At 40.2% G+C, this 56641-nt stretch carries 62 protein-coding genes, 1 tRNA gene, 1 rRNA gene and 3 pseudogenes (1 of these 67 cut by a window edge); 28 read left to right on the top strand and 39 right to left on the bottom strand.

All coding sequences use genetic code 11. The features are described from left to right. A 16S ribosomal RNA gene (locus V7K45_RS11540) occupies positions 1 to 94 on the bottom strand; the annotation flags it as partial. Positions 95 to 759: 665 nt separating this feature from the next. Between V7K45_RS11540 and rsmA the strand changes: the two genes are divergently transcribed. The 6 genes and pseudogenes from rsmA (at position 760) to V7K45_RS11570 (ending at position 4360) form a co-directional block, all read left to right on the top strand. Further along, positions 760 to 1584 (top strand): 16S rRNA (adenine(1518)-N(6)/adenine(1519)-N(6))-dimethyltransferase RsmA, encoded by an 825-nt coding sequence (gene rsmA / locus V7K45_RS11545; protein WP_335003441.1) that lies wholly within the window; start codon positions 760 to 762, stop codon positions 1582 to 1584. 74 nt (positions 1585 to 1658) lie between these two features. Then, positions 1659 to 2612 carry a 4-(cytidine 5'-diphospho)-2-C-methyl-D-erythritol kinase gene (gene ispE, locus V7K45_RS11550; RefSeq protein ID WP_335003442.1) on the top strand — a complete coding sequence of 318 codons (954 nt, stop codon included), beginning with the start codon at positions 1659 to 1661 and terminating at the stop codon, positions 2610 to 2612. Positions 2613 to 2788: 176 nt separating this feature from the next. Then, positions 2789 to 3118 carry a DUF3082 domain-containing protein gene (locus tag V7K45_RS11555; RefSeq protein WP_094353499.1) on the top strand — a complete coding sequence of 110 codons (330 nt, stop codon included), beginning with the start codon at positions 2789 to 2791 and terminating at the stop codon, positions 3116 to 3118. A gap of 55 nt (positions 3119 to 3173) precedes the next feature. Next, positions 3174 to 3270, top strand: a pseudogene (locus V7K45_RS32960) (indole-3-glycerol phosphate synthase TrpC); the annotation flags it as partial. A 241-nt stretch (positions 3271 to 3511) separates the two neighbouring features. Next, positions 3512 to 4117: a sporulation/spore germination protein gene (locus V7K45_RS11565; RefSeq protein ID WP_335003446.1), complete on the top strand. Its 606-nt coding sequence runs from the start codon at positions 3512 to 3514 to the stop codon at positions 4115 to 4117. 171 nt (positions 4118 to 4288) lie between these two features. Next, positions 4289 to 4360 (top strand) — tRNA-Gly (locus tag V7K45_RS11570). 264 nt (positions 4361 to 4624) lie between these two features. Here the strand turns inward: V7K45_RS11570 and V7K45_RS11575 are convergent. Then, positions 4625 to 6373: a hypothetical protein gene (locus tag V7K45_RS11575; RefSeq protein ID WP_335003448.1), complete on the bottom strand. Its 1749-nt coding sequence runs from the start codon at positions 6371 to 6373 to the stop codon at positions 4625 to 4627. Between the two features lie 53 nt (positions 6374 to 6426). On the opposite strand from V7K45_RS11575, the gene V7K45_RS11580 reads away from it, so the two are divergent. The 4 genes from V7K45_RS11580 to V7K45_RS11595 all read left to right on the top strand — a co-directional run bounded on the left by V7K45_RS11580 (position 6427) and on the right by V7K45_RS11595 (position 10626). Then, positions 6427 to 6579, top strand: coding sequence for a hypothetical protein (locus V7K45_RS11580; RefSeq protein WP_322697736.1), 153 nt, complete (start codon positions 6427 to 6429; stop codon positions 6577 to 6579). A 606-nt stretch (positions 6580 to 7185) separates the two neighbouring features. Next, entirely contained in the window at positions 7186 to 8412 is a 1227-nt protein-coding gene (locus tag V7K45_RS11585) for a succinate--CoA ligase subunit beta (protein WP_335003451.1), read from the top strand. 296 nt (positions 8413 to 8708) lie between these two features. Further along, the gene (locus V7K45_RS11590; protein WP_335003453.1) at positions 8709 to 9590 is read left to right on the top strand and encodes a succinate--CoA ligase subunit alpha; all 882 of its coding nucleotides are present in this window, start codon (positions 8709 to 8711) and stop codon (positions 9588 to 9590) included. 142 nt (positions 9591 to 9732) lie between these two features. Then, entirely contained in the window at positions 9733 to 10626 is an 894-nt protein-coding gene (locus V7K45_RS11595; RefSeq protein WP_335003455.1) for a hypothetical protein, read from the top strand. A 378-nt stretch (positions 10627 to 11004) separates the two neighbouring features. Here the strand turns inward: V7K45_RS11595 and V7K45_RS11600 are convergent, their stop codons facing one another. The 4 genes from V7K45_RS11600 to cysK all read right to left on the bottom strand — a co-directional run bounded on the left by V7K45_RS11600 (position 11005) and on the right by cysK (position 15144). After that, entirely contained in the window at positions 11005 to 12093 is a 1089-nt protein-coding gene (locus tag V7K45_RS11600) for a sensor histidine kinase (protein WP_335003457.1), read from the bottom strand. Between the two features lie 5 nt (positions 12094 to 12098). Continuing rightward, positions 12099 to 12809: a response regulator transcription factor gene (locus tag V7K45_RS11605; RefSeq protein ID WP_322683945.1), complete on the bottom strand. Its 711-nt coding sequence runs from the start codon at positions 12807 to 12809 to the stop codon at positions 12099 to 12101. A 99-nt stretch (positions 12810 to 12908) separates the two neighbouring features. After that, entirely contained in the window at positions 12909 to 13604 is a 696-nt protein-coding gene (locus tag V7K45_RS11610; protein ID WP_335003461.1) for a LabA-like NYN domain-containing protein, read from the bottom strand. Positions 13605 to 14184: 580 nt separating this feature from the next. Continuing rightward, complete coding sequence (gene cysK / locus V7K45_RS11615; RefSeq protein WP_335003464.1) at positions 14185 to 15144, bottom strand: cysteine synthase A; 960 nt, start codon at positions 15142 to 15144, stop codon at positions 14185 to 14187. A 1008-nt stretch (positions 15145 to 16152) separates the two neighbouring features. Between cysK and V7K45_RS11620 the strand changes: the two genes are divergently transcribed. From V7K45_RS11620 to V7K45_RS11650, 7 genes are all read left to right on the top strand, one after another. Then, the gene (locus V7K45_RS11620) at positions 16153 to 16575 is read left to right on the top strand and encodes a hypothetical protein (protein WP_335003466.1); all 423 of its coding nucleotides are present in this window, start codon (positions 16153 to 16155) and stop codon (positions 16573 to 16575) included. Between the two features lie 35 nt (positions 16576 to 16610). Next, positions 16611 to 16898 (top strand): hypothetical protein, encoded by a 288-nt coding sequence (locus tag V7K45_RS11625; RefSeq protein ID WP_335003468.1) that lies wholly within the window; start codon positions 16611 to 16613, stop codon positions 16896 to 16898. 2 nt (positions 16899 to 16900) lie between these two features. After that, entirely contained in the window at positions 16901 to 17212 is a 312-nt protein-coding gene (locus tag V7K45_RS11630) for a hypothetical protein (protein WP_335003470.1), read from the top strand. 379 nt (positions 17213 to 17591) lie between these two features. Continuing rightward, the gene (locus tag V7K45_RS11635; RefSeq protein WP_069068421.1) at positions 17592 to 17954 is read left to right on the top strand and encodes a hypothetical protein; all 363 of its coding nucleotides are present in this window, start codon (positions 17592 to 17594) and stop codon (positions 17952 to 17954) included. Between the two features lie 149 nt (positions 17955 to 18103). Beyond that, positions 18104 to 19111, top strand: coding sequence for an LLM class flavin-dependent oxidoreductase (locus tag V7K45_RS11640; RefSeq protein WP_335003472.1), 1008 nt, complete (start codon positions 18104 to 18106; stop codon positions 19109 to 19111). Further along, entirely contained in the window at positions 19101 to 19475 is a 375-nt protein-coding gene (locus tag V7K45_RS11645) for a hypothetical protein (RefSeq protein ID WP_335003474.1), read from the top strand. Before V7K45_RS11640 ends, V7K45_RS11645 begins: the two co-directional genes overlap by 11 nt. A 257-nt stretch (positions 19476 to 19732) precedes the next feature. After that, positions 19733 to 20629, top strand: a complete 897-nt coding sequence (locus V7K45_RS11650) for an Rpn family recombination-promoting nuclease/putative transposase (RefSeq protein WP_335003476.1) — start codon at positions 19733 to 19735, stop codon at positions 20627 to 20629. Positions 20630 to 20773: 144 nt separating this feature from the next. Here V7K45_RS11650 and hypB read toward each other — a convergent pair whose 3' ends face one another. The 11 genes from hypB to V7K45_RS11705 all read right to left on the bottom strand — a co-directional run bounded on the left by hypB (position 20774) and on the right by V7K45_RS11705 (position 31428). Next, the gene (hypB, locus tag V7K45_RS11655) at positions 20774 to 21598 is read right to left on the bottom strand and encodes a hydrogenase nickel incorporation protein HypB (protein ID WP_335003478.1); all 825 of its coding nucleotides are present in this window, start codon (positions 21596 to 21598) and stop codon (positions 20774 to 20776) included. Further along, positions 21589 to 21930, bottom strand: a complete 342-nt coding sequence (hypA, locus tag V7K45_RS11660; RefSeq protein WP_335003480.1) for a hydrogenase maturation nickel metallochaperone HypA — start codon at positions 21928 to 21930, stop codon at positions 21589 to 21591. Before hypA ends, hypB begins: the two co-directional genes overlap by 10 nt. Positions 21931 to 21949: 19 nt before the next feature. Beyond that, complete coding sequence (hypE, locus tag V7K45_RS11665; RefSeq protein WP_335003482.1) at positions 21950 to 23053, bottom strand: hydrogenase expression/formation protein HypE; 1104 nt, start codon at positions 23051 to 23053, stop codon at positions 21950 to 21952. Positions 23054 to 23111: 58 nt separating this feature from the next. Beyond that, entirely contained in the window at positions 23112 to 24290 is a 1179-nt protein-coding gene (hypD, locus tag V7K45_RS11670) for a hydrogenase formation protein HypD (protein ID WP_335003484.1), read from the bottom strand. 132 nt (positions 24291 to 24422) lie between these two features. Next, positions 24423 to 24683, bottom strand: coding sequence for a HypC/HybG/HupF family hydrogenase formation chaperone (locus V7K45_RS11675; RefSeq protein WP_335003486.1), 261 nt, complete (start codon positions 24681 to 24683; stop codon positions 24423 to 24425). A gap of 80 nt (positions 24684 to 24763) precedes the next feature. Beyond that, positions 24764 to 27112, bottom strand: coding sequence for a carbamoyltransferase HypF (hypF, locus tag V7K45_RS11680; protein WP_335003488.1), 2349 nt, complete (start codon positions 27110 to 27112; stop codon positions 24764 to 24766). Beyond that, complete coding sequence (locus tag V7K45_RS11685) at positions 27102 to 28319, bottom strand: hypothetical protein (RefSeq protein ID WP_335003490.1); 1218 nt, start codon at positions 28317 to 28319, stop codon at positions 27102 to 27104. Before V7K45_RS11685 ends, hypF begins: the two co-directional genes overlap by 11 nt. 630 nt (positions 28320 to 28949) lie before the next feature. After that, positions 28950 to 29795: a NifU family protein gene (locus tag V7K45_RS11690; RefSeq protein ID WP_335003492.1), complete on the bottom strand. Its 846-nt coding sequence runs from the start codon at positions 29793 to 29795 to the stop codon at positions 28950 to 28952. Positions 29796 to 29858: 63 nt separating this feature from the next. Then, positions 29859 to 30083 carry a hypothetical protein gene (locus tag V7K45_RS11695; protein ID WP_292774648.1) on the bottom strand — a complete coding sequence of 75 codons (225 nt, stop codon included), beginning with the start codon at positions 30081 to 30083 and terminating at the stop codon, positions 29859 to 29861. An 8-nt stretch (positions 30084 to 30091) separates the two neighbouring features. Next, the gene (locus V7K45_RS11700) at positions 30092 to 30358 is read right to left on the bottom strand and encodes a hypothetical protein (protein ID WP_335003494.1); all 267 of its coding nucleotides are present in this window, start codon (positions 30356 to 30358) and stop codon (positions 30092 to 30094) included. A 95-nt stretch (positions 30359 to 30453) separates the two neighbouring features. Continuing rightward, a complete protein-coding gene (locus V7K45_RS11705) occupies positions 30454 to 31428 on the bottom strand; it encodes a hypothetical protein (protein WP_335003570.1) in 975 nt (324 codons plus the stop codon). A gap of 475 nt (positions 31429 to 31903) precedes the next feature. On the opposite strand from V7K45_RS11705, the gene V7K45_RS11710 reads away from it, so the two are divergent. The 4 genes from V7K45_RS11710 (at position 31904) to V7K45_RS11725 (ending at position 36201) form a co-directional block, all read left to right on the top strand. Beyond that, the gene (locus V7K45_RS11710; RefSeq protein ID WP_335003496.1) at positions 31904 to 32743 is read left to right on the top strand and encodes an Rpn family recombination-promoting nuclease/putative transposase; all 840 of its coding nucleotides are present in this window, start codon (positions 31904 to 31906) and stop codon (positions 32741 to 32743) included. A gap of 93 nt (positions 32744 to 32836) precedes the next feature. Continuing rightward, the gene (locus V7K45_RS11715) at positions 32837 to 33034 is read left to right on the top strand and encodes a hypothetical protein (RefSeq protein ID WP_335003498.1); all 198 of its coding nucleotides are present in this window, start codon (positions 32837 to 32839) and stop codon (positions 33032 to 33034) included. Positions 33035 to 33473: 439 nt separating this feature from the next. Further along, the gene (locus V7K45_RS11720; protein ID WP_335003500.1) at positions 33474 to 34436 is read left to right on the top strand and encodes a hydrogenase small subunit; all 963 of its coding nucleotides are present in this window, start codon (positions 33474 to 33476) and stop codon (positions 34434 to 34436) included. Between the two features lie 169 nt (positions 34437 to 34605). Further along, entirely contained in the window at positions 34606 to 36201 is a 1596-nt protein-coding gene (locus V7K45_RS11725; RefSeq protein ID WP_335003502.1) for a nickel-dependent hydrogenase large subunit, read from the top strand. 82 nt (positions 36202 to 36283) lie between these two features. Here the strand turns inward: V7K45_RS11725 and V7K45_RS11730 are convergent, their stop codons facing one another. Both V7K45_RS11730 and V7K45_RS11735 read right to left on the bottom strand, forming a co-directional pair. Then, entirely contained in the window at positions 36284 to 36892 is a 609-nt protein-coding gene (locus tag V7K45_RS11730) for a Uma2 family endonuclease (RefSeq protein ID WP_442941983.1), read from the bottom strand. Positions 36893 to 37029: 137 nt separating this feature from the next. Next, a complete protein-coding gene (locus V7K45_RS11735) occupies positions 37030 to 37575 on the bottom strand; it encodes a hypothetical protein (RefSeq protein ID WP_335003504.1) in 546 nt (181 codons plus the stop codon). Positions 37576 to 37760: 185 nt separating this feature from the next. On the opposite strand from V7K45_RS11735, the gene V7K45_RS11740 reads away from it, so the two are divergent. After that, the gene (locus V7K45_RS11740; protein ID WP_335003506.1) at positions 37761 to 38183 is read left to right on the top strand and encodes a hypothetical protein; all 423 of its coding nucleotides are present in this window, start codon (positions 37761 to 37763) and stop codon (positions 38181 to 38183) included. Positions 38184 to 38251: 68 nt separating this feature from the next. Here the strand turns inward: V7K45_RS11740 and V7K45_RS11745 are convergent, their stop codons facing one another. Together V7K45_RS11745 and V7K45_RS11750 are read right to left on the bottom strand one after the other, a co-directional pair. Continuing rightward, positions 38252 to 38665 (bottom strand): type II toxin-antitoxin system VapC family toxin, encoded by a 414-nt coding sequence (locus tag V7K45_RS11745; protein WP_335003508.1) that lies wholly within the window; start codon positions 38663 to 38665, stop codon positions 38252 to 38254. Beyond that, positions 38662 to 38937 (bottom strand): DUF2281 domain-containing protein, encoded by a 276-nt coding sequence (locus tag V7K45_RS11750; protein ID WP_118163684.1) that lies wholly within the window; start codon positions 38935 to 38937, stop codon positions 38662 to 38664. Before V7K45_RS11750 ends, V7K45_RS11745 begins: the two co-directional genes overlap by 4 nt. 87 nt (positions 38938 to 39024) lie before the next feature. Between V7K45_RS11750 and V7K45_RS11755 the strand changes: the two genes are divergently transcribed. Next, positions 39025 to 39498 carry a hydrogenase maturation protease gene (locus V7K45_RS11755; protein WP_335003575.1) on the top strand — a complete coding sequence of 158 codons (474 nt, stop codon included), beginning with the start codon at positions 39025 to 39027 and terminating at the stop codon, positions 39496 to 39498. 19 nt (positions 39499 to 39517) lie between these two features. Here the strand turns inward: V7K45_RS11755 and V7K45_RS11760 are convergent, their stop codons facing one another. The 5 genes from V7K45_RS11760 to V7K45_RS11780 all read right to left on the bottom strand — a co-directional run bounded on the left by V7K45_RS11760 (position 39518) and on the right by V7K45_RS11780 (position 44136). Beyond that, positions 39518 to 39892, bottom strand: coding sequence for a hypothetical protein (locus tag V7K45_RS11760; RefSeq protein WP_292819455.1), 375 nt, complete (start codon positions 39890 to 39892; stop codon positions 39518 to 39520). Between the two features lie 18 nt (positions 39893 to 39910). Further along, positions 39911 to 41197: a nitroreductase family protein gene (locus tag V7K45_RS11765; RefSeq protein ID WP_335003511.1), complete on the bottom strand. Its 1287-nt coding sequence runs from the start codon at positions 41195 to 41197 to the stop codon at positions 39911 to 39913. Beyond that, entirely contained in the window at positions 41160 to 41648 is a 489-nt protein-coding gene (locus V7K45_RS11770) for an ankyrin repeat domain-containing protein (RefSeq protein ID WP_335003513.1), read from the bottom strand. The genes V7K45_RS11765 and V7K45_RS11770 overlap by 38 nt, the downstream gene beginning before the upstream one ends. A gap of 443 nt (positions 41649 to 42091) precedes the next feature. Then, on the bottom strand, positions 42092 to 43231 hold the full coding sequence (locus V7K45_RS11775; RefSeq protein ID WP_335003515.1) for a homocitrate synthase: 1140 nt from the start codon (positions 43229 to 43231) through the stop codon (positions 42092 to 42094). Between the two features lie 35 nt (positions 43232 to 43266). Next, entirely contained in the window at positions 43267 to 44136 is an 870-nt protein-coding gene (locus tag V7K45_RS11780) for an AAA family ATPase (protein ID WP_335003518.1), read from the bottom strand. 326 nt (positions 44137 to 44462) lie between these two features. Here V7K45_RS11780 and V7K45_RS11785 point away from each other — a divergent pair, with 326 nt between their 5' ends. Beyond that, positions 44463 to 44672 (top strand): TOBE domain-containing protein, encoded by a 210-nt coding sequence (locus tag V7K45_RS11785; RefSeq protein WP_322667910.1) that lies wholly within the window; start codon positions 44463 to 44465, stop codon positions 44670 to 44672. 234 nt (positions 44673 to 44906) lie between these two features. Here the strand turns inward: V7K45_RS11785 and V7K45_RS11790 are convergent, their stop codons facing one another. The 13 genes and pseudogenes from V7K45_RS11790 to V7K45_RS32965 form a co-directional block, all read right to left on the bottom strand. Next, the gene (locus V7K45_RS11790) at positions 44907 to 45167 is read right to left on the bottom strand and encodes a FeoA family protein (protein WP_335003520.1); all 261 of its coding nucleotides are present in this window, start codon (positions 45165 to 45167) and stop codon (positions 44907 to 44909) included. 104 nt (positions 45168 to 45271) lie between these two features. Beyond that, positions 45272 to 45571: a 2Fe-2S iron-sulfur cluster-binding protein gene (locus V7K45_RS11795; RefSeq protein WP_012407188.1), complete on the bottom strand. Its 300-nt coding sequence runs from the start codon at positions 45569 to 45571 to the stop codon at positions 45272 to 45274. Positions 45572 to 45762: 191 nt separating this feature from the next. Continuing rightward, complete coding sequence (locus V7K45_RS11800) at positions 45763 to 46140, bottom strand: HesB/IscA family protein (RefSeq protein ID WP_335003523.1); 378 nt, start codon at positions 46138 to 46140, stop codon at positions 45763 to 45765. Positions 46141 to 46194: 54 nt separating this feature from the next. Continuing rightward, positions 46195 to 47004 carry a HesA/MoeB/ThiF family protein gene (locus tag V7K45_RS11805; RefSeq protein WP_335003525.1) on the bottom strand — a complete coding sequence of 270 codons (810 nt, stop codon included), beginning with the start codon at positions 47002 to 47004 and terminating at the stop codon, positions 46195 to 46197. Positions 47005 to 47014: 10 nt separating this feature from the next. Next, entirely contained in the window at positions 47015 to 47332 is a 318-nt protein-coding gene (gene nifW, locus V7K45_RS11810; protein ID WP_335003527.1) for a nitrogenase-stabilizing/protective protein NifW, read from the bottom strand. Then, positions 47329 to 47544, bottom strand: a complete 216-nt coding sequence (locus V7K45_RS11815) for a CCE_0567 family metalloprotein (protein WP_190911014.1) — start codon at positions 47542 to 47544, stop codon at positions 47329 to 47331. The genes nifW and V7K45_RS11815 overlap by 4 nt, the downstream gene beginning before the upstream one ends. Positions 47545 to 47719: 175 nt before the next feature. Continuing rightward, positions 47720 to 48196, bottom strand: a complete 477-nt coding sequence (locus V7K45_RS11820; RefSeq protein WP_100900532.1) for a NifX-associated nitrogen fixation protein — start codon at positions 48194 to 48196, stop codon at positions 47720 to 47722. Continuing rightward, positions 48193 to 48606 carry a nitrogen fixation protein NifX gene (gene nifX / locus V7K45_RS11825; RefSeq protein ID WP_335003532.1) on the bottom strand — a complete coding sequence of 138 codons (414 nt, stop codon included), beginning with the start codon at positions 48604 to 48606 and terminating at the stop codon, positions 48193 to 48195. The genes V7K45_RS11820 and nifX overlap by 4 nt, the downstream gene beginning before the upstream one ends. A 306-nt stretch (positions 48607 to 48912) precedes the next feature. After that, positions 48913 to 50250 (bottom strand): nitrogenase iron-molybdenum cofactor biosynthesis protein NifN, encoded by a 1338-nt coding sequence (gene nifN / locus V7K45_RS11830; RefSeq protein ID WP_229562934.1) that lies wholly within the window; start codon positions 50248 to 50250, stop codon positions 48913 to 48915. After that, positions 50250 to 51632 (bottom strand): nitrogenase iron-molybdenum cofactor biosynthesis protein NifE, encoded by a 1383-nt coding sequence (gene nifE / locus V7K45_RS11835; protein ID WP_114083659.1) that lies wholly within the window; start codon positions 51630 to 51632, stop codon positions 50250 to 50252. The genes nifN and nifE overlap by 1 nt, the downstream gene beginning before the upstream one ends. Before the next feature lie 111 nt (positions 51633 to 51743). Then, positions 51744 to 52091: a Mo-dependent nitrogenase C-terminal domain-containing protein gene (locus tag V7K45_RS11840; RefSeq protein ID WP_335003542.1), complete on the bottom strand. Its 348-nt coding sequence runs from the start codon at positions 52089 to 52091 to the stop codon at positions 51744 to 51746. Between the two features lie 156 nt (positions 52092 to 52247). Further along, positions 52248 to 53783, bottom strand: coding sequence for a nitrogenase molybdenum-iron protein subunit beta (gene nifK, locus V7K45_RS11845; protein ID WP_335003544.1), 1536 nt, complete (start codon positions 53781 to 53783; stop codon positions 52248 to 52250). Positions 53784 to 53990: 207 nt separating this feature from the next. Further along, positions 53991 to 54158 (bottom strand): annotated as a pseudogene (locus V7K45_RS32965) (nitrogenase molybdenum-iron protein alpha chain); the annotation flags it as partial. A gap of 178 nt (positions 54159 to 54336) precedes the next feature. Between V7K45_RS32965 and V7K45_RS11850 the strand changes: the two are divergent. The 4 genes and pseudogenes from V7K45_RS11850 to V7K45_RS11865 all read left to right on the top strand — a co-directional run. Then, positions 54337 to 55680: pseudogene (locus V7K45_RS11850) on the top strand (site-specific integrase); the annotation flags it as partial. A 142-nt stretch (positions 55681 to 55822) separates the two neighbouring features. Continuing rightward, complete coding sequence (locus V7K45_RS11855; RefSeq protein ID WP_335003546.1) at positions 55823 to 56137, top strand: hypothetical protein; 315 nt, start codon at positions 55823 to 55825, stop codon at positions 56135 to 56137. Between the two features lie 156 nt (positions 56138 to 56293). Beyond that, the gene (locus V7K45_RS11860) at positions 56294 to 56494 is read left to right on the top strand and encodes a hypothetical protein (RefSeq protein ID WP_335003548.1); all 201 of its coding nucleotides are present in this window, start codon (positions 56294 to 56296) and stop codon (positions 56492 to 56494) included. A 7-nt stretch (positions 56495 to 56501) separates the two neighbouring features. Beyond that, a protein-coding gene (locus tag V7K45_RS11865) for a retroviral-like aspartic protease (protein WP_335003550.1) crosses the window boundary here: on the top strand, positions 56502 to 56641 show its 5' portion. Its footprint extends 277 nt past the window's final position; 140 of the gene's 417 nt are visible here — the first part of the coding sequence; it begins with the start codon at positions 56502 to 56504; its stop codon lies beyond the right edge, outside the window.

Below are 56641 nucleotides of genomic sequence, written 5' to 3' on the forward strand. Positions count from 1 at the left end.
CCGTCCGCCACTGTGTCCGAAGACACCGTTCGACTTGCATGTGTTAAGCATACCGCCAGCGTTCATCCTGAGCCAGGATCAAACTCTCCGTTTTGTTGTGTTTCGAGTTTGTGGCTCCGAAAAAAATATTTTCCGGAATCCTAGTTATTAATTAATTTTGACTATCCTTTTGGGTTTCCCAAAAGCAAAATCTTTTGACGAGGATTGGTTTTTTCTTAAGCTTTCAAAGTATTATGTTTTACAGGTTCAGCGGTGGTTGGCGTCTGTCGCCTTTCCACTTAACTAGAGTAACTAGTCATCCCCTAGTTTGTCAAGGGGTAAATTTATTTTTTTTCTAAATGGGCAAATCCCTTGCCTGACATTACTTACAGGAGAATGGCTTAAATAGCGGAAAGAAGGCAAAAACGAAGTGGCTAAACCTGGCTATGTGAATAATGCACGTTGCTTGTCTCTAAATAGGATCTGATGCAGATGGAGTGATTCATGATTATGGAGAGAGGCAAGAATTAATCTTGCTGGAGGGATTTATCCTGAATCCTTACGCCTGAACTAAATCTACTTATATGTAAGTAATAGCATAAGACTCCCATCCTATAGGTGACGTTTGTATCGGCATTTATGCGATCGCCACCGTTACGATCGCGGAGCGTTTGGAAGAGAAGATAGGCGTTACAGTGAGTCTAGCGCTGTATAGGGACTTCAAAATTTATAATGAGTTTTTGAGAAACAGCTAAAAACTAGACTAGGCAATAAATACAGATGATCCGACCGCGTAAGGTCTTTGCTCAACATTGGCTCAAAAGTGAAAAGGCACTCGACGCAATTATTAAAGCAGCGGAGTGTACAGAAAGCGATCGCGTCCTAGAAATTGGGCCTGGAACCGGGATTCTGACTCGTCGTTTATTACCCTTGGTGCAATCTCTGGTTGCAGTTGAAATAGACCGTGACTTATGCCAACTGTTGTCAAAGCAGATTGGTAAAAATAAAAATTTTTTACTGCTGCAAGGCGATTTTCTTACTCTAGATTTACCATCTTATCTGGCAGCCTTTCCCAATTTTCAACAGCCAAATAAGGTAGTAGCAAATATTCCTTATAATATTACGGGCCCAATCATTGAGAAACTACTGGGTACGATCGCTAACCCTAATCCCGAACCATTTGACTCAATAGTGTTGCTGGTACAAAAAGAAGTAGCAGAAAGGTTATATGCTAAAGCAGGCTCAAAAGCTTTTGGGGCGTTAAGTGTGCGGGTACAGTATTTGGCTGAGTGTGAGTTAATTTGCACAGTCCCAGCGGCCGCATTCCATCCACCGCCAAAAGTCGATTCAGCAGTGGTGCGATTGCGCCCCCGAAAAATAGAAATACCAGCGCTTAATCCCCGACAATTAGAGAATTTCTTAAAGTTGGGGTTTGGTGCCAAGCGCAAAATGTTACGAAATAATTTGCAATCTGTTATAGAACGCGATCGCTTGAGCCACTTACTGGAACAATTAAAAATAAATCCCCAAGCCAGAGCCGAAGACCTCAGCGTTCAGCAATGGGTAATTTTAGCAAATGAATTGGGAGTGGAGATTAGGGAGTAGGGAACAAGGCAGATTTTTCTCATTCCTCCATCTTCATTCCCGATTCCCAATTCCCGATTCCCCACTTCCAGAAAATGCGTTCCTACAGCCTAATTGCCCCTGCTAAAATCAACTTGTATCTGGAAATCATTGGCGCTCGCCCTGATGGCTATCATGAGTTAGCCATGATACTTCAAAGTATCGGACTTGCAGACAAAATTGATGTGCGTCCCATTAGTACTGATACGATTAGGGTTCACTGCAACCACCCACAAGTACCGACAGATAAAAGTAATCTGGCATACCGAGCAGCAGAATTAATGGTGAAGCAATTTCCCGAAGCCTTTGCTAAATATGGGGGTGTTGAGATTACCGTTAACAAGCAGATTCCTGTAGCTGCTGGGTTGGCTGGGGGTTCGACAAATGCAGCAGCTGTGTTGGTGGGGATAGATTTACTGTGGAAGTTGGGGCTAACTCAGTCAGAATTAGAGGAGTTGGGAGGTACACTCGGTTCAGATGTACCATTCTGTGTAGCGGGTGGAACTGCGATCGCAACAGGTAGGGGTGAGCAACTTTCTCCCCTACCGAGTTTAGATAACATATATATAGTATTGGCGAAATACCGCAGTCTGGAAGTTTCCACACCTTGGGCATACAAAACCTATCGACAGCAGTTTGGTCATTCTTATATTAGAGATAGCGACAACTTGGCAGCACGTGCTAATGCAGTTCATTCAGGAAAAATAGTAAAAGCGATCCTGGATAAAAATACAAGAGAAATTGCCCAAAAGCTGCACAATGATTTAGAGCGCGTGGTATTGCCAGCCTATCCCCAAGTCTTGCAGTTGCGAGAAGTATTTGCTAATCAGGAAGGCGTTTTAGGAACAATGATGTCTGGTTCTGGACCAACAGTATTTGCTCTTTTTGAGTCTCAGCAACAGGCAGAACAAGTGAAACTGCAAGTTAGGGAAGCAATTCTTGATGAAGACTTAGAATTGTTTGTGACTCGGACAATTACACATGGTATTCAGGTGGCATCTTCAGTTTAAATAAATCTTTATTGTTAATGGAGTATGGGGAATAAGCTTATGAGCTTTTAAGTTGCATGGTTAAAATCGCCAAAAAATGCAAAGACGCAAAGATGCAATTTGAATGACAACAAGCTGATGACAATAGTTATTCCTAATGTTCCAATCCCAAATCTAACATCTAAAATCTAAATATTATGAATGACCAAAATCTAACGCCGCAAACAGATGCTAAAGAACAGGTGACAGCTAGTCCATTACGCTGTTTTACTGGGGCGGTGATTTCTGGAGGAATGGGATTTGCAGCGTATTCGCTGATGATTGCGATCGCGACAAATTTTGCTAGTAAACCGATCCATTCAATCAATCCATTGGTGGTGAAGATTTCTTCTGCTGTCCGCACTCTGGTTGTTGGTGTAGTTGCTTTAGGTAGCGGGATTTTTGCTATAGTGGCAATTGGTTTGTTGGCTTTGGGAGTGCAATTATTAGTGCAGCAATTGACGAAGCAAAAAAGTAGTGAAAACTAGTAATTTGCTTTTAATCAGTAATCTAAAAGCACAAGTTTTTCTAAGACAGCACGACTTACCCTTACTGTACAAGCAGTTGATTTTACTCTTGCCAAATTTATTTGGCACAAGCAGCAGGCGCAGATGCAGTGCTACTGGTTGCAGCAATTCTCTGGTTTACTGCATCTTTACTTGTTTTAGTCAAACTGTTTGAGATTGACGTAGACGCAAAGCAGCTGTTGTCAGACATAGCTCCTTGAACAGCAGATGTTGTAATTTTGTTAGTTAGTATAAAATTTGACTTTAATATGTTTTGGGTTGACACTTTATAGACTGGCTAATATTCACAAATTTATGCGGAATTGATACCAGCGACACTGAAATCGATAACAAGATCATTTATAAGCAAAATTTATGAATACAATCAAGAGATATTTTTTACCTCCTATTTTTGTGACAATGGTTGTAAGCCTTGGTAGTTGTAGTTCTAACCCCACCGCAGGTAATATTGACAGTGCAACGTCATACCCTACCACAGCACCGACTAATAGCTTACCCTCTCAGGCTCCCAGCCAAATTCCTAGCGTAGCTCAGTTGAGAGAAAAATCTCCTAATCAAGAATCTTCTAAGGAAAATACGCCTTCCTCACCAACTTCTAAAGTTGCCACTAGCAAAACTACTAGCGTAACCTTATACACAAGTGATGCTCAGTGTCAAAAACTAATTCCAGAAAAGGTTTCAGTACCAGCCGAGGAACCAGTGACAAATGTAGTGAGTAAAATCTTAGAAAAACGAGATACAAGCGACTTTAGCTTGTCTGGGTATCGTGTCAACATCAAAAATGGTATTGCTACAGTTGATTTACGAATATCTCCTGAGTCCAAACGGCAAATAACTTCTCTTTCTAGTTGCGAACAGTTTGCTCTGTTTGGCAGTCTCCGCAAAACCTTAACGAGTAATGCTCAATGGAATATTAAAGAGGTTCGCTTCACGGAGCGAGGCGAGGACATTGTTCTTTAGTTAAATATTGTAGTAAGTACCGTCATCAGCTAGCTAAAAAAATTTTCTAATCTGAACAGCCATAGGACTCATGCATCAGTAGTTGTCAAAATAGTGTGTTTTCTAGCCAATTGAAAACAGCTGTAAATAGTGGTATGCTTAATTTTAGGCATAAGTGTATATTAGCAATTTGCGGGTGTAATTCAGTGGTAGAATGTCATCTTCCCATGGTGAACGTCGTGGGTTCGAGTCCCATCGCCCGCTTTAAAATCTGTAAGTTTTCAGTATCAATAGGAATATCACCCAGTTATTGAGCAGGTGCTTGGCTATATTATGAAGTCATTTGCTAATATCTGTAACTTTTAGCCAGTAGTGCGATCGCTATTTTCCTTAAATAAGAAAAATCCTGACATAGTAAGTATTATGTCAGGGTTTTAGGTATTTGAAATGCTGTGACAATATTTTGTTAAATTGACAAATAATTAGTTAATGTACAATTCATCCTTTATACTTCACTGGGGATGCTACTTACCCGCCTAAAGTCCGCGTATAAATTACCTGACCTTGGGAATCATAAAGAAAAAGGGATAGATTGGCATTTTCACCAATTACGGCTAGGGCTTCGCGTAAGATTTGCAAGTGATTGGTAACATCAACAGCTGTATCCGAATTCTTAGAATAAGGATTAGCTGAGTTACTTTGCCTTATTTGGTCATACTCAGGGGTTAGTCGGACAATAATTTCTGCATTGTCTATGCTAAATGTGCAAATCCGAATTCCATTAATACAGGTCTTATCCAAGTCAGTGCGGGTTTGTTGCAAACTACTAACAACTTGTAGTTTTTCTTGTGCTTGTTTGAGCGCAGCTGAATAAGGTTCGATGAGAGACTGAGCCTGAGTATAGTACAAGCTATCTTGGGGAACTTTTTTAGCAGTTTGCAAAGCCTGCTCCCAATATATCGCCGCTGCTTGCCATTGGTTTTGTTGTTCATAAACTTTGGCTTGCTTGGCAGTGGTAAGGGCCTGTTGGTAGGTTTTAACAGCTAATTGTTCTTTAGTAGCGCGATCGCGTACTAATACTAACTTAGGTTTATAATCTACTAACAGCTTTTGGGCTTCTTGGTATCCAACGCTATTTCGGGGAATCGTATTCAAGGCATTAATTACCACCAGCCAAGTAGATTGCGCCTTTTGCCAATCATTCAAGGATTTAGCAGTAGCCTCCTGCTTCTCGGCTGCAACGGCTACACCTTTTGCCACTGTTAGTTTTTTCAGCCATTTTTCCTCAATAAATATCTGTTGATTTACAGCGTGCAAACGGACACGATAATTCAGTAATTTACCCTGCACTAGCCCATAGAGTTCACTACTGGAACTTATACTTTCTAGTGGCGCTATAGCCTGTCGCCATAAGTGTTGCCTAGTTTGTAATTCCTCTAAGCTAGATGCAGGAGTTTGAACTTTTTGTGTCGCCAAAGATGCCGTCTGCAAAGCTTTGGCCACCTGATTGATTTTTTCTGCTCGTCCAGACAAACTTGCTTTTAGTTCCTGTGACAGCTGGTAACGAGGCGACCAACTAGGAATTACATTCAGGTCTGTGCTGGCTGCTGCAAGTTGCTGTTGTACAGCTACTAATTCTTTTTCAGACTTAGCGTGGCGCATCAGTTGCGGAGATTCTGTTTTTAATTGCTTGGCGTTTTGTATTTCCTTACACTCAGACATCACACAAGGGCGAGTCAATAAGTAAGCACCAACGCCTAAAACTATAATTCCTACCAACACTGCACCCAGAAGGATAGGTTTGACCTGGAATCCTGGCTTTGAAGCCGACAAATTCGACGCATCTGCAAACGGGTCAAAGAGTTCTTCTTCTTCGCTCTCATTGATTAATGGAGAATATGTCAGAGATGATGAAGGGGATATTACTTCCTCATCTGCTTGTACTTCCTCATCTCCCTCTGCTACCCATCCCCCCGTCGGCTTCAACGCCAAGAAACATTTAGTATAAGGGAGTTGTTCGCCAAAAACTCTGAGGAAACATTGCACCCGCTGTTCTTTCTGGGGTGCTAAAGACTGAAGTACCTCCTCAATGACTGCAAAAATTAGTTGAGCGTCAACGATTACATCTGACGCGTGTTGCGTTAAAATCATTAGCTCGCCTTTATTGACGACGCACTTAACCTCGAAGACTTCAGCTGTTGAGACTTCTACAAGTAATTGTTCTTGCAAAGTTTTGGCTAAAAGCTGTAAATCTTCCTGCTGGACTGCTACTTTCATACAGCTTTCCCGCTGAACTTCTATATTGTTTTGATTATCTTTAAGGGGATGAAATGAACTTTTTAGGTTTGTTGAATGCAAATGCACAGTTTAACCAACCACAGCCTGAGAATCTGAACGACCAACTTTCTAACACAAATTCTGACTTTTCACCAAAAATTAAAAAAGTAGTTATTGTTCGTGGCGATACATTTTTACAGCGCTAGATGCAAAATTAAATAATCTGTCTTCAGGTATAAATTAGAAATAAAAAATGGGAATAATAAAGGATTTGGGTATTTTCACTGCATTACTTTGCGATAATTAAATTCACAAAAGCTACTGCTTTGCAAAATTCTAGTTGCAGAGCAATTTTTACCAAATTATCTAAAGGTTAAGAAAACGATGCTATGTCAGAGGGTTTTGACAAAAAAGCTAGTTATCTTCTATGCTGGGAAACTTGCTGAAAAGATTAATTATGTGTTGTGGCTCTGGCACAAACAAGTTGACTATCAAAATTAATATGTTTCATTTGCTGAATTCGATAAAATTGATCCGTGAAAAATAAGTTTTTATAGCTGCAAAAAGGTTACAGCACTTTGCAACTAAATGAGGGACAAAACCAAGGATTCACAAATCAAATTATTCTTCTTCCTCCTGCCTCCTGCCTTCTCCCAAGGGGAAAGGCTAAAAGCGATCTGCCTCCTGCCTCAAAACCAGTGACTTTGTACCTCATGCAAAAGAAAACTGCTGTAATTCCGCAATAAAGGTGCTGCAAAATATCAAGACAGGAATAACCAAAAGCTTGGAAAGTGTCAATACAAGGTGTATCAATGGATTTATTAGAGTACCAAGTTAAAGAATGGTTTGCGAAGATAGGCATTCCGGTATTGCCTTCCCAACGAATTGACCATCCTACAGATTTAAAACGGTTAAAAATTCGCTTTCCAATTGTACTGAAATCTCAAGTCCACGGAGCGGAACGGGCAAAAGCGGGTGGAGTCAGATTTGCCCAAACGACTATCGATGCGATCGCAGCAGCTCAAAATATTTTTAGTTTACCAATATGGGGCGAATTGCCGGAAGTTGTACTGGCAGAATCTAAATACGACGCCAACCAAGAATTTTATCTCGCCGTGGTTTTAGACACGGCTGTCTGCCGACCGGTACTTTTAGGTTGCAAAGAAGCAGACATCGATTGGGAATCAGCTGGGGAAAGAATGCACTACGTTGTCGTGGAACAGGAATTTTCGCCATTTTATGCTCGACGATTAGCTTTGAAAATGGGTTTGCAAGGAACGCTGATGCAGTCGGTAAGCAGCGTTGTGGAGAAGATGTATCACTTATTTGTCCAAAAAGACCTGGATTTAGTCGAAATTAATCCCTTGGCAGTCAGTACTACTAGTCAAGTTATGGCTCTTAATGGTAAAGTCAGGGTCAACGAACGGTCGATCAAGCGTCATCCCGATCTTGCCGAGATGGCAGCAAAAATTATCAGTCGTCATACCACTACTGAAATTAATGGTATTTTGGGTGACTGGGATGGTGTGCAAATGCATGGAAAAATCGGTATTTTAGGTAACGGTACTGGTTCAGTGATGGCAACTTTAGATTTAGTTGCAAATGCTGGTGGCAATCCAGGTGTTTGTTTGAATCTACGTCATGCTTTTCTTACAGATACTACACCAACTACCTTCCGCGATCGCCTAGAAACAGGTTTGAAAATGCTGGAGGCTGATAAAAGCATTCAAGTAATACTAATTAATTTTCTCGGTAGCATTCCACAAATTGAGGAAGTGGCTGAAGTTATAGCTAGAGTTGTGCAGCAAGACAACAGCGAACTTGAATCACAGGTTGTACGTTCTAATGGTAGTAAAGTTCGGCGACATCTCAATTTTCCATCCTTAGTCGTCCGTCTTGCGGGTTCCGAATTTAACACTGCGAGAAAATATTTGACGACACTAAAAACCCACACCGATGCGCTTGTCGTGGTAGAAAATTTAGATGAGGCAGTGGCAGCAGCAGTTCTCCTTGCTAAACCAACGGTTAATAAAAGATAGTGAATGTCATTTTTTCCAATTCAAAAATCAAAAATTATTAGTTTTTACCGTCGGGTATAAATTGTTGAATTTAATGCTTAAATTAAGTACGGCTTTGCTTTCTGGAACTAAATTATATAGTACATTCAAACTGGATATTCCTATCTAGAGGCGCGTTTTCTCACTTTTGGAACACTCAGCTTCCAGACTAATTTTTGGAATTTCAGTAAAAATTGAATCAATACGACACTGTAAATGTGTCGTTTCTATGCCCAGTAGTTTAAGGCGCTGGGTTGCCAAATTTACGGTAATTTTTTATGAACTTAACACCAGAAAGTAAAGTCTTAATTCAAGGCTTTTGTGAATTTATATCAAGCATTCATGTCGATCAAATGAAAGCTTATGGCACAAATTTAGTAGCTGGTGTCAATCCTGGATGCGGCGGACAGGAATTGCATGGACTGCCAGTATTTGATTTAGTAGAGGAAGTAATAGGACAATTTGGGGCAATTGACACGACAATTATTTGTGTAGATCCTTACGATGTATTAGATGCGGCATTGGAAGCGATCGCATCTAAGATTCGCCAGATTATTATTATTACTGCTGGCGTGCCGCCTTTGGACATGGTGCAATTACTCCGCAAAGCCGAAGCTTGTGAAACTTTGGTAATCGGGCCAAATAGTCCGGGGATCATTGTACCGGGAAAAATTCTTTTAGGAACTCAACCCAGCGAATTTTATACTCCTGGAACAGTGGGGATCGTTAGTCGTAGCAGCACCCTCACCTACGAAATCGCCTACGAATTAACAAAAGCAGGTTTAGGGCAGTCAATTAGTGTCAGTATTGGTAGTGATGCGATCGTCGGTTCCTCATTTTTGCAATGGCTGCAAATTCTCGATGAGGATGAAACCACACAAGCGATCGTTTTAGTCGGTCAGCCTGGTGGTGGTAGTGAAGAAGCAGCAGCGCGGTACATTGCTGAGGCAATTGATAAGCCAGTAATTGCCTACATCGCAGGTAGACAAGCACCACCAGGAAAAAGTTGGCGTCAAACCGGGACTTTAGCAACAGTTATCGGACGCGATCCTAACTTTGGCACAGCCCAAAGTAAATTAGCTGCTTTAAAAGAAGCGGAAGTTCCAGTAGCAGAACGCCCTTCTCAAATTCCAGAATTATTGCGAAAGGAGATTAACTAATTACTAATTTGTTATTCGTAATTCGTAGTTAAGGATTAAATTACGAATTACCGATTATTTTAATAAATATAGCTTAGAAGTCAGGATACTGACTTTTTTCAAAAATAAAATATGAGTCTTATCTTTAAATATTGAATTAACTATGAAGGCAAGTAATGCAAACATTATTGCTCAATTGAACAGAGCTACAGAGGGTTTAATCTACTCATGTGCCGGAGACTCTACAGTGGGAACTTGTGTTTGGGAGGTAGCCGATAAAGGTGAGTTCAGTTTGGAAAATATGTTTAAGTTGTTCCCGTCAGAAGTAGATTGGATTGAAGAAATTTATACAAGATGTAAGCAGTTAGTGAAAGCAGCATCAAATTATCGGACTGTTATAGTAGATGAAGAACAATGTGTTTTAGAACTTTATCATATTTATCTAAAATTTTTCGAGTTTTTATTGTCTTATTTGCCAAATTTTGAAATTTATAAAATAACTATCGATCAAACTCTTCTTCATTATCACAGAGACACCAAAGAGGGATACCGCGAAGCTGGAAAATGCTACATAGGAAGAACAAGAGATGGCGATTGGATTGGCATAGCTTACAGAGATCCTATTGATTTTCTAGCAACTAGCGATGAAGAGTTCTTACCGGAAAAATCAAATTTATTTGGACAAAAGACACACAACTTTTTGCAAGAAATAGCAATATTTATGAAAGCGCTATCCCAATCGTGTCGTTCTCATTATCTCAACTCTATACAAGGTGACAAATCCTTTGATCCCAATCCCTTTTACATATTCAATGATATTATTTGGGAAGTTGCAGTAACCAAAGAATTGCTCTTAAGAAAACTGCTATATTCCACAGGTATTATTAGTACTCGAAGATTTCGTGGTACTAGCTTTCTAGATGTTGATAATATTCTACGGCTACATTTAAGAAATCTAAGAGCATATAAATTTTTAGGAACAGAGCTTTGCTGGCTAGGCGAAACTCAGTCAGGTGACTGGATTGGTGTTACAGCACATTGTTACCCATCAGGGTAAACACGTATAGTTTTGTCACCCTGGGGGATCTTACTACAGTTGGGGTTTAAATAAGAGTCTGAAACTCTCTTCTTTACGAGACACTGCGCGTAGCTTGCTTCCCTGTAAGGGTAGAATTTTGAATTTTTAATTGGTCAATCTTGGGAACGATTTTGAGGGAACAGGTAGGCGATCGCAGCATAACCCGAAGCACTGAGTAAACTAACCAAAAAAGCAGCCAGAACAAAAGTAGACATAATGTTATACTCTATGCAATTCCCAAATTTTGGTGTCCATCAACAAACAAAAATGTGGGATACTTTCAAATTAGCAATTGGGTATGACACAGCCATGACTACCTTGTGTCAATCCCTCTAACTCAAAGTTTTTTAGCTCAACTCAAGCCAAAGGCAGAAAAAAGCGAAACGTACTGCCAACTCCCAATTCGCTTTCTACCTGAATTTGACCGCCTTGTAATTCAATCAAACGGCGGGAAATAGTTAAACCAATACCAGTACCTCCCGAATGGCGATCGCGCGATTGATCGGCTCGCCAGAAGCGCTCAAACACATGAGGCAAATTTTCTGGAGCGATACCAATGCCTGTATCACTAACCGCAATCCAGAGTTGAGATGCGTCAATTCCAACAGTAATGGTAATTGAACCTTCGTTAGTGTAACGAACTGCATTACCTAGCAGATTAACTAGCACTTGTTCTGTACGGTCAACATCTGCCAATACAGGAGGTAGCACAGATGGACATTTCAAAAGCATAACTGGCCCATCTTCCAATAATTGGTCGGAAAATTTCTCCACTAATGACTCTAACAATGGACGCAAATTTACCCGTTGGATATTAATTGGTAGATAACCGGCTTCTGCCTTAGATAGTTCTTGTAAATCGTTCACCAACCGCTCTAAGCGTCGAGTTTCTTTTGCTAAACGCCGATAGATTTCAGGAGACGCTTCAATTTCCCCATCAGCCAGTTCTTCCAAGTAACCGCGCACCACAGTTAATGGTGTGCGTAATTCATGGGTCATATCTCCAATTACTTCTCGCCGCCGCGCTTCTACCCCTTCTAAACTGGCTGCCATTCGGTTGAAACTACTACTTAATCCACTAAGTTCTGGAATGTCAGACACAGGTAGTCGCGCATCCATTTGACCAGCAGCAAATTTTTGGGTGATTTGTTCCATCTCGGTCAATCGCTGCATAATCCGTCTGGATACCCAGTAACTCAATCCTCCGGCGGCGGTAGTACCGACTAAGACTGACAAAATAGTGCTTCGCTGCCAAGCAAGTTCAAATCCTGTAACCAATTCAGCACGGACATCGATTAAGTCGAACCCCTGATTTTCTAATCCTTCCAAATGTAAAACAAATAAGCGGGGGGAAGAGATTTTGCTGATGCTGACCAGACTAGCTACCCCCACGATCATTACTACTAAATGGGAGAAAAATAGGCGTCCCCTCAGCCCCATCTTCATAACATTTACGCTACCAGAGGATCTTCAAATTTATAGCCCACCCCAACAACAGTTTTAATAAAAGTCGGATTTGCCGGATCGGGTTCAATCTTTTTTCGCAACCGAGCTACATGAGTATCTACCACTCGTTCATCGCCAAAAAAATTATCTCCCCAAAGTTTATCAATCAGCTGAGTCCGGTTCCAAACTCGACCAGGATTGCTGACAAAGGTAGTTAGCAAGTTAAATTCTAGGGTAGTTAAGTCCAAAATTTCAACTTCTTGAGAATTTATCTGGCGACTGGCAGTGCGCTGATCTACATCAACAATAAAGTGTTGGGTACGATTGACTTGATGTTGTCCCCCTTGGCGAAGGCTACGCCGTAATAGTGCCCGCACCCTAGCTACCAACTCTCTGGGGCTAAAGGGTTTGACCATATAATCATCAGCACCAGTAGATAGACCAATGACGCGATCGATTTCTTCACCCTTAGCAGTAAGCATTAAAATGTAAGGATCTTTTGCACCTGGTTTCTGGCGAATTCGGGCACAAACTTCCAACCCATCCAAACCAGGAATCATTAAATCTAGAATGATTAAATCCGGTGGTTGCTCTTGAAACATCCGCAAAGCATTCATGCCATCGCGGCTAGTGCGACAAAAAAATCCTTCTTTTTCTAAAGAGAGTTCGATTAAACGAGCAATTTCTGGCTCATCTTCAACTATTAAAATATCCATCTGAATATAGGGTCGAGCAAAATGGGCAGAGCAAAGACACAAAGACACAGAAATATATTTTATGCGTCCCTGTGTCCTCCACTCCTCGCCTTTTTTTAATTAGAGGTTTGAATTTGACGCTGTGCGATAACTATAGCCAAGATTAGAATCTTTTTGAATGTATGTTTTAATACTATCGAGGTCAATGAAGCAGTCAGCAACATCAATCAAACTTTCACTAGTCGTAGTTTGCAGACTAACTACTTCTACTCGAACTCCCATTCTGCTGACAGCGTTCACAGCATAAGCTAAATCTCCATCGCCACTGACTAAAACCGCTGTATCATAGTAAGGAGCTAACGTGATCATATCTACAGCAATTTCTACGTTCAGATTTGATTTTTTGAAATTCTCTGTTGGTACAACGAGTTCCTTTGCGACTACGCGATAGCCATTGCGACGCATCCACAAGAGAAAACCCTGTTGCTTTTCATTACTGATATCAACGCCAGTATAGAAAAAAGCACGCAATAGTCTGGAACCGCTAGTTAAATGACAAAGCAATTTAACGTAATCAATTTCTATGCCGAGTTGTAAGGCTGTATGGAACAGGCTTAAGCCATCAATAAAAATAGCAACTCGACCACGATTTAAGTTATTCAAAATCGAACTATCAGGTGCAGGATCTCGCATCTTGGTATCTTTACCTTTGACAGCAGTATCGCTCAAATTTTGTCCTTGCCAATGTGGTTTCGCTTTGAGTACCTTAGATTCCTTAAATTCATTTCTTTGTTTGCTAAAATTAGTTATAATCATTGATACCTCTGATTTTAAAGCTGTAAAGAATTTTGACTAAATTTTCTATAGTATAGTCTGTACTGATTTATAACCTAGCAGGTAATGGTCTTAAGTCACTATATGCAGATAAGGTTAACTGGTGCTAAACAAGATTCAGAATAGACAGCGCAAGGTTTTCACTATTGTTATGGTTGATTTAACGACATATTGCCTCTGCCCACAGATATGTTAATCTTTAGCCACCGAGACAGCAAGAGTTTCGATAAAATAAATCTTTTTGTCAGGGTAAGGGCTGTTTTTGTTAGGTCTGTCTTGCACTCAACCCAGAAGTACTATATCTATAATTGGGTAAGCATGAACTGTAAGACTTGTAATAGGGGCAACCCGACATAAGTAAATTCCGCACAAGAATCCCACTACTTTTAGGGGCAATGAGCGTAGCAATATTTACGCAGTTGTCGGAGTGTCAAAGAGTTAGAAGCACTAATAACGTAATATGGGATGCGATCGCACCTCAAAAAGTAAGTTGTATTAATTTATATAAGAGCCAAATGAGAAGGACAGAGATGATTCGTTGCTCTCTTGTCCCCCTATTTGCTTAACGCACGCCAGCAGTTTCTAAAGACAAATCTTGAAACATCGGTGTGCTGAGATAACGTTCGCCAAAGGAAGGCTGAATCATCACAATTAAACGTCCGGCATTTTCTGGACGTTTACCGACTTGAATTGCAGCGCACAAAGCTGCACCAGAGGATATCCCAGACAATAAGCCTTCTTCTTTTGCCAAACGTCGCCCATAGGCGATCGCTTGTTCATCGCTGACTCTAATTACTTCATCAACCAATTCTAGGCGGAGAACATCTGGGATAAATCCAGCCCCAATACCTTGAATTTTATGCGGCCCGGCTTCACCACCAGAGAGAACTGGGCTATTGCTGGGTTCAACTGCGATCGCTTTAAAAGTCGGTTTGCGCTGTTTGAGTACTTCGGCAATCCCAGTAATCGTTCCACCAGTACCTACTCCAGCAATGACGATATCTACTTCCCCGTCTGTATCTGCCCAAATTTCTTCAGCGGTGGTTTCTTGGTGAACTTTGGGATTAGCAGGGTTGCGGAACTGTTGCAGCATAAAAGCATTAGGAGTATTAGCCACAATTTCTTCGGCTTTGCGAATAGCTCCCCGCATACCCTCAGTTCCTGGTGTCAACTCCAAAGATGCACCATAAGCTCTAAGCATAGCGCGCCGTTCTTGGCTCATAGTCTCAGGCATCGTCAAAATCAAACGGTAGCCACGCGCTGCTGCTACCATTGCTAGAGCAATTCCTGTATTACCAGAAGTAGGCTCAACTAAAATCGTCTTTCCTGGGAAAATTGAGCCAGCAGCTTCCGCCGAGAGTACCATACTTAACCCAATCCGGTCTTTCACCGAAGCCGCTGGGTTCATCCCTTCTAATTTAACAACTATCCTTGCAACTACTCCCTCAGCTTGAGGAATCTTGTTCAGTTGAACTAAAGGAGTTCGTCCAATCAGTTCTGTTATGTCTTGAGCAATCCGCATTATTTAACCCCTAAAATCCTAAATCTAAGTACAGAGTATTTACTTATAACAATAAGCTTTGATGTATTTATTTTGCCGTTTAATGTCAATGAGTGCATATACTATGTATTCTAACTAAACCACAAAATATGAAAGTTTAGGAAGAACTTTTATGAGATATTCCCATTGATTCTCACTTTAGAAGAGGCTAGCTTACCATTCTTCTAGTTTACCATTTGGAATTGCTGACTATTGTCTCTTGGGTTGAGATTCAATTTTGGTAATTCTGTATATATGAATATTTTTTCCATTTGTTCTGAAAATATAATTTGCTTTCAAAATATTTAATTGCTTTTCTTAATTTATTAGTCTATCTTTATCAAGAGACATTGATGTTTTCTTTTGAGTGCAAATTTTGTCAGTCCCAAATTGCATCTAAAACAGTCTTTAACCATTGCCTACATTGCTTTGAGATTGAGTGCAAAAACCCCAGAACCCCACCTCGAAAATACTAGAACCCTATCCAAAAAACACTAGCACCCATACCCCAATTAATTTTTATAAGGCTTATCAGATATAAATTACAGGCTTTGAGTACTATTCTAATGAATTTAATAATCTTAACAGGGCTGGGGTAAACTGTTTGGTGGAGAGCGGCTGATATAAATCGTATAGGATTTACGCAGAGATTCCCCTCTACCCCCCAACATTCCTAAGCGAAAGCTTAGTGAACTAGGGGGGACTTCTTAATCTCCCTTTTGAGAGTAGGATGAAACCAGATTCCCGAATCAAGTGGGTTCTTTCTGACTGAATAATCCTATGTTTTGTGAAAAGGGTGGTAACTTTTTATTAGTCAGTAGTCAGTAGTGACGAGAAAAATAACTGGCAACTAATGATTGTAAAAATTACCGATTACAGATATTTTAATATCAAAACTGTTTGAGAGGTAGAAATTATATAACTACTTTAGATAAACAGCAAAAGATATTTTCTTACTGGGTGCATACTACCTAGCAAGGGAGAGCCAAGATGAAAGCCAAACTTTTAAATGTTCTTACAGTTTGCGTCGTTACTTTAGTAATGCTTTCACCAGGACTAGTAGTATTTGGCATAATTTGGGAGCGACATCTGGAGTTAGTAAAATCTCAGAATTTAGCTTACGAAATTAACAACACAACTACAGATGCTCCCGCCTTGTCTCCTCAGATAGAGGGTACACATTCCCCTCAGACTAGCATTCAATCTTCCGAGCGTAATGTGGTTCATCAAATGCTTGCTGTTGCTGAACAATATAAATTTGCCACTATCCTGCAATGGTTCTTCTTGTTAACCCCAATTTGTGTTGGGTTAGGGATTCTCTTTTACGACAGATATCTAGTTCATCGTGCTGCTGTTTTAAAAGAACAAGTTGAAATGTTGGAAAGACTGTGGCACCAAAGTATCGAACAGTAACTTATTCACAATTTACTAAAATCAAAAAAATTACCATGACAGACCAAGAACAACGCCAAAGCTTGTATTTTAATCTGATTGATGAGTTACTTAGATGTCCTAATGGTCAAGAACCAGAAATTTTGGAATCTAAACCCGAATTGATTGATTCCGGTTTAGTAGAAACAATGTTACAAGTAGCTACTATGTTTGCTCATGAAGGCAATCAAGATGGTGCCCAATTTTTATTTTTTGTGGCACGTGAGCTTGCTAAAGAATTAGGTTTATACCCGGAAGTTCCCAGTACTGAAGTTGCAAATCCTGAAGTTGCGAATAAGGAGTAAAAATGTTGTTGACTTCAACGGATGCGGGACAAATAGCTTTAGAACTGCTCATGGCAGACTGGAATATTTCAGAAGAGAATAGAGAGTGGTTCACAATCTTTAGCTCTCGTCTGATTGGCGAGAGTTGGTACACTGTGGAACTAGGTATAGAAGGATTTCCCGATCGGTGGTTTATTCAAGTATATGACACTGGAGCGTGCGATCCAAACTATACATTTATTTCACCAATTCGTGGTTCTGAAGGATTTACGGACTTTGTAAATGTACCGGAAATCATAGCAGAGGTCTTAGTTTGTGAACGCAATGCTCGCTAATAATAGTTAAAAATTCAAAAGTTAGAATTCAATGTTGAGACGTGCTATTTAAATGCATTCTATTTGAATTCATAATTTTCGATATCAGAGTCAATATACCTGAAAATTAGAAATTATGGCTAGACAAACTTTCATCCATCTGCGCGGACTCAATAAATTTTAAATCCTCCCAGGTAGGTTTTGTCTGTATAGCTGCGAATTATATTCGCCAATGGTATTACTTTGATATTTCTTTGAATATAAAGATGCTTTACGCAAATCTGAGGTGATGCCAAATGAGGTACACCTCTTTTTTTTGTAATATTTAAGGTTTTATTTAAGCTTAATCAGCTATTTTGTCATATTTAACTGACAAAATTATGTTATATTAAATAGCGTGATGGACGCTACAGAAATATCAGTTCCAATGATTGCTGAAGATATCTTAGCCAAAGAATTCACAAGAGTCGTCAATCATTACTACCCGCAAGTTGGAGAATTGCTGGATGGGTGTTATGTGAAAGTCATCACCTGTTTTTGGGGACGACCTGCTAGACGTTTGCAATATATAGGAATTTATTGCTCAGACGAAATGATTTCCTGCGTGCAAGCTCAAAAAGAAATACTCAGAGAAGTAGCAGACAACATGGGTTTAATCCAGGTTGTTTGCATGAATGCCAAGCGATTGTTGCGCGATCCGATGTCGAAGGTCAAAGAGAACAACCCACGTCTATGGTTGGAGTTGCAGTGGGTTGCAACTTAGTGATTCATCGCATTAATTGAGAGGGGTAAATTCTTTTGTAGAGAGGACTTTATTCCTCAAATATTTAAGCACGCTTTGTGCTTACTACAAACCTATCGACCACTAGAATAACCAGCACCTACGGTGAATACAAAGTATCAACGCAAGTAATGAAAACTGGAATTTTCTGCAATTACGATAATTTTCACCAAGATGCTCGTCGTGCCATCTTTGAGCAAGTTGCACTGGTAAAACAGGCAGAAAGCTTAGGTTTTGAGGAAGCGTGGGTGAGTGAACACCATTTTAGTGAATCTAATCTCAGCCCGTCCATGTTGGTGTTAATGGCGCATTTGGCGGGATTGACTTCAACTATCCAATTAGGCACTGCGGCGGTGTTACTGCCATTCCATAACCCGATTCGGGTGGCGGAAGATATTGCCACTTTGGATAACCTGTGCAATGGACGATTATTATTTGGAGTTGCCAAAGGTGGCCCCTTTCCTCAACAAAACAAGCATTTTGCGACTCTCCCCAGTGAATCCCGTCCCAAAATGCTAGAGGCGATCGCACTGATTCAAAAGCTCTTATATGAAACTGATGTATCATTTAATGGGCGATATTATCAATGCGATCGCTTAACGATTTACCCAAAACCATTGCAAAGTCAAATACCAGTGTATGTTGCCACTGGTGGTGATGATGGTATTGAGCTTGCTGCTAAACATTCCTTCAGCTTGATGGGTGGGCCGCCATTTTCCCTAGAGAGATTGAAGGATACTGTTACCAAATATCGAGCCTTAAATTCTAGTGGTGCGGAAAACTTAGTGCTGGCACGCTTCTTTTTTGTTGGCAAAACATACGACGAGGCAGTGAGTGAAGCGTTACCTTTCGTTCGCAAATTTAGCCAGAAAATGAAAGCTAATACGGCTGAAGTATTGCAAAACAGTGCGAATCCCAACCAAAAACCATTCGACCGCACAAATATTTGTTTCGATGAAGATTATTTGATTGAGAATTCAATTATCGGTGATGTGGAGACTTGTCGAGACAGAATTAAGAAATTTCAGGACGAATTAAATTTAGGTACGCTAGCACTCAAACCCTCGTCTGCGGATTTGCAAAAAAACCTGGACAGTTTGACGCGCTACAACCAAGAGGTGCGAAATTATGTCTTCTAAACTATACTTGCTTCCTCCCGATGATTTACCTCCCGCTGAGGTAACGAAAGAGGATGGAATGCTACAAATGGAGCTAGAACAGTCTACTGGCAGATGCTTTTATCTAGCCTGCGATCGCATTACGCGAGTCCTATTATCTAATTGTCAGTGGTATCTCACAACAAATGCTAGCATCCTCACATTAATTATTGATTGCCCTGACTTAGTATCTTACTGGCATATTGTCAGCAATATTCCCCAGTTGGGTAATAGGTTAGAGCGGTTTGCTAGCAATGGTAAAATCCGCGTTTATCCGCCATTCGGCAAAGGAACGCCGTTTGAAATCAGCGTAAATGAAATATCTGCTTATCGAGATTGGCTTTGAGGTAAATAGAAACTGGGAATCATCTTTATCGCTGTCTAACACCCTGTACTTTTAAAGTGCAGGGTGTTGTATTTTATGAGAGGTAGAATTCATTTTTAAAGTTGGATGCAGTTAGTTATTGAAGTAGAAATAACTACTTTAATTTTGGTTTCTTTTTGTATTTTGAGACGGAAATATTTAGGCGATCGCTATATCTACACTCAGTGGTAGTCTAATTAAAAGTACAGTAGCGATTATCTAAACCTATCTACTTGCTTATGTCCAAACCTGCTGATATCAGCACTAAACGCCTAATCAGTCTTGCACCCGATAACTGGGTAAAATGGGTAACACAAATTCCCGATGTTATTGTAGGTGAAATTCTCAACTCAGAATTTCAGTGGGTTAGTAGACAAAGTGATGTACTTATCCGTGTCGAGAATCCGCAGTATGGAAAATTTCTAGTTGTCAATGAATTACAACTGCGCTATAAACCGGAAATGCCACGACGGATGCGTGCTTATGCAGCTCTAGCTGAAGAAAAATATAATTTACCTACCTATCCAGTATTAATCAATATTCTTAAAGGAAGTAACACAGAAATACCTACAACATATACATCAAATGTTGCAGGTTTAAGAGCAACTCAAGATTATCGGGTGATTAACCTATGGGAAGTTGATGTAAATACTGTCTTTGAGACACCATTACCATCCTTAATTCCATTTGTACCCATTCTCAAAGGCGGTGAAAACGAGGTTGTAATTCGAGAAGCCTTGCAATTTCTGCGTCAGGATGAACAATTAAATCAACTTGAAACAGTTTTGGCTTTTTTTGCTACGTTTGTAATAGAGAGTGCCCTAGTCCAAGAAATCATGAGGTGGGATATGGCTGTGTTGCGTGAGTCGCCTTGGTATCAAGAAATTTTACGTGAAGGAGAAGCACGCGGAGAAGCACGCGGGGAGGCACGCGGGGAAGCACGCGGAGAAGCACGCGGACGACGAGAGGAATTATATTCAGGTATTGAATTGGCACTGGAGATTAAATTTGGGACTCCTGGCTTAGATTTAATGCCAATCATTTACCAAATCACAGATTTACAGCGATTAAAAGTGATTCAACAGGCTATCAAAACCCTAAATACAGTTGAGGAACTACAGCGAGTTTGTGATTGATTTACTGGTAAAAAAACTTGTGATTTTTTCACTTAGCGATTTATACTACTTCCAGCTTTGATGAACCCCCAGAGGGATTTCGTCAGTCAGTGACTTAATTTGACAGGTTTTAGTTTAAACGTAAAGGAAAGCGCAGAGTTTTTACTATAATGATGTAGATATCCACGCATACCAATTTTCTAACCCAACACCAGTAGTTGCAGAAACCTGAAAAATCTGAATTTTGGGATTTACTTCCCTAGCATATTCTATGCACTTTTGAACATCAAATTGCAGGTAAGGTAGCAAATCGATTTTTGTGAGAATCATGATATCACTTGCACGGAATATATGCGGGTATTTTAGCGGCTTATCTTCTCCCTCCGTGACTGAGAGAATCACGACTTTTGCCTGTTCTCCTAAATCAAATAAGGCTGGACAAACTAAATTTCCCACATTTTCAATCATCACAACTGAATTCAGTGGCGGATTCAGTTGTTGTAAACCTCTTTCTATCATTGAGGCATCTAAATGACAGCCTGTTCCGGTGTTTATTTGGATGACTTTAGAACCTGTTTCTTTAATTTTTTTGGCATCATTAGCAGTTTCTTGGTCGCCTTCAATAACACTAATAGATAATTGATGTTTTAAATCATTGATGGTTCGCGTTAAAAGAGTTGTTTTCCCTGCACCAGGAGAACTCATTAAATTTAAAGCGAGAATATTGCGACCTTTAAACCATCCCCGATTTTGGGCAGCTAGTAGGTTATTTTTTGATAAAATATCCTGTTCTAAAGATATTGTTGTGTTGTGTATTTTGGCATGAATTTGAGGCGCTTCTATATGAGTGTCATGACTGTGGGAGTGAGTGATGACAGTTCCATCTGGTAAAGTATGAGTATGATTATGGTGGTTATGTTCAGCTTCACCTGTTTCTAAATTGGTAATTTTTATTTCGCCATCATCAGAACAACCGCAGGTTACACACATAATTCCTCTATTTCTATTTCTTTGATTTTAAGTTCTTCACCAGTAATTAAATCTAATTGCACACTACCGCAGTTACAGATTCCATAAGGTTTATCTAAATAAATTTCTGCACCACATTGGCGACATCTCCCTAAACCTGGAATTTCCAAAATTTCTAATGTCGCCCCTTCTAAAACTGTGCCCTGAGTGCAAATATCAAAACAAAATCGGATAGCATCGGGCATAATGGCTGAAAGTTTACCAATTTCTAATAAAACTCGCTGCACTTTTGCGCCTTTGGCGTGTTCAGTCACAATTGCCACAATATTTTGGGTAATTCCAAATTCGTGCATATTATAAATTTATTAAAGATTAACAAATTCGTGGTAGTTGGTCGCCTACTAACATATCAACAATCCTTTCAGCACCAAAAGCTGTTTTTAATAATACGATACCTGGGGGTGAAGAAATAACTTCGCCAATCATACAAGCATCTTTGCCTGCTGGGTGGGATTTCATAGCTGATAAAACATTTTCAGCATTCTTTTTTGGAACCACTACAACTAACTTACCTTCATTAGCTAAATACAATGGGTCTAAACCGAGAATTTCGCAAACTCCGTTGACTTCTTCACGCACTGGGATAGATTCTTCAAAGAGACGAATTCCCACATCGGAACTTAGAGCAAATTCATTTAGCACTGTAGCTAAACCACCGCGTGTAGCATCTCGCATAGCATGAATTTGGGGACATGTATGGAGAATAGTTTCTACTAAACTATGCAATGGCTGACAATCACTTTCAATATTAGTTTCTAAGGCTAATTCGCCACGGGCAATTAAAATTGCTGTCCCATGATTGCCTATTTCACCATTAATGATTATTGCATCTCCAGGTTTAATATTATGAGCAGAAATGTTAACCCCTCGCGGAATGATACCAATACCAGCAGTATTAATAAAGAGTTTATCGGCAGCACCACGATGTACAACTTTTGTGTCACCAGTGACAATTTGAATACCCGCTTTTTCTGCGGCTATTTTCATGCTGACTGCAACACGCCGCAAGGTTTCTACGGGTAATCCTTCTTCTAAAATTACGCTACAAGTTAAATATAAGGGTTTAGCACCGCTGACAGCTAAATCATTAACTGTACCGTTAATAGCTAATTCTCCTATATTACTTCCAGGGAAAAATAACGGGTCTACTACATAAGAATCTGTTGTAAATGCAAGTCTGTCTCCTTGTTGCATGAGAGGTGCTAAGTTGAAGCTGGCTTGGTCTTCTAGTTGGGAGAGAATTGGATTATCAAAATTGCTGACAAATATATCATCTATTAAATCGCGCATGGCTTTACCACCGCTGCCATGTGCGAGAGTTATATGAGTTTCTTGCACTTTAGTTTGGCGACGGCGGACTTTTTCTATTTTTTGGAATAGGGGATTTTGTATTGGGTTTGTGGGTAAAATATTCATATTAAAATTTTTTTAAACGCAAAGGAACGCAGAGGGAAGCGCAGAGGTACGCTGAGTATTATTCTGAGGAGAAGCCGCAGGCGGGGAGGGGTTCTTGGGTTATTTTTGATTTTTGGGTGATTGTTCTTTTAGCAATGGTGGAGAGTCGCCCGTATTTGTAATAGGCTGCACAAGCGCCTTCGGAAGATACCATACAAGTACCGATTGGTGTTTCTGGCGTGCAAGCTGTACCGAATACTTTGCACTCCCAAGGTTTTAAGACTCCTTTGAGAATTTCTCCACACTTACAAGCTTTATGGTCGGCTACTTTGAGATTAGGAATGGTAAATTTAAGTTCGGCATCAAATTGGGCATATTCAGGTTGAATTTTTAATCCTGAATAGGGTATGTCACCTAAGCCGCGCCAATCAAAACTATCTCGCACGGCAAAAACTTTATTTATAGCCTGTAGTGCTACTGCATTCCCGGTTTTTTCTACAATTCGGTTATATTGATTTTCGACTTCGCAACGATTTTCTACTAACTGTTGCAATAGCATCCAAATTGATTGGAGAATATCTAAGGGTTCAAATCCTGAAACAACAATCGGCTTATTATATTGTTGGGAAATAAATTGGTATGGGTCACTGCCAATTACCATACTGACATGACCAGGCCCAACAAATCCATCTAGTTGTAAGTCGGGATTATCTAATAGTGCTTTGAGGGCGGGAATCACGAGGACGTGATTGCTAAACATACTAAAGTTAGGAATTTTTTCGGCTGCTGCTTGCAGAATGGTGAAGGCGGTGCTGGGGGCTGTGGTTTCAAAGCCTAATGCGAAGAAGACTACTTCTTTGTCGGGATTATCTCTGGCAATTTGCAGGCTATCTAGGGGAGAGTACACCATACGGATGTCTGCACCTTGTGCCCTGGCTTGCAGTAAAGTAGTTTTGGAACCGGGAACTCGCATGGCGTCGCCAAAGGTGGTAAAAATGACGTTATGATTTTGAGAGATTGCGATCGCATCATCTAATCTCCCCTTTGGCATAACGCATACTGGACAACCAGGCCCGTGAATTAGTTCAATGGCTTGGGGTAAAATTTCTTCGATACCATATTTAAAAATGGAATGGGTATGCCCGCCACATACCTCCATGATTTTGATGGGTTTTTCTAGCCGATGGCATAATTTGGCGATTTCGCGGCATAAGGCTTCAGCTTTTTCCGGTTCGCGGAATTCGTCAACATATTTCATAGGGATTGAGGAATAGTAAGTTTTATGTATCTGTTAATTTCGCTTTTGTGGTAGTTTTTTAACAAACCGTGTTTGTGCAGCGTCTTTTAGAGAAGCCTCATCTAGATTTCAACCTCCTGCCTCCTGCCTTCTTCACGTACTAATCCCTGCTTGTGCTGCTGCTAATTCTTGGAATAGTTGTAATGTCTCTGCCGCTTCTTGTTCATTAATTCGATTCATGGCAAAGCCAACATGTACTAATACCCAATCCCCAATACAAGCTTCGGGGGGATGTTGTTCATCTACGATACAAGCAATATTTACTTCGCGCTTAACACCACCAATGTTAACTATGGCTAATTTGTGGTCAACGTTGGTTATTTCTATAATTTGTCCGGGGATTCCTAAGCACATTTTTTTATTTTTTAAGATGAACTAACCGCAGAGGCGCGGAGAATACAGAGAGAACTATTGGTGAGAAAATTTTTCAAATCTCAACGCTCATGTATTAATTGAGCGGCTGCAATCACTGCTTGTCCTAAAGATAAGCCGCCGTCATTAGCTGGAACTAAGCTGTGAGTAAGTACTTTTATTCCCAATGTTTGTAATCTTTTGGTAACTTGCTCTAACAATATACAATTTTGGAATACTCCTCCTGTTAAAGCTACCTGATTAATCAGATTCTCTTGACTAAGATGCTTAACCATTTCCACAATTGCATTAGCTAAACCTTGGTGAAATTTGGCAGCCATAATCGGTTGGGGAATCTGCTGCTGTAAGTCATTTAGCAAGGCTTGCCACATTGGACGCGGGTCTATACAATAAATACTATCTAAAAAGCCAAAATTAAAAGGGTAGATTAGCGTTTCTTTATCATTATTTAAGCTGCTAACATCTACTATAGCTTCCATTGCAATCGCAGCTTGTCCTTCATAGCTACATTCATTTCTATAAATACCGATAGCTGCCGCCACTGCATCGAACAATCGCCCCACGGAAGACGCTGGAGGAGAGTTAATTCTTTTCTCTATAAGTTGATTTAGTAGTTTGAGTGGCTTATTTCTCAGAAATTTTACGATTTCTAAGTCAGTATAATTGTGTTCGCAATCATCCCAAAGATTAGCAGCTAATAATTGGGCATAAGTATTACGCCAAGGCTGATAAATAGCTTGTTCGCCACCAATCATTGCTACTGGTTTAAATGTTGCTAGTCGTTGAAATTTTCGGTAATCTGCCAAAAGAAATTCTCCACCCCAAAGTGTGCCATCGTTACCGTAGCCTAAACCATCTAAAGCAATACCTAATATTGGAGGTGAATCTAAAGGAATCCCATTTTCTACCATGCAAGCGGCAATATGCGCGTGATGATGTTGAATTGGGTAAATTTTAATTTTATTTGTATCCGCAAGTAATTTACCAAATTTGCTTGAGAGATATTCCGGGTGTTTATCAATGGCAATTATCTCTGGTTGATGCTCAAATAAATTTAAGTATAAATTTAAATTTTCTTGGTAAGCGTTGAAAGCCGCAGCATTTTCTAAATCTCCTAGATGTTGAGAGAAAATTGCTTTTCCCTCACGCAATAAGCAAAAGGTATTTTTTAACTCACTACCCATTGCTAAAATTGGCGGTACTTTCTGAAATCCCAGTGGTAAACTAATTGATGCTGGTGCATATCCTCTGGCACGGCGAATTGTTTGGACTTTATCTCCGATAACACGTACAACCGAATCATCTACCCGATTAATAATCTCTCGATTGTGAAAGAGAAAATAATCAGCAATTTTTCCTAATTTTTCTCTTGCATCGTCATTATCAATACATTGTGGTTCATCAGCAACATTGCCACTTGTTAAAATAATTGGGCGATTCATCCGCCGTAGAATTAAATAATGCAAGGGCGTATAAGGTAGCATGAAACCAAGAGTATTTTGACCTGATGCTACTGACGATGCTAATTGTTTTTTATCCGAAACTTGTAATAAAACAATTGGTGCAGCAGAACTTGTTAATAATTCTTTTTCTTTAGCGTTGACAATACAATATTGTTCAATTATTTCAATATCCCGCGCCATTAAAGCAAAAGGTTTATGATAGCGCTTTTTTCGCTGACGCAGTTTTTGTACAACGGTTTCCTGTGTTGCATCGCAAGCTAGATGAATACCGCCTAACCCCTTAATTGCCACAATCTCACCTTTTTGCAACAAGGTACAAACAGCATCGACATCATCCAACATCGAAAACATGGAAGCAGTAACCGATTTGCCATCAGCGCGTTCTAACCAAGCTGCGGGGCCGCAAACATGACAAGCTACAGGTTGGGCGTGAAAACGGCGGTTTTCGACATCGTGATACTCCTTTCCACATTCTGAACACATCGCAAACGCAGACATACTGGTATTGCATCTGTCATAAGGAATCGCACGAATAATACTCAGGCGGGGGCCGCAATGAGTGCAGTTAGTAAAGGGGTAGCGATAAAAGCGGCTAAAGGGGTCGAATATTTCTTGTTGGCATTGCAAACAAGTGGCGGCATCAGGGGTAATTTCTGTTTTAATGCCATTATTGACACTACTAGAAATTACAAAATTATCAAATTTCAATTTACCTTCATAAGGAGTTCTAGTTAGTTGATTAATTCTTGCCAACGGTGGACATTCTGTTTGCAATCTGGCAACAAAGTCTGTGATTGCTTCTTCACTACCAGATACCCTAATTAATACACCTTCGCCATCATTACAAACATCTCCACCCAAACCGCAGGCTTTTGCCAGACGATAGACAGTAGGGCGAAATCCTACTCCTTGAACAGTACCGCGAACTCTAATTTCTTCAGTCGGCATAGTTAAAGTGCCACAGCAAAATTCGGTTATTTCCAGAATCAGCTATCACTGCTGTATTACCGCAAATTTTTATCCCGTAACACCAATTTAAGCTATCTCGTTTAGGTAGTCCGAAATTACGATTTTCACCTTTACTTTGAAAATTTATTTGTCCTGCTAACCCATCTGCCACTACACCTTGCAGTGATAAAATTGATTCTGGCTTTCTCCATCCTAATAACCGGGAATTAGCAGTATCTGCAACTACTAACCAATCTCCAGCCACCCCCACACCATAAGGCATACTCAAGCTATTAGCACTAGGATAATAAACTCCTTGATTCATTTCCACAAAATCAAAGCTTTTTTGTCCTAAAACCACTGCACAAGGGGCATTATTTTCTGTTGGGATTCCCTGCCAAATCATCACTCGGTGATTACCTGCATCGCTAACAACCAAATTTTCTCCCCAAAGGGTGATATCGTGACACCAGCGCATACTCGCTGCGGTTGCAGAAGTACCGCCGTTTTCATTGCGAGATATCATATCTGGTTGTCCCAAAACTACATCAGCAGGTTGACCATTTTCTGTTGGTAATTGATGCCAAATTAATACCCTGCGATTACCAGTATCGGCAATAAATAGCCGTCCGTGATGATAGAAAACACCATAAGGCCAGTGCATTGTACTAGCAGATGCTTGTTGACTTCCCCGATTTGGTTCATTCTCGGCAAAATTAGCTTGTCCTAACACCAAATCTGCTGGAACATTGTTATCTTCTGGTAAATTTTTCCAAATTAAAACTCGATGATTCCAAGCATCTGCTACAGCTAATCCTTCACCACAAGCAGAAATTCCAGTTGGTACACTTAAAGTTGCGCTTCCTGGTGTAGTTTTAGCATTCTGTCCTTCATGATAAAAATCAGGTTGTCCAATTACCCAATCAGCCGGTTGACTATCTTGTGTGGGTAAATTTTTCCATCCTAATAATCTATGATGTCCGGTATCTGATACCCATAAAGGGCCGGTTTTTGATAACAAACAAGCACCACGAGGCCCAAACATTGTTATGGGGCTAGGTGCTACAGGTATGACTAATTGTTGTGGTTCGAGAATGTCGCCTAAAATTACCTCTGCACCTTGAGGTGATAGAGGTAAATATTGCAAAATTTTTGTTGCTTCTAGCGGTAATTGTGATATGGGATTAATTATGATTGGGATATCCATGAACCGCAGATAGACGCTGATAATTATTTAAAAACATTAATCTTGATTAGCATGTAACAACAGTAACGGTTTTACATTATGCTTTTTTCAAATTCAGTTAAAACCTTTAATCAACTTCTGTATTAATAAAGCTTAAAAAAATTAATATGGCTTTTAGTAAGTTTTGCTACATAGCGAATCTTTGGCATGAGTGCGCGATTTACTTAAATGAGAAAGCAAACTGGGGTTTGAGAAAGTAAAAGCTTATTTTACTTGCGGAAAACACTAAAATGAGTAAGTCAAATGACCTTTTGCTTGCGGAAAACACCAAAATAAGTAAGCAAACTGGAGTTTGAATAAGTAAAAGCTTATTTTGCTTGCGGAAAACACTAAAATGAATAAACAAACTGGGGTTTGAATAAGTTAAATGACCTTTTGAGAAAGTAATATGCCTTTTTACTTTCTCAAAACACTAAAATCAATACCTGAATTACACAAATGAGAATTAATTCAGGGATATTGAGAAAGCATTCGGGTATTTTGCTTGCACAAAAGACTAAAATGAATGCGCGAACTACTGAAATGAAAAAGCAAATTAGCCGTGATTGACTAATCGCCAAGTATATTTGCTGAAATATTACCTTCGCATGATCATTTTTGTAGTTTTACAAAAACCTTATCGTCTTTAACCTTGACTGGATACGACTGAAGCGAGACATCAGGCACGGTTAGGCATTTACCTGTCTCTAATTTGTACTGGAATCCGTGGGCAGGACAGGTAATAATACCATTTTCAACTTTACCCTTTTCTAAGGGAGATCCTAGATGGGTACAAGCATTACGGTAACATTTAACTGCAACGCCTTGACGATGTAAAATTAGTGAAGTACCAGCAAGTTGTACTGCAATTACGCTAAACTCAGGAACTTCATCAATAGTTGCTACTTTGATCCAAGTACAAGTTATTTTTGAAGAGAATGGACTGATTAAACCAGAATTCGCATTCTTAACAGCAGGGCTATTATTGACTGCAACTATTTTGGTAATTTCGGGACAATGATTTTTGATTGCCTGTTCTACTCCCTGAGATAAAGTTAAAGTAGAAGCCGGACAAGTGCTGCAAGTTCCGATTAATTTGACTTCTACTGTATCTGGGGGCTTAATTGCTACTAGTTCTATATCCCCATTATGGCTTTTTAAACCTGGGCGAACTTCTTCAAGGGCTGTTTGAATTCGCTGTGCTAATGGTGGTTTTGGTGGTTTTACAAGTTCGTGATAAAGTAGCACTGCGTACACTACTTCATCAGTCACAGCATGACGCAAACCTGACATTGATTCTTGCTTGAGGCTTTTTATTAAATTAGTCAATGCTGCCTTATGCAAAGCTTCAATTGCCCTTTTTAGTCCAACTGCTACACACCGTTGGCTTTCATCCCACTCGGATATAATTGCCTCAAAGCGGTTAATTTCTCGAACTAATTCTTCAAGGTTTGTCATTAGTCATTAGTCATGGGGCATGGGGTATGGGGCATTGGTCATTTATGAATAACCAATGACAAATTACTTCATTTTGAAATCTTTGAGGAGAAATGGCATAATCAAGCCTGTCACCAGGCTAGATAATGTTATTGGTAAGTAAAAGGGAATATCGATTTGTGCAAACAACACTAGCAGTAACGAACCTACAGCAGTAGCAATAGCAGTTCGTTGAACAAAATACATTGGATCGCGCAGTAATTTTCCTTTGAAAAATAACTTGGCAGAAAACCACCCAATTTCTAACATGTTTACTCCTAATAATTAGTCAATAAATTTAGGATTACAAACCCTAATAGAATAGCAGGAATTACACCAGCAGGGGCAAATAATGCACCAAGCATTGCTGAAAACTGATAGCCGATATCTTTTCCAGCTAACAGCATTCCACCAATAGCACCACCAACCATAGACAAGGCTGTTGCTATGACTATCCAGACTAATCCTGTTGCTATGTTTAAGTCACCATCTGCTAAACTTGTGAGAAAATCTCTCAGAGAAGGGTTTGTTAAAATATCTCTCATGCTGTTTTTTTCCCGATCGTTAAGGAAGTGGTGGGATAAAGGAGAAGGGAATGAAAGAGACAAGAGGACAAGCAGAATAGCCAATGCCTAATGCCCTATTCCCTATTCCCTATTTCTGCTTCAATATCTTGTAGGGCTTGAGCTACTATCTCTGCTTGTTCAATTTGTTGGTTTTGGGTAAATATTTCAAAGGCTTGTTGATAGTAAATGCGTGCTTGTGAGAGATTTTTAGGATTGCCAAGCTCTGGTTTTTCTGAGTCGTCGGGTAAGTTGAATAGGGCGTTGGCTTTGTTTGAAATTGTGTTAGCGTACTCCAGAGGTGTATCTTGGAGACTACGCACTTTTAGCGCTTCATCATAAGCTGCGATCGCTCTTAAATTATTCTCCACAGGATGGGAACTAACTAAATATTGCAAAGCATTACCCAAATTGTTTTGCAACATCGCATATTCTCTAGGATGGTCAATCAAATTAATATGCTTTAGCGCTACCTCAAATGATTGCACAGCTAACCCTTGACGCAAGTATTCCCGTTCCGATGCTAGGGGCATAGAAAGGTAAGCGATCGCAATATTGTTATATAAAATCGCGTATTCCTGGGGGTAATCTTCCCAAGTAAACACCCGCAAAGCCTCATGATAAGCCTGGATGCTATCAGTTATCCGCGCCAAATTGAACGGTACAAGCGACTGCAACACCAGCCCAAAATTCATCTGCGTCTCTGCTACTTCCTCTGGTGAAGCTAATTCCTGTAAAATTGGCAGTGCTTCTTCATAACCTGCTTTCGCTTGCATCAGCAGTTGGTAATCAGCATCCGGTATTGCCTGTAACGTCCCTGCCATCCCCACTTTCGCCCTGGCTTTCAGTAGAGGATACTCCTCACCACACATCTCATAGGCCCGGTAATATAAACCAACTGCATTCCGCAAGTCTTGGGCAGTTTTGGGCTTTTTTTGAAAACCCTGTGCGATCTCAATCAGCATTTGGATTTTTTCCTCTGCTGAGGCTGACTCCGATGCAACAGCTGCTACCGCAGCCTTCACCGCCGAATCTGTAATGCTGGGGGTCATAACTCTGCCGTACTCTAGCCAATTGGGAATTGAGTCTGTTAACACCCATGAATTATCGAAACACGCGATCGCATTTCATCACGGGCCATACTGATTTACGCAGGCTTCGAGTCCTTTAGGCGGAATTCCCCTTCTTTGTCTGAGACTAGGGCTAATGATTAAGGACTAGGGAAAGAGTCGATCCCATGTCCAATATCCAATACCCCATGCCCAATCAATTTTTTTACTATAAAACACCCTATTTCTAAAATTCTAGGGGGTAATTGCTAATATTAATGTCAGTTTTAAACACCTAATATTTTGAAAATACTTTTTGTATCATCACTCGACACAATCCAAACATTATTTATTGAATTGCTGACATACATATATGATATGCACTATCTTACCAGCTAATTTTTGTATACTCCAAAGATTCACCACGGGATTCTCGAAGTGTAAAATATATTCATCAACGACTGTAAAACAAGCTACCTTGAAAACAGACAGCATCTTCTATCGGATCTTTCAGAGTATTCCTACTACTTTCTTTGAACTCATTAACCAACCGCCCCAACTAGCTAGTGTTTACCAATTTTCTTCAGTAGAAGTGAAACAACTGGCGTTTAGAATCGATGGCGTTTTCCTCCCAAATGCAGCAGAACTACCCATTTATTTTGCCGAAGTGCAACTTCAACCAGACAAAAAGTTCTACTCGCGTTTATTTACCGAAATATTTAATTATCTCGACAAAACCGAATTAACCAACAATTGGCGTGGTGTTGTCATCTACCCCAACCGCAGCGTTGATACTGGAGATACCGAAAGATATACCGAATTACTCAACTCACAACGAGTGACTCGCGTCTATCTTGACGAATTAAGCTCAATTGAGACATCATCAATCGGCATAGAGACAGTTAAACTCATCATCGAACCCGAATCAACCGCGACAACAAGAGCTATCGAAATAGTCAACAGTGCCCGACAGCAAATTCCAGATGTCGCTACTATTAGGGAAATTATACAATTGATAGAGACGATATTAATCTACAAATTGCCGCGGTTGACCCAAGAGGAGATCGGAAAAATGTTTGGAGCAAATGAGTTAAAGCAAACTAGATTTTACCAAGATGTTTTTGCAGAAGGCAAACAAGAAGGTAAACAAGAAGGCAGAGAGGAAGGTAGGCAAGAAGGTAGACAAGAAGGTAAGTTAGAAGCTAAGTTAGAAACCATACCCCAGTTATTAGGGTTGGGTTTAAGTATTCAGCAGATAGCTCAAGTGTTAGGTTTGGACGAACAAGTTGTTAGGCAAGCTGTACAACCGCAATCCTAAAACAATAGGGTGCGTGAAGACTTAACAGTGCCTTTAATAGAGACGATATTAGTCTAAAGGTTGCCGCGATTTAGCCGGGAGGAGATAGTAAAAATGTTTGAATTAAATGACTTGAAGCAAACTAGATTTTTCCAAGAAGTTTTTGAAGAAGGTAAACAACAAGGTAAGTTAGAAGCTAAGTTAAAAACGATACCCCAATTATTAGCATTTGGGTTGAGTATTGAGCAGATAGCTCAAGGCTTAAGCTTGGACGAACAAGTTGTTAGGCAAGCTGCACAACCAAAATCTTAAAAAACTGATATATAGCTGACGGGGTACAAGACTTTTTACCCCAATATTTTGCTGAATTTGACTCGATTATTCCATTAAAATCTGATTGCTTAAAATACTTATCCTTTTGCACTAACTAACATTTAACGGTAATTATTACAGGCTTTTAGCAGCAATCAATTCAGTACACAAGCTTATTTAATGTCAGTAAGTAAAAAATAATAATTTTGTTTTTACTGTTTTTTATTTGTCAAATCTGTTACGAGTATAACAAACATAATAATTTAAAATAAGCTCGTCATTTTTTTAGCTGTTGTTAATGATTAATTCTTTTTTAATGAAAGAGAATTAAATCAAAAAATATCTTAGTATTGAAAAATAAATATTGATAAACAGGTGAGACTTTACAAGCATTATCACCTACATCATGCATGGGAAACAATAGAAAAACGCATAGCCGATGACTAACGTACTATGGCTACAGGGTGGTGCTTGTTCGGGTAACACCATGTCATTCCTCAACGCTGAAGAACCGACAGTCTGCGATTTAATCGCTGATTTTGGTATCAAGTTACTTTGGCATCCCTCTTTGGGATTGGAACTAGGCGATAACTTACAAAAACTGCTGCGGGATTGCATTTCTGAGACAATTCCCCTAGATATCTTGGTATTTGAAGGCAGTGTTGTCAACGCCCCCAATGGTACTGGCGAATGGAATCGGTTTGCCGATCGCGCCATGAAAGATTGGTTAGCAGACCTCGCCAAAGTTGCTAAATTTATCGTCGCGGTGGGAGATTGTGCCACATGGGGAGGAATTCCCGCCATGTCACCCAACCCCAGCGAATCAGAAGGTTTGCAATTTCTCAAGCGTCAAGAAGGCGGCTTTTTAGGGAAAGATTTTCTCTCACAAGCCGGATTACCTGTAATTAATATACCTGGATGTCCCGCCCATCCCGACTGGATAACGCAGATATTAGTAGCGATCGCTACTGGACGCATAGCAGACATTGCTTTTGATGAACTAAATCGTCCCCAAACTTTCTTTAACACCTACACCCAAACAGGTTGTACCCGCAACGTTCACTTTGCCTACAAAGCCTCAACCGCCGAATTTGGACAACGTAAAGGCTGCCTATTTTACGATTTGGGTTGTCGCGGCCCCATGACCCATTCTTCCTGCAACCGCATCTTATGGAACCGCGTCTCTTCCAAAACTCGCGCTGGAATGCCTTGTTTAGGTTGCACCGAACCAGAATTTCCCTTCTTTGACCTCAAACCAGGAACCGTATTCAAAACCCAAACAGTAATGGGAGTTCCCAAAGAATTACCGCCAGGGGTGAACAAAAAAGACTACGCCTTACTCACAATGGTCGCCAAAGATGCAGCACCACCTTGGGCAGAAGAAGACTTTTTTACAGTTTAGTCATTAGTGCATTGGTCATTAGTCATTAGTCATTTGTCCTTTGTGATTTGACCAATGACTATAACCTTTCACACGTTCGACCATTTTACAGGGAGGCGAGTGAATAATTACCAATGACGAATGACAAACGACAAGTCACAAGTGACCAATGACAAAGGACAAATAACAAATGGGAATTCAATCATTAGACATTTCGCCCGTCGGTAGAGTTGAAGGCGATTTAGATGTCCGAGTTGATATTGAACATGGCAGAGTAGTTAATGCTTGGACACACGCCGAATTATTTCGCGGATTTGAAGTTATCCTCCGCGGTAAAGACCCCCAAGCTGGATTAATTGTCACACCTCGCATTTGCGGCATTTGCGGCGGTTCTCACCTAACTTGTGCATCTTGGGCATTAGATACAGCCTGGGAAACAGAAGTTCCGCGCAATGCAATTTTGGCAAGAAATCTCGGTCAAATTGTCGAGACAATTCAAAGCATCCCCCGCTATTTTTATGGTTTGTTTGCCATTGATTTAACCAATAAAAAATACCGCCATAGTCGCTATTATGAGGAAGCTGTGAGACGCTTTGCTGCTTTCACAGGCAAATCTTATGAACTAGGCATAACAATTTCCGCTAAACCTGTAGAAATTTATGCACTATTAGGCGGACAATGGCCCCACAGCAGTTATATGGTTCCTGGTGGTGTGATGTGCGCCCCTACCCTTACAGATATTACCCGCGCTTGGGCGCTTCTCGAATATTTCCGCACCAATTGGTTAGAACCAGTGTGGTTAGGTTGTTCTTTAGAACGCTACGAACAAATCCAAACTTATGATGACTTTAAAGATTGGTTAGATGAAAACCGCAATCATCGAGATTCCGACTTAGGTTTCTATTGGCGGATGGGTTTAGATATCGGTTTAGATAGATATGGCGCTGGTGTTGGTAAATATGTCACTTGGGGATATTTAGCCCATGAAGATAAATACCAAAAGCCGACTATTGAAGGGCGAAATGCGGCGATGATTATGAAAAGTGGAGTGTACGACAGCTTCGCAGACACTCACACTTTAATGGATCAGTCATTTACCCGCGAGAATACAACTCACTCCTGGTACGATGAAGGGACAGCAGATATTCATCCTAGCGATCGCACCACTAAACCCACTGCGAATAATACCAAAGACTTCGATAACGCCTACTCTTGGGCGAGTGCAGTCCTGCACAAAGACTTCGGACGCTTGGAAGCTGGCCCTTTAGCCCGGCAATTAGTAGCTGGTGGTAAGCATGGCGAATCTTGGCAACACTACGACCCCTTCATCCTCGATGTCTTCAAACGAATGGGTGGTGCTAGTATTCATGTGCGTCAGCTAGCACGAGTTCACGAAATTGTCAAGTTATATCGCCAAGCTGAACACTGTTTGCGCGAATTCAAATTAAACGACCCTTGGTATATTAAACCCACAGAAAAAGATGGCAAAGGCTGGGGTGCAACGGAAGCAGCACGAGGTTCCTTAAGTCACTGGGTAGAAGTGGAGGGCGGTAAAATTAAAAATTACCAAGTGATTGCTCCAGGTACTTGGAATATCGGCCCTCGTGATAGTGAAGGAATCCGCGGCCCCATTGAAGAAGCTTTAATTGGGACACCGATTTACGATTCTAGCGATCCGGTGGAAGTTGGTCATGTGGCGCGATCGTTTGATTCATGCTTGGTGTGTACAGTTCACGCCCATGATGCGAAGACTGGTGAAGAGTTGGCGCGTTTTCGGACTGCTTAATTCTCAAAATTCTTCTGGCTTTCTATCACCGTTTCTTCAATCCATCAGTTCTTGTAGCTGTTCAAGACTCATTTAGTCGTCGTTAATGGCACTGCAAAACTTGAACAGCAGTCAACTTTAGATCGGCAAATACAAGCGAAGCGATCGCACTATCTTCTAGATACACCTTCTCCTCATAAAAACCTTCTACCCATTCCAGAACTGTCACTCGCTGTTGTATCGGATCGACAATCCAATACTCAACAATACCCCGTGCTGCATACTCAGATCGCTTATAGCGATAATCACGACTACTCTGATTTGGACTCACCACTTCAACCACTAATAACGGCGGTGGCATCTCTGGCATTACCGTAGATCGTTTAGCCCCCTCCATCGCCGTCGCCAACTCTTCAGAAAACACCACTAAATCAGGAACGCGCACCCGTGAGCCAGTAGTCATAATTTCCGTTTTCATCGACAGCCGATAAGCAGGAATACCCAGTTGCACAAAGCAGACAAGGATAAACATGGCAATTCGTCGATTTATCTCACTCTCGGCCGTCATCAGAAGCAATTCTCCATCTTCAAACTCATACATTGCATCTGTACCATCGTCATAATTAAAGAACTCCTCAAGAGTCATATTCCCAGATGCAGCTTTATCTAATGTGATTGCCATAATCACCTTACCTTCTGGTAAAAACATCATTAACTTACTATTATCACAATATCTCTAGGACTTACGCGCTTAATTTAATTATCAGGTGCGTTAGTCATAGGGTAAGACACCGAAATTTTTGTAGTTTATAGTTTCCTAAGCAGCTATTGTGAATCTACTTACTCCATTCATACAACATAAGACATAAAATACACCTGCCGTTGCCAAATAGCTCCATTGAAGTGAAGCAATAAGTAGTATCCACATGCAGAGTAAGCAATGTGAACAAGCCCATAATCACATGATTCACTAAATCCAACCCGTGATAAGGTAAAAATTCCACGAGCTTTTTTAAATTCCTGTGGTTCAAGCTCTGAGACAAAGCGATATCCATTTTCAACTTTAAATCGCTTCTGCAAACGCCACTCACGCGTATTTTTCACTTCATAATCTTCAATCATGCCCTTGCTTCTTAAACACTTATACTTGAATGCACCAGAGAAGCGTGGCTGCTCGTTGTGATATTTGTGAAATGGAGCGTCACCCGTGTAGTCATTGAAGACTGTATCGGGGCGATGAAATAAAAATAAATTCGTCTCTTGACAAATAGCAGTATAAATATCGTATTCAGCTTGTGAGATTGCGCCTTCAGTTTCCATTTCAGCGATCGCAGTAAAAGTTTTCACATCACAATCATCGACAACGCTCACTTTATAGTTTACTGGATTGGCCATATACCTTAGTGATTGCCCAAAAGACAAATTTGGGGAAAATGAAAGAGAAATAACCTATTCCCAATGCCCTATTCCCAATGTCTCATATTCTAAACTCGTAGCGTAACACACTAAAACTTATAGAAATAGTGAGTTAGGCTTGCCTTAATGCATTTGCATAAAACAGTAATTTACACGGTAAGCTTGTGTCTGATTTAGCGCTACATAATTATCTCCCTCGCGTTCCCGATGCAGCATTGCAAGAATACATAGAATGGTGTGTTTTAGAGCAAGCTCAAGCCGCAGAATGTAACTTTACTCCTGATAGAAGTAAGTTAGATAATTTGCCACCAGAAGACTACGTTTCTAAACTTGTCGAGCAGTTCATGAAAGTTAAACCAGACCCAATTAAAGCCGGTTTAGTAGCTGCGATCGCAGGTAAGGAAGCTGACCAACACGCTTTATCTGGTTTAGCGATCGCTGCTGATTTTGTATCTCTTTATGTCAAGTATTTAATTCCTAAAGAGGGAAGTACTAAAGAACAGGCTGAAGAGATATTAACTCAAGCATCACAACATCAGTATGAGAAACTGACTGAAGTTGCCAAGAAACATGGTGTAGAGTTATAGTTTTCGACTGATAATTTATTTTCAGAGGCTTTGTCTGTCTCATAAGTCAGAGCCTCCTATTTTGCAGATTATGGCAATAACTCGAAATAATCAGAGTGTCTCGGACGAACAAAACCAAAGTCACGCCGATCAAGCGTCAAGATACGATTGATGTTCTCTCTCTCTGCTAGTGCAATAATCGTTGCATCCGTAAAATCAAGCTGACTATCAGCATACTGTTCCAGAATTTCATTAATTCGCTCTAAATCTTCAAAGTAAATTGATTCCAGTCGAATATCGCTACCTGCAAGTTCAATCAAAAAATGACGCATTACTTGATGTCCCAGTCTAGACGAAATTAGGTAACAAACTTCAGGAAGAACAGAGGTTGGTAAAATTAATGGTTCACTCAACGTCTTTGCGACAGTAAAAACACGAGAGTGATTGCGGTCGCTCTTGTTAGTAAGTGCAAATAAGAAACTTGTATCCAGGATTGCTGTCATGTACGATCATCTGCTTTAAGACCCCAACCACGTACAGAATCAATCTCATTTTTTAATATATCTTCATCTTGTTCTGAGACATCAGTTTCCGCAGAAGCTCCTAATCCTGCAATAGACATTAAAAAAGAAGACCCATGATTGTTTACTTCTTTTTGCCTTGTCGATTTATATTGAAGATATTCAACAAAGCTTGCTAGCTCAATTAATTTTTCATCTGGAAGAGCATTAATTGCCTCAATTAATGTTTGTCTATTTGTAGTCAAAGTATCCATACGCTTGACAAAAGGAAAGAATTGCTTTGACTTATTGTACTTTATGCGATCGCGCTAGTGACGGCTGAAGACATTGGCGTACAAAAAATGCTAACTATTATCGGTTGCGGCAATCTAAATCGCAGTGACGACGCAGTAGGCGTAATCATTGCTCAACGCTTACAAAAATATCTAGCTGAAAAACCTCATCCTCATGTGCAAGTATATGACTGTGGCACAGCAGGGATGGAAGTAATGTTTCAAGCTAGAGGTAGTAAACAATTAGTAATTATTGATGCAAGTTCAACTGGTTCTGAACCTGGTGCTGTGTTTAAAGTTCCAGGAAAAGAACTGGAAGCAATGCCCGAACCTAGTTATAACTTGCACGATTTTCGTTGGGATAATGCTTTAGCCGCCGGGCGGAAAATCTTTCAAAATGATTTTCCCGAAGATGTAACAGTTTATTTAATTGAAGCGGCAAATCTTGGTTTGGGACTAGAGTTAAGTCCTGTTGTCAAACATTCTGCTGATTTGGTTTTTGAAGAGGTAGCTGCACTTATCAGCCAGAATATCAACTTTTAATTAACAATCCAAAATAGAATCAAGCCCAATCCCGATAAACAGAAAGTTCATCTACCCTCATTTCAAAAGGTATGCCTTGACTCTCTGGCGGACAAACACGGATTTTAGCACTGTTAACAATTCCATATAGTAATGTCCCCATTGGCACAATTTTTTGTAAAACACGCCAATTAATAACTTGATCGGGACATTCAATTACCAATGTCAGAGCATTGGCGTGGGTTGTGACATACCACCGACAATCAGACAGCAGATTTTGAATTGTGCGATCGCACGCATCATAAAAGTATCTGCTAATAGAATCCTCTAGTTGCTGACGCAGTATAATATCTGCCGATGTCGGTTGCATAGGATGTGAGTCATCACCATTGAAGTAATACATCTTTCTAGCCATCTTTCTTTAGCTTCCTGCTTATATTCCAATCACCATTCCATAAAGTACATCTTTATTCGTTTCTAATAATTCTTGGGTTTCGTCATCATAATAAGCACCAATTCCACTACAGTGAATTCCCAAATAATTACTAGTTAAATAAAGCCTTTGTCCGAGAAAACCAGCTATTTGCATAGCAGTTTGATAATTTAAATAATCTGACACAAAAAATAAAGTTACAGCGCCATCTCTAGCAATAGCCTGATTAATACATAAGTAACCTGTCTTTTCACTAAAATTACCAGTTTTAACCAGATGTGTACCTCTATATAACCCAGGTGTCATTCCCTCTACTCGATGCACCACTGAGTAAATTTCTATTTCCTCATAGTTTTCTGTCGGTATTGACTGTTGAAGTTGTTGCACTACATATAAATAATCTTCTTGAGAAATAGACTCTTTCCGGAAACGTCTAATAGAACGTCTATCCCAAACAGTTTGATAAAATTTATCCCGATCGAAATCAAATTGAGGATACTCTAATTTCTGCTGACGACTCTTTTCTAGAGCAGTTGCTTGATAAGCATCTTCAATAAATTGATTGGATTCAAAATAATCAGTACCAGACACAAAAGGAACTTTCAGCCTTAAGCTTCTGATTTTCTTGTCTTGTATTTCTCCTGACACCGCACAAGCAGTAATAAACTCTTTATTCTCAAAACCCAAATCTGAATTGAGAGTAAGTTTATCAAAATCAAAAATCAGTTGTATATCTCGGTTGTGGAGGAAAGCTGAAGCTGCGATCGCACCTAAATGGTGTCCGCTATCTAAGAAGCAATACCTTATGCTTCTATTTTGATATTTCCAGCTAGACCTATAATAAACACAACTAATTAAAAAGATGAATCCGTTGATACATTTCCCCGGTATAATATAATTCTCTAACCCATCATCTATTAATTCATAGATGAGAGTTAGACAATTATTCTCAACTTCCAGATGGTATATACCATTTACCATTCCCTCAATTCCGCGAACCTGTACGTAAACTTCCGTAGGATACAGAGCGCCTGCTGATGGATTCACCCGCAATTTATAAGGGCCATCTTTATATACTTTTTCTAGTGTTACCGCACTGGTTAATGAGATGAAAGAGTGAACAGGATTATTGAGATTTAATTTCACTCTCCGATAAAACTTGGGATAAACTTTAAATGAAGATGGCTGTGTTGAAGCATCTACATAATTTGGATCGAGTTGTACCGATAAGTAAGAATGCTTGGTAGTGTCATGATAAGCTTTGCCCGATATCTGACTGGATGGCATTTTTAAGTATCCTTAAGACTTCTACGTTGCTAGCAAAATCTATTGCTTTATAATCGTCTAAGTTTTTTAAATATAAATTAGGATGATGTTGTAAAAGTAATTTTACGACTTCTGTCTTTCCGGCTGATGCTGCATACATTAAAACAGTTGCACCATTATCATTTTGGTTGTCAATGTTAATGTTTGCAGCCAAGAGTAAATTAATTAAATCGTAGTGATTACCAAAACAAGCAAACCACAAAGCATTGTTGCGATCGCTATTTCGAGCATTGATATCCGCACCAGCATCAATTAGTTCTTTGACGATTGCATAAACTCCCTCTCTTGTCGCTTTCATTAAAGCTGTATCGCCATTTTCACCCGGCTGATTTAAATCATCAAGATTATAGCCTTTTAGTATTAGCCATTGGGTTGTTGCTTCACTCAAACTTTGACTGTTGATTTGATTCATCAGTATTCCTTAGTTAACTTTATTTCTGCTAATTTATTGATATAAATCAATACGGTTCAGTTAAGTAAAATTGTAGGTTGGGTTGCGCCTTGCTTAACCCAACCTACACATTGCAAGGTTTTTGGCACTAACTAAACTGTATTGTATAAATTTGCTTGGTAAATAGAATGGTGAGCATTCCTCACCATTGTTTTAAAAATGTTATCTAAATTATTTAAACTTACATATATGCTATCAATTTTATAAGTTTAAATTATGAATCATTTATAAAGATCGCCCGATATTTTTCTTAAAAAAGCTTGATGAATAATAGGAAAGCAGTAATTCTTACAGTTTTGTTTGATAAAATAGATTAATAGCAGATATGTTATGAAGGTGAATTTAAATCCCCAATTTCTTCAAAAATTCCTAAATATAAGTAGTAAGTGTATATAGTTTTAAATTTACTGGCAATGATAAGAATATAAAATCTTGTCTACATCTTCGATAGTAAGACTTTGTTTATCAGCTAAAGTTTTCAGCATATTGGTAATATCTTTAAGCTGGGATAAATTAAAAGAAAGTCCTAATTCATTAGCTCGGTGATTAACCGCCTGTTTTCCAGCCAATTTATGATTGATTAAAATTGAGCGCGTTACGCCGAAACTCCGGGGATTAATAGCTTCATAAGTCTCAGAGTTATTAAGCATAGCCTTAGTATGAATGCCAGCTTTATGACTAAAAGCACTTTCCCCAAAAACACAGTGGTTAAAAGGAATAGAAATTCCAACTTTTCTTGCAACTAGTTCATGTAAGTAACCAAGTTGATCTAAGTTATATTTCGACTTAATCTGCTCTGGATTTGTGGCATATAACCTAGCGATAAATCCAGCTAGTGAGGTGATACCATTGCGTTCGCCAATGCCCAGAACAGAAGTGTCAATATGAGTTGCTCCCGCTTCTAGTGCTGTGTAACTGTTAGCATTTGCACATTCTGTATCATTATGGCCGTGAAACTCAATATCTAAATTAGTGAACTGGCGCAAAGTCTTCACTAATTCAAATACTTGCATTGGCGTAATAATTCCTACTGTATCGGCAATTCCTATGCGTTTGACAATTCCTAATTTTTCAATCTCGGAATAAATTGTGATTAAATCTTCTATAGAAGTACGTGACGAATCCTCAGCCGAAAACCGTAACTCAATATCGGGAGCTTGTTGATGAATAAAAGTTAAAACTTCAGATGCTAAATCAATAATTTGATTAATATTTTTGCCATGACTGAACTGACGCATCAAAGAAGAACTACCAATAGTTAAATTAATCCCAGCGACGCCTGTGGCTAAAGCGACTTTAGCATCTTCTAAGTGACAGCGAATGTGAGTTAATATTTTGGATGGCAAGCCTAACCGAGACAATCGTTCACAGTCTTGTCTAGATTGAGGTGAAGCAATTGGTGACGTTAACTCTATATATTCCACTCCAAATGCAGCAAGGGCCTCAGCGATTTCGACTTTATCATCTGAAGAAAAATTGGCTTTGACAAATTGTTCGCCTTCACGGAGAGTACTTTCTACAATTGCAAATTCAGATAGCGACATTGAGCAATCCCTATACTAATTCTTACTAAGGATATTCACTTGTTAGTTTTTATATTAACAGATTTGCGTAATTGAGAAATAATTGTTTTGGCTGATTCTTGGGGACTGGCTATAGTATCAATTATAAGAGAGCGATCGCTTGTATCCATCGCTTCTAAAATCTGTTCCGTCGAAACCGAATCATAGTTCTGACTTTCTTCGACAAATATTTTTAGTTTTTCTCGCAATTCTACACCTGTGACAACTTGTTTACCTACAAGTTCTAAGATTTCTTGTTCTTCTTTAAGAGTAAAATAAGCAGAAGCCTCTGGTACGCCCAAACTAGCAAAGTTTGTCAGTGCTTCTGGGAAAATTTGCCTACTATTATCTAACTCTTGATAAGCAATCCGATCGAAAGAATCATGACGTTTCAGAAGTCTTTCTAAACGCACCATATTTGGTGCAGTCAACATTACAAATTTAGCATTCTTTAAAGCTTTAGCTGCATAGCGAACCTCATTTTCACCACGCAAACTATCGAAAACTAACATAGAGTTGACTTCTTGTGGATTGATGTGTAGCGAAGCTAAAATGTGACCCATTCCACCAGGAAAGTGTTCTCGATAAATGCGAGTATAAGTTAGGCGTTTAATCCGGCAATAGGGTTGCACAAGTTTCTCTTGCATTTTTAACATCGGCGCAATTATTACGCGTTCGGTTAAAACACGACGATTAGGTAAAAGTGTGAAATCCAAGCCTTCTTCAGCCAAAGCTTTTGTGATTGTGCTTTTTCCCACACCAGTCATGCCTACTATAATTAGTAAAGGAAAACTTGTTATTGGCAACCAGTCTTTAGGAACAGGAAATCCTACGCCTACACCTGAACTTAAGTGTTCAAAAAATAGATTTGGTCTTGTTGTATTCACTCTATCCTGCACAATATAAACCTCTTTTAGTCTAGTTATTATAAGTACGGTGATATGTTATAACCTCAGTGCTTATACATAACTAAATAGCTCTGTTAAATTGATGATAATATCCATCAATAGTTAGGCTTTTAAATTTTTATCTTGCTTTTTGCAGCAAATGACTGCCCTGCCAATTTTTGTAATATTCGTCAAGCAGAGATACTACTGTTAAGTAAATTAGAATTATTTCAAAATTATTAAGATATCTTAAAGAAAGCTGGTTTTCAAATCAAAATTTGCTAACTTACTAAGGTATAAATAGTTCAATTTAGCGAAGAAAAAACATGGAAATTAGCGCTCGTAATTCTCTTAAGGGTACTGTCAAAAAAGTTGTACATGGTTCAGTTAATACTGAGATAACTTTAGAATTAGCGCCAGGAGTAGAGTTGGTGTCAATCATCACAAAATCATCAGCAGAAAAGCTATCACTTGCAGAAGGTAAGCAAGCTTATGCTGTGATTAAATCATCAGATGTGATAGTTGCTGTTGATTAAAAAATAGAGTTGGCTTCCTTTGCAAGCCGCTCTATTTTTCATATAAAATTACACTTATATAATTTAGCAACTAACTTATAAAAGTGGTTATAAAAAGAGTGCCGTAGCTTAATTAAGGGTAATTGCAGCAATTATATTAAATTTTTAAAAATTGGAAATCATAAATACCCGACTTATTTAAGAAGTTGGGTATTTGATTTTTCAGAAATAATTAAGTAAAGCTATACATAAAGGTTAATTAATAGAATTATCAATAATGCGAACATATATTGTTCTAACACTTTCTATATCTATTTCAAAATCTCTATTCTTGATATTGATAATAAAAGAGGCAAAGTTTTGTTTTAAAGTAACATGAGTTCCTTTTATTATTCCCATTGATATAAGTTTTTCCAAGATTGTTTTATCCGAAGTTTTGCAAAAAGCTACGATTCCTCGCTCTTCTGTTCTCAATAATTCTAATGAACAGCCAGTAACACTAAAACTGGTAAACATTTTAATTCTAAATTAAAAATTTTGAAAGGAAGAAGGAAGTATATTTTCATCCTTCATCCTTTATGTTTTATTTGGTCGCTAAAAACAGCAACCAAAGTAATAGTTTAAACTAGATACGCTTCTTGATGTGTCTTAATTGTGCAATTAGAACGAGGATAAGTTACACAAAGTAGAGCATATCCTTTAGAAACCTGATCGTCATCTAGAAAGTTTTGATCTTCTTGATTAACTTCACCTTCGACAACTTTACCAACACAGCTAGAGCAAGATCCTGCATGACATGAAAAGGGCAACTCAATACCATTTTCTTCTGCTGCTTCTAAGATGGTGGTTTCTTCGTCAACTTCAATTGTGGTGTCGATGTCTTCTTTTTTGTTGATTAATCTAACTTGGTAGGTAGCCATTTTCAGATTCTCCTCAAACGTTATACAGTTGGTCTAATTTCCGATTTTTTTGAGCAACCTATCCTACTTCTTGCTTCCCTATAGGGGTAAGGGATGCAAAGCGAACTAGAAGCTACCTCAAGAGCATTGAAACTCTGCGGAGTGTGTTTATGGGAAATCTCTACAATTGACTTAGCACTAACGAAATGATGTTAGCTTTGGCCGCAAGGTACACCAGTAGGCGTACCGTCGTCTGTTTTAAAGGACTTTCCACAACCGCAGGTATCAGTTGCATTGGGGTTGATGAATTTAAAACCGCTTTCCATCACTCCCTCAACGAAGTCAACAATAACTCCGTCTAATAACGGCGCACTTTTGGCATCAACGTAAACTAGCACTTTGCCTTGCTGACTTACCAAATCATCTGGTTGAGGCTTGCTGGTGATATCGATCGCATATTCGTAGCCACTGCAACCACCATCTCTTACAGAGATGCGGACACCTTTAGTTGCGCCATTAGCGTCGGATGCAGAACCTTTGAGGAATGTCCGCAGATGAAATTCTGCTTTTTCTGATAAGATAACGGCCATGAAGTCTCCTGATTTGTAGCGATTAGTTGTTCTGATTTCAGGTGGGGACAAAAATTAAGTATTTTGTACAATACCTGTGGCTGTGGGTTCCATCGAATTGGATTGCGCGTGTCTCCAAGGCGCACTATTACCGCATACTGGACAAGAGCGATCGCGGTGAGAACGGCGTTTAGCAAATTCCATCCGATTCAAGTCGATTGTCAGCAATTGCGACAATAGAGGCTGACTAAACCCGGTGATCAACTTGATAGCTTCTAAAGCTGTTAGACAAGCTAGTGTCCCAGAAACAGCGCCTAGAACTGAAAAGCCGCGCTGATCCCAATCAGGCTTTTCTGGAAACAGACAAGATAAACAAGGAGTCACACCAGGAATAATCGTCGTCAGGTAAGCCTCCATCCCATTCATTGCGGCTTCCACCATTGGCTTCCGCGATCGTACACAGGCTTCATTTAACAAATTGCGCTCTGTAAAGTTGTGGGCGCAATCAAGAGCCATATCAGCAGATTGCACTAACGAGTCTACATTTTCCGGGGTGATGTAATCATGAACAGCTTCCACTTGGACATCAGGATTAATCGCATCCAGAGTTTCTTTAGCTTTGAATACCCTTGGCTTACCTACCCAATCATCAGTCATAAGAACCTGACGATTCATATCATCTAGCCGCAAGTCACCACCCCGGACTAGGATTAGCCGCCCAACGCCCGCTACTGCTAAGTAAAGCGCCGCCGTACCGCCTAATCCTCCCACACCTGTAACCAAAACTGTCGCTGACTTTAGGCGTTTCTGTGCTGTTTCGCCAAAGTTCGGAAGCATCATTTGGCGACGATAGCGTTCTAATTCGGTAGGCGTTAGGTTAACCAATTTATACCTCCTAATCAGAAGTGATTTCTGTCAGTGTGACTACATTTTTCGGCTTGTCGTTAAACACTTTAAACAGCTTTTGTTCGTGAGGTGTTGATTCGACAAATACCTGATAAGCTTTTTGCAAAGCCAAAGAATATTGATTTAGTCTCTCTTCTTGATTCAAGTCAGGAGAATTCTCATCAATTTCTTGCATGTATTGAGAGAACTTTTTCAGAATATGTAGACGATTTACATTTACAACTTCTAAATCGTAGGACATGTTAAAGAATTGAAAAAATTCTTCTGCATCTACGAGTTTCTTGAATTCATCAATAGTTCCAGTCATTTAGCATTCTCCAATTTTTTCAGATGTTGCTTCAGTTCATCTAACTTGCGATAGATTTCATAAGTTGCGGCGGCAACATCCATAAGTTGGTTGTAATCTGTTGGCAGACCTTCAGCTAAATCATGCAGATCCATTTTCATTTGACCTGCTTTGCTGTTAAGCCGTCTGATTTGTCCTTGTAGTTCCTCAATACTTGTTTCTTCTGCTTGCACAATCAGCCACTCCTTTTCAGTGCTGAGTGCTGAGTGCTGAGTTATGAGTTATAAGTTATAAGTTATGAGTTAGAAGTTAGGAGTTGAAAGTTATAAATTAATTATATAATTTTTAATTTATAACTCTTCACTATTTACTCTTCACTCAGCACTCAGCACTCAGCACTCAGCACTCTTAAATTTTGCCAACTTCCGGAAAGCGCTTCGCCAAATCAAGACCTTTTTTGACGTAGTTTTCTCCCTCTTCTGCTAATTTCTCTAGCGAGTCAAAGCCAAAGCGATGAGCATCTCGCAGGGTTTTCACAGTTAGCAAAAGACGACCAGAAAAAACTAGCGCCCAGCCAAATCCTTCATGGCTCAAATCAACTACAACCTGTGATATCAAACCTGTTTCTTGTTCAATCCCAGCCGCTACAGCTCGAAAAAATGCCATAATCCGGGCTTGAGTTACCGCATCAACTTCGCCCTCAACGGAGATTTCCCGTTTCTTTTGTTTGGTAACAATAAAGGGTTTAAGAATCAACTCATCCGACCAAGTACGATAAACTCCATAGCTGTCTTGACCACGGATTTGTTTAATTAATACCTTCAGAAAAGGTGAGTTCAAGACTTCAGTTGTAGCGGTTCCGTTCACACTATTATTTGCGGTCATACTGTTGCTTCGTCTTCAATTTCGTCAGCAAAGTTTTTGGTTTTTGGCTGTAAAGCTTTACGCAACCAAGGTGGAGGATTACCTTTGAGGGTTTTCACTAACTTGTTTAGGACTTCACTAATTTCTTCTTCTTCCGATCGCGCCTTCACTGGGGTGACACCTTTCTTGATTAACCGAGCGGCGGCACTACCACCAATTGCTGTTACGTAAATAATCGTACAGTCGCCTATTGCCTCAAGTTTTGGGGTGATTTTATCTTCATTCCCATCTTCTTTGAGTTCGCCTTCAAAGGTGAGGGTTTCTACGAAGTGATATCCCTCATCGGTAATTTCGTAAACATCAATCATTTTTGCCCATCCGAAGTGAGCATTAATATGAACTCGGTCACTCGTCGTGAAGGCTATTTTCATTGTAATTCTCCTCTCTAAAGTTTTGAATTTTGAAGCAATACGGTTCAGTTAGTAATATTTAGCTTTGGAAGATCCCCCTTATAAAGCTCCGGTGTATATACAAGTCTGAAATAGCTGATTAACTAAGTTTTTACCCCACCCTAACCCTCCCCTTATAAAGGGGAGGGAACTAGATTTGATTTATTGTTTCCCCCCTTTATAAGGGGGGATTAAGGGGGGTAATTCGACTTGTGTATCCACGCCTTAAAAAAGAGGGTTAGGGAGGATCAACTCTTAACTGAACTGTTTTGAATTTCAAGTGTGAATTCAAAACTCTGCGCTCACAGTTCCGAACTCTTGGAACTGTTTAACTCTCGCTTCTTCTGCCTCTAAAAATAGGTTGCCGATGCCAAATAAAAGCTCCATCGTGCCTCGATAGCCAACTTTAGTAAATTGACCATTACCTAAACGGTCATAAATGGGCAATCCTAAACGATAAAGAGGAATCGAGAGGCGTTTTGCGATCGCACCCACATTCGAGTTACCAATCAGCAAATCAGAACCACCCGCTAGACTCTCAAAGTCTTCTAAATCGCCGATGGTAATGCTTTTAACCGGGAGTTTTTCTAAGAGAGGCGATCGCGTGGTTGTCACCACTGCATGAATTTGCGCTCCCATCGATTGCAGGAAATGCACGGTTGACCACAACAAGTCTGGTTCCAGCGCAAGAGAAACTCGTTTTGCACCGAAGTAAAAGTGAGTGTCCAACATTGCATCTTGCAACTGACGACGTTGGCGGCGGTATTTTTCGGGTACGCTGTTACCGCTCAGAATCGCCAATGCTTGGATAAATTCATCTACTGGTTCTAATCCTGTCAGTTCGCCAAACACCTCATAAGGTGTGCCAAAGCGTTCTTCCAGAATCTTGGCAGCCCCCCGCATACTTTCACCCAATGCCAGGGTAAAGGCAGAACTACCGACTTCTCGTAGCTGTTTTAAGGTAGTTCCACTGACTGTAACCGCACTGTAATTATCCTCTAAGTGACCATCTAGAGAAGCGCCAAGGTCAGGTACAAAGATCGGCACTAGTCCAAAGGACGTGATTATCTCTTTGATTTCCTGTACATCTCCAGGTGTGAAGGCAGAACCCGCCAAAACTGTGACTTGTTCAGTTCTGAGTCCACCCGCGCGAGGAATTTCCTTAACTATGCTTTCGACAGCGACAGCAAAACCATCTTGCAACGCACCTTTAAAATCTGGGGTAGGTGCAAAAACGATCGCTAAATCATTCAATTCGGGATGGCGATCGCGGATTTCCTTTAGAAAACCCTCGATGTCATCGCCTCTAGTTTCCGTTAACCCAGTACTACATAAACCAATAATTTCCGGGTTAGCCTTTTCCACCAGAGTCAGAATTGCTTGCTCCACATTCTCTTCACCACCCAAGATTGTAGTGACTTCCGTCATCGCCGTCGTAGCTAGGGGAATCGCTTCCCGGAAATGCCGTACTAGCACAACTTTGGCGAAAGCAGTACAACCTTGAGAACCGTGGAATAAGGGCATTGTCCCTTTCAATCCCAAAAAGGCTAAGGTTGCGCCCAAAGCTTGACTTTGCTTGAGGGGATTAACTGTCAGTGCTTTGTTAGAAGCGGTAACGATCGCCATTAAACTTCCTCCTCTTCTTCCCAAGGAGCGGGTTTGCGTATTTGTTCCCAAATCGGGCTATACAGAGCTTCGTACAATTCCCGCGCCATCTCAATCATTCCCACATAACCTGCATAAGGATGGTGACGTTCTTGGTTGATATCAAGGAAAGGAATTCGAGCTTTCAAAGCTGTGTATTGGTTACGTCCACCAGCAATCAGCATATCTGCGCGAGTGTCTTTAACCAGTTGTAACAATTCTTGAGCGTTGCCTTTCTCCAGCATGATGCCATCGTTGCCAATCAACTTCTTGATTTTGGCTTTATCTTCTTCAGTACTTTTTCGAGTACTGGTAGCAACAACTTCAATGCCTAAGTCTCTAGCAGCCGAAATAATCGACCAACTCTTGACACCACCTGTATACAACACAACTCGCTTACCTTTGAGTCGAGCGCGATAAGGAGCCAATGCCAAATCTAAAGCAGCCGTTTCTTCTGCAATTAATTTTTCTGTCCGCTCCTGTAAATCAGCGTCGCCTAATTTAGCGGCGATGTTTCGCAGACAGCGATTCATATCATCAATGCCGTAGAAAGACTCTTCAATGTAAGGGATGTTGTAACGCTCCTCCATCTTTCTCGCCATATTGAGCAACGCTCGCGAGCAGATCATGACGTTGAGCTTGGCACGGTGGGCGTAGCGAATTTCATTGTAGCGAGCATCGCCCGTAATTTTAGACAAAATACGGATGCCTAATTTTTCTAGCAGTGGTGTTACTCCCCACATTTCACCGGCGATGTTGTATTCGCCGATTAAGTTAATATCATAGGGCGTTGTATGTTCCGGTTCTGCTGTTCCGACAACATATTCTAATAAAGATTCACCACCAAAACGGTTGCCGAGATTTTTACTGCCAATGAATCCTGGAGCAATGACGGGAACAACAGGAGTACCAATTTTCTCAGCCGCAGCTTTGCAGACAGCATCGATATCATCGCCAATTAAGGCTGTAACGCAAGTGGCGTAGACGAATACTGCTGCTGGTTGGTAGCGCTCGTGAAGTTCCAAAATTGCTTTGTAGAGTTTCTTTTCGCCACCGAAGATGACATCATTTTCACCCAAGTCAGTGGTAAAGCCCATTTTGTAGAGTTGAGGGCCAGACGACAGACTACCACGACTGCCCCAGGAATTACCAGCACAGGCGATCGGCCCGTGGACTAAATGAGCAGCATCTGCGATCGGCACTAGAGCAATCATTGCACCATCAAAGGCACAGCCCCCTTGAGCCGCGCCAGGTTGTGCCTGTTGGGCGCAAGACTTGTTTTTCTTTTCCGCTTGTTTGTGCTGATTATGTTCGCATCCTGTCTCAGTCAGCAGCTCGTTGATTTTGCCTTGGGTGCTTTTCATCTCTCTTCTCTTAATTATTAATTGTCCTTTGTCATTTGTCATTTGAATTGACTATTGTACAGACGCGATTAATCGCGTCTCTACCAATGACTAATAACTAATGACCAATGACTAACAAATGTATTTTGTGACATCCTCTCCACAGACATCGGTCAGGTAAGATAGAGCGCGGAAACGCAATCCTACAAATTCGTCATATAAAGGATTGAGTTTACATAGTGGTGGGATATCAATACACTTCCCAAATAATTTAATTTGTCGCTCAAAGGGACAACAACAAGGAATTGTTTGGCAAATTAGATGAGCGATGCGATTATTTTTAACCTCAATTTCATCCACCACACGGCGCAACGGATTAAGAAGATTGTTGAACCACCCTCGTTTTTTCTGGTTAGGTGGATGGTAATTAGGATGAGGATGAGTGTGAGTATGTTCGTGAGTGTGATTGATGGTTTCCATCTATATATACCTTCGGTAAATGCTAGCAAGAAAAAGGGGAGTTGGGGATTGGGGATTGGGCATCGGGCATTGGGTTTGGATTCCCGACTCCCGATTCCCGACTCCCGACTCCCCTTCTTCACCCTTTAATTAACACGTTGTGTTTCTACGCAATTTCTAACGAATCAAGTCGTAGGAAATATCTGTCTTAGAAGGAATGTTGGTGTTGCGATCGATTTCTTCAAACAGGGTGTTTACAGTCCAGTTGAGGAGGTTGATCACACCTTGATAACCAATGGTGGCGTAGCGGTGTAAGTGGTGGCGATCCATGATGGGGTAGCCGATTCTCACGAGGGGAATCTTGGTGTCGCGCCACAGGTACTTACCGTAGGTGTTACCAACTAAGAAGTCTACTGGTTCGGTGAACAACAGTGAACGCATGTGCCACAAGTCCTTACCAGGCCAAACAGTTGCATGTTGACCGAAGGGGCTAGAAGCAAGCAATTCTTTGATTTCTGCTTCAAATACTTCGTTGCTGTTGTGAACCAAGATATGCACAGGTTCAGCACCCATTTCTAGCATAAAGCCAACTACGCTGTATACTAAATCTGGTTCGCCGTAGATAGCGAAGCGCTTGCCGTGAATCCATGAGTGGGAATCAGTCATGGCATCAACTGCACGACCGCGTTCGATTTCCAATTCTTCAGGAATGGGAATACCACTCAATTCGCTGAGTTTCATCAAGAACTCATCAGTACCCTTAATGCCCCAAGGACGGGAAACTGAGGTTGGTTGATGCCATTCTTTTTCGATGTATTCGCGGGTTTTGGGTGTAGAGTGTGCTTGCAGAGCGATCGTAGCTTTCGCATTGATTGAATCTGCTGCATCTTCTAGCTTTGTACCACCTGGGTACATATCGAATTCACCTGTGTTGGGTGAATCCAAGTAGTCGCTGTTGTCGGCTAGAATTGTGTAGTCAAAGCCGAACAAAGAAGCAATCCGCTTGATTTCGCGGTTGTTGCCTACGTAGGTGTCAAAACCTGGGATGAAGTTGATTTTACCATTGCTGGTTTCTTTCTTATGACCTGCGGTCAAGTTAGAAAGAATTCCCTTCATCATGTTGTCGTAACCAGTGATGTGGGAACCGACAAAGCTAGGGGTGTGAGCGTAAGGTACTGGGAAATCTTGAGGAACTGAACCAGCTTGCTTAGAGTTGTTGATGAAGGCTTGTAAGTCATCACCAATTACTTCTGCCATACAGGTGGTGCAGACAGCAATCATCTTAGGCTTGTAGAGTTGGTAAGAGTTCGCCAACCCGTCAATCATGTTTTGCAGACCACCAAACACGGCTGCATCTTCAGTCATTGAAGAAGATACACCAGAGAATGGTTCTTTGTAGTGACGGGTTAAGTGGGTGCGGAAGTAAGCAACGCAACCTTGAGAACCTTGAACGAAAGGTAGAGTACCTTCAAAACCAACAGCAGCAAAGATTGCTCCTAGTGGTTGGCAGCCTTTAGCAGGGTTAACGGTTAAAGCTTCACGAGCGAAGTTCTTTTCACGATAATCCCAACCCTTTGTCCACTCTGCAACCCGTTGTACTTCTTCGGCTTCGTGACCGTTTTCAAACTGCTTTTTGTTTTCAAATAGCTGTTGGTACTCAGGTTGGTGGAATAACTCGACGTGATCTTGAATTTTTTCTGGATTCTGAGGCATTTCTTCTGGACTCCAAGCTTACTGAATTCTTTTACTGATTGAGGAATAAGGATTTGAGGCGGGAGTGGGAGATGGGAATATGATTCAAAATTCAAAATGCAAAAATCAAAAGAAATTTTAATCTTTCAATTTTGAATTTTGGATTCCCAACTCCCCCCTGGGGTTTTAGCCCCAGGTTATCCTTACTTATCGCTCTCTCCCATTTCCCTAGACGGCAGCCTTAGCCTTAGCTTCAGCCTTCTTAGCCTGAGCTTTTTCATTCCAAGGAGCGCCAATTAATGACCAAGTTGGGCTGTTGAGTGCCAAGTCCATATCACGAGCGAAGATGGCAAAGCCGTCATAACCGTGATAAGGGCCGGAGTAATCCTTTTTGTGGTTTAATTCTTTTCAAGTGTCTAATGTTTGCAGTAAACAGTGTCAGCGATAAACATTGTTTTCTGAGAACACATTTATTTTTAGCCTAAATATAGGCTAAAAACACAGCATAACTAGGTTCAGAACTCACGCATCATCTAAATGTTGTCCTGAGCCAAGGCGATTAAACAATCGCCCGTTTTTTTGCTCATCTCTGCAAGCACAGCAGCAAAAAGAACACATGAGAACGAAAGTACTACTAGAATTAGAGAAAGTTAATCTGCGTTTGAAGTCTGCAAAAGCAAAGGTGACAATTAGAGAATCGAATGGAAGTCTGCAATTACGAGCGACGTTACCAATTAAACCAGGAGACAAGGACAGTAATGGAACTGGAAGAAAGCAATACAATCTCAGTTTGAATATTCCCGCTAACTTGGATGGACTCAAGACGGCTGAGGAAGAAGCTTATGAATTAGGGAAGTTAATCGCTCGTAAAACTTTTGAATGGAATGATAAATATTTAGGAAATGAGACAATTAAAAAAGATTTTCAAACTATAGGGAAATTACTTGAAAAATTTGAAGAGGAATATTTTAAAACTCACAAACGCACAACTAAAAGCGAGCATACTTTTTTTTATTACTTTTCCCGTACCAAGAGATTTACTAATCCTCAAGATTTGGCAACTGCGGAAAATCTGATCGGTTCAATTGAACAAATCGATAAAGAATGGGCTAAGTATAATGCAGCCAGAGCGATCGCAGCATTTTGTGTGACATTCAATATCGAAATTGATTTATCTAAATATTCCAAAATGCCTGAGAATAATTCCCGAAATATACCAACCGATGCAGAAATATCTGAGGGAATTATCAAGTTTGAAGATTATCAAAATAACAGAGGTAATCAAGTTAATCAAAATGTTCAAGATAGCTGGCAACTTTGGCGTTGGACTTATGGAATGTTAGCAGTTTTTGGTTTACGTCCACGGGAACTTTTTATTAATCCTGATATTGATTGGTGGTTGAGTCAAGAAAATACAGATTTGACATGGAAAGTTGATAAAGATTGTAAGACTGGTGAGAGACAAGCATTACCATTATATAGGCAATGGATTGAGGATTTTGATTTGAGAAATCCGAAGTATTTAGAGATGTTGAGGAGTGCGATCGCTAAAAAGGATAACACAAATCATGCTGACATAACGGCGCTAACACAGCGAGTTAGTTGGTGGTTCCGTAAGATAGGATTAGATTTTAAACCTTATGATTTACGCCACGCTTGGGCAATTCGGGCACATATTTTAGGGATACCAATTAAAGCAGCAGCAGATAATTTGGGGCATAGTGTGCAAGTTCACACCCAAACTTATCAGCGTTGGTTTTCGCTAGATATGCGGAAGTTGGCGATTAATCAGGCGTTGAGTAAGAGGAATGAAGTTGAGTTGATTAGAGAGGAGAATGCTAAGTTGAGAATGGAGAATGACAAGTTAAGATTGGAGATTGAAAAGTTGAAAATGGAAATAGTTTATAAGCAGAGTTAAAGTTGATGCGGTGCATTGTGTCACGCGACAACACACCCTACCTTAAAATACACTAGTGAAGAGTTTGGGTGTAGGTGTAGCCCGTCGTAGACATTGCTTTTCTGTAACAGAATACTATAAATCTTAAATATCCGTTGCATTTATGGCATTTCCTAAAAAAGGTTCCCGTCGCATTATGGTAGATGGAGTTAGCTATCGTTGGCGATATCCTCCGAAACCAACTCAGAATCAAGAGGATGCTGAATTAGGAGTTATCGTTACAGTTCAACAGCTTAATTGCTATGGTGCAGTACTGGTTCTGATATTCCCTCGTTATCACATGAGTGGTTCATATAGTGCTATAGAGCTTAGGAAACCTGTCTTGCCCTCCGAGGTTGCTCAGTCTATTCAAAAGGCATTAAGTGCTGGTTGGCAAGGGAACAAGCCAGGAAAAGATTTCTTTTGGCATGTGCAATAGTACGATCGCATTCCCAATTTGGGGTGCATTGTCGCAAAGTGCAATGCACCACTATCTCAAAGCCGCTTAATTCCTACGCAGTCGCACATAAACTTGCCCAACAACTGGAAATTTGTGGAAAGATAGAAATGTTGAATCATCTCCAGCATGACAATTATGAACGCCGTAGAGCTATTTCCCACCTTGCGAAATTTAACTCGTGCAGACAAACTGAAAGTTATGCAGTTTTTAGTTTCAGAATTATCTAGAGATGAGGAACCATCATTAGAGCAAGGAGCAACTTACCCTATTTCGTCGCCACTTAATTCTCACGCAGCTGCACATCAACTTGCTCAACTGCTAGAGTCAGACGAGTAAATGCACAATGGTTAATCCTCAAAGATTTTCCTTTACAGAGGGATACGATACATTTGGTGTTCCTGATGCGCTGCCAAAGCTACCATTAATATTAACCTATCGTAACTCATCAGTAGACGTTTCAGGCTTGTTAGATACTGGAGCAAG

Source organism: Nostoc sp. (assembly GCF_036917375.1).
Lineage (GTDB): Bacteria > Cyanobacteriota > Cyanobacteriia > Cyanobacteriales > Nostocaceae > Nostoc.

Bases quoted from the DNA above. Each gene is read 5' to 3' on its own strand.
- rsmA (WP_335003441.1), top strand. From the start codon at position 760: ATGATCCGACCGCGTAAGGTCTTTGCTCAACATTGGCTCAAAAGTGAA.
- ispE (WP_335003442.1), top strand. From the start codon at position 1,659: ATGCGTTCCTACAGCCTAATTGCCCCTGCTAAAATCAACTTGTATCTG.
- V7K45_RS11555 (WP_094353499.1), top strand. From the start codon at position 2,789: ATGAATGACCAAAATCTAACGCCGCAAACAGATGCTAAAGAACAGGTG.
- V7K45_RS11565 (WP_335003446.1), top strand. From the start codon at position 3,512: ATGAATACAATCAAGAGATATTTTTTACCTCCTATTTTTGTGACAATG.
- V7K45_RS11575 (WP_335003448.1), bottom strand. From the start codon at position 6,373: ATGAAAGTAGCAGTCCAGCAGGAAGATTTACAGCTTTTAGCCAAAACT.
- V7K45_RS11580 (WP_322697736.1), top strand. From the start codon at position 6,427: ATGAACTTTTTAGGTTTGTTGAATGCAAATGCACAGTTTAACCAACCA.
- V7K45_RS11585 (WP_335003451.1), top strand. From the start codon at position 7,186: ATGGATTTATTAGAGTACCAAGTTAAAGAATGGTTTGCGAAGATAGGC.
- V7K45_RS11590 (WP_335003453.1), top strand. From the start codon at position 8,709: ATGAACTTAACACCAGAAAGTAAAGTCTTAATTCAAGGCTTTTGTGAA.
- V7K45_RS11595 (WP_335003455.1), top strand. From the start codon at position 9,733: ATGAAGGCAAGTAATGCAAACATTATTGCTCAATTGAACAGAGCTACA.
- V7K45_RS11600 (WP_335003457.1), bottom strand. From the start codon at position 12,093: ATGAAGATGGGGCTGAGGGGACGCCTATTTTTCTCCCATTTAGTAGTA.
- V7K45_RS11605 (WP_322683945.1), bottom strand. From the start codon at position 12,809: ATGGATATTTTAATAGTTGAAGATGAGCCAGAAATTGCTCGTTTAATC.
- V7K45_RS11610 (WP_335003461.1), bottom strand. From the start codon at position 13,604: ATGATTATAACTAATTTTAGCAAACAAAGAAATGAATTTAAGGAATCT.
- cysK (WP_335003464.1), bottom strand. From the start codon at position 15,144: ATGCGGATTGCTCAAGACATAACAGAACTGATTGGACGAACTCCTTTA.
- V7K45_RS11620 (WP_335003466.1), top strand. From the start codon at position 16,153: ATGAAAGCCAAACTTTTAAATGTTCTTACAGTTTGCGTCGTTACTTTA.
- V7K45_RS11625 (WP_335003468.1), top strand. From the start codon at position 16,611: ATGACAGACCAAGAACAACGCCAAAGCTTGTATTTTAATCTGATTGAT.
- V7K45_RS11630 (WP_335003470.1), top strand. From the start codon at position 16,901: ATGTTGTTGACTTCAACGGATGCGGGACAAATAGCTTTAGAACTGCTC.
- V7K45_RS11635 (WP_069068421.1), top strand. From the start codon at position 17,592: ATGGACGCTACAGAAATATCAGTTCCAATGATTGCTGAAGATATCTTA.
- V7K45_RS11640 (WP_335003472.1), top strand. From the start codon at position 18,104: ATGAAAACTGGAATTTTCTGCAATTACGATAATTTTCACCAAGATGCT.
- V7K45_RS11645 (WP_335003474.1), top strand. From the start codon at position 19,101: ATGTCTTCTAAACTATACTTGCTTCCTCCCGATGATTTACCTCCCGCT.
- V7K45_RS11650 (WP_335003476.1), top strand. From the start codon at position 19,733: ATGTCCAAACCTGCTGATATCAGCACTAAACGCCTAATCAGTCTTGCA.
- hypB (WP_335003478.1), bottom strand. From the start codon at position 21,598: ATGTGTGTAACCTGCGGTTGTTCTGATGATGGCGAAATAAAAATTACC.
- hypA (WP_335003480.1), bottom strand. From the start codon at position 21,930: ATGCACGAATTTGGAATTACCCAAAATATTGTGGCAATTGTGACTGAA.
- hypE (WP_335003482.1), bottom strand. From the start codon at position 23,053: ATGAATATTTTACCCACAAACCCAATACAAAATCCCCTATTCCAAAAA.
- hypD (WP_335003484.1), bottom strand. From the start codon at position 24,290: ATGAAATATGTTGACGAATTCCGCGAACCGGAAAAAGCTGAAGCCTTA.
- V7K45_RS11675 (WP_335003486.1), bottom strand. From the start codon at position 24,683: ATGTGCTTAGGAATCCCCGGACAAATTATAGAAATAACCAACGTTGAC.
- hypF (WP_335003488.1), bottom strand. From the start codon at position 27,112: ATGCCGACTGAAGAAATTAGAGTTCGCGGTACTGTTCAAGGAGTAGGA.
- V7K45_RS11685 (WP_335003490.1), bottom strand. From the start codon at position 28,319: ATGGATATCCCAATCATAATTAATCCCATATCACAATTACCGCTAGAA.
- V7K45_RS11690 (WP_335003492.1), bottom strand. From the start codon at position 29,795: ATGACAAACCTTGAAGAATTAGTTCGAGAAATTAACCGCTTTGAGGCA.
- V7K45_RS11695 (WP_292774648.1), bottom strand. From the start codon at position 30,083: ATGTTAGAAATTGGGTGGTTTTCTGCCAAGTTATTTTTCAAAGGAAAA.
- V7K45_RS11700 (WP_335003494.1), bottom strand. From the start codon at position 30,358: ATGAGAGATATTTTAACAAACCCTTCTCTGAGAGATTTTCTCACAAGT.
- V7K45_RS11705 (WP_335003570.1), bottom strand. From the start codon at position 31,428: ATGACCCCCAGCATTACAGATTCGGCGGTGAAGGCTGCGGTAGCAGCT.
- V7K45_RS11715 (WP_335003498.1), top strand. From the start codon at position 32,837: ATGTTTGAATTAAATGACTTGAAGCAAACTAGATTTTTCCAAGAAGTT.
- V7K45_RS11720 (WP_335003500.1), top strand. From the start codon at position 33,474: ATGACTAACGTACTATGGCTACAGGGTGGTGCTTGTTCGGGTAACACC.
- V7K45_RS11725 (WP_335003502.1), top strand. From the start codon at position 34,606: ATGGGAATTCAATCATTAGACATTTCGCCCGTCGGTAGAGTTGAAGGC.
- V7K45_RS11730 (WP_442941983.1), bottom strand. From the start codon at position 36,892: ATGATGTTTTTACCAGAAGGTAAGGTGATTATGGCAATCACATTAGAT.
- V7K45_RS11735 (WP_335003504.1), bottom strand. From the start codon at position 37,575: ATGGCCAATCCAGTAAACTATAAAGTGAGCGTTGTCGATGATTGTGAT.
- V7K45_RS11745 (WP_335003508.1), bottom strand. From the start codon at position 38,665: ATGACAGCAATCCTGGATACAAGTTTCTTATTTGCACTTACTAACAAG.
- V7K45_RS11750 (WP_118163684.1), bottom strand. From the start codon at position 38,937: ATGGATACTTTGACTACAAATAGACAAACATTAATTGAGGCAATTAAT.
- V7K45_RS11755 (WP_335003575.1), top strand. From the start codon at position 39,025: ATGCTAACTATTATCGGTTGCGGCAATCTAAATCGCAGTGACGACGCA.
- V7K45_RS11760 (WP_292819455.1), bottom strand. From the start codon at position 39,892: ATGGCTAGAAAGATGTATTACTTCAATGGTGATGACTCACATCCTATG.
- V7K45_RS11765 (WP_335003511.1), bottom strand. From the start codon at position 41,197: ATGCCATCCAGTCAGATATCGGGCAAAGCTTATCATGACACTACCAAG.
- V7K45_RS11770 (WP_335003513.1), bottom strand. From the start codon at position 41,648: ATGAATCAAATCAACAGTCAAAGTTTGAGTGAAGCAACAACCCAATGG.
- V7K45_RS11775 (WP_335003515.1), bottom strand. From the start codon at position 43,231: ATGTCGCTATCTGAATTTGCAATTGTAGAAAGTACTCTCCGTGAAGGC.
- V7K45_RS11785 (WP_322667910.1), top strand. From the start codon at position 44,463: ATGGAAATTAGCGCTCGTAATTCTCTTAAGGGTACTGTCAAAAAAGTT.
- V7K45_RS11790 (WP_335003520.1), bottom strand. From the start codon at position 45,167: ATGTTTACCAGTTTTAGTGTTACTGGCTGTTCATTAGAATTATTGAGA.
- V7K45_RS11795 (WP_012407188.1), bottom strand. From the start codon at position 45,571: ATGGCTACCTACCAAGTTAGATTAATCAACAAAAAAGAAGACATCGAC.
- V7K45_RS11800 (WP_335003523.1), bottom strand. From the start codon at position 46,140: ATGGCCGTTATCTTATCAGAAAAAGCAGAATTTCATCTGCGGACATTC.
- nifW (WP_335003527.1), bottom strand. From the start codon at position 47,332: ATGACTGGAACTATTGATGAATTCAAGAAACTCGTAGATGCAGAAGAA.
- V7K45_RS11820 (WP_100900532.1), bottom strand. From the start codon at position 48,196: ATGACCGCAAATAATAGTGTGAACGGAACCGCTACAACTGAAGTCTTG.
- nifX (WP_335003532.1), bottom strand. From the start codon at position 48,606: ATGAAAATAGCCTTCACGACGAGTGACCGAGTTCATATTAATGCTCAC.
- nifN (WP_229562934.1), bottom strand. From the start codon at position 50,250: ATGGCGATCGTTACCGCTTCTAACAAAGCACTGACAGTTAATCCCCTC.
- nifE (WP_114083659.1), bottom strand. From the start codon at position 51,632: ATGAAAAGCACCCAAGGCAAAATCAACGAGCTGCTGACTGAGACAGGA.
- V7K45_RS11840 (WP_335003542.1), bottom strand. From the start codon at position 52,091: ATGGAAACCATCAATCACACTCACGAACATACTCACACTCATCCTCAT.
- nifK (WP_335003544.1), bottom strand. From the start codon at position 53,783: ATGCCTCAGAATCCAGAAAAAATTCAAGATCACGTCGAGTTATTCCAC.
- V7K45_RS11855 (WP_335003546.1), top strand. From the start codon at position 55,823: ATGGCATTTCCTAAAAAAGGTTCCCGTCGCATTATGGTAGATGGAGTT.
- V7K45_RS11860 (WP_335003548.1), top strand. From the start codon at position 56,294: ATGAACGCCGTAGAGCTATTTCCCACCTTGCGAAATTTAACTCGTGCA.